Source organism: Faecalibacillus intestinalis (genome assembly GCF_003024685.1).
GTDB lineage: Bacteria > Bacillota_I > Bacilli_A > Erysipelotrichales > Coprobacillaceae > Faecalibacillus > Faecalibacillus intestinalis.
Window position 1 is genome coordinate 230,687 of record NZ_PYLQ01000001.1, and the last position, 57,671, is coordinate 288,357.

Genomic DNA, 57,671 nt, shown 5'->3' on the forward strand with positions numbered 1-57,671 from the left:
TAATCATCAAGAAAATGGTTATGCTTATGAATTATTCTATTATCCTGATGAAAAGGAACATTTTATTTGGAAAATGAATGTACCTGTGAGTCAATTCGAACATGTTCAACTTGTTTATACTTTACAACTTATAAATCCTCAAAAAAAAGCAGGAGAATATGGGGAATACGATGAAGATGGTCATCTTTTTAAAGAAGGATTAAAGACAAATACGCAAGCTATTTTACATCCTATTGATAGTTTTTCTAAAGAATTAGAACCTGAAGAATTTTTGTCCCCAACAGTTTCATACAAAGTAATAGAAACTAATGTTGATGAACCTGAAAAGCCAAGTGAAACAATTAAAACGGAAGTTAAAAAGTCAACACCTGTAACGACAAGTCCTGTTGCTACGGGAGATGATACAAAACAAGAATTTTGGTATGTATTATTGGGATTATCAATTTCAACACTTCTTCTTTTATTAATAAAACATTTCAAGACAAGACGCGAGTAGTCGCGTTTTGTTTTTGTTTGTGGTATGATAGCGTGGGTGATGAAAATGTTAGTGTCAATGACAGATTTAACAAAATATAATGGAGAAAAGTGTATTTTAGATCATATAGAATTACATATAGAAGATAAAGATAAAGTAGGAATCTTAGGAGTTAATGGGACAGGAAAATCTACGCTTTTGAAGATTATTTCAGGTATTGAAGATTATCAAGGGAAAATGACTTATCAAAAGGATTTACGTATTAATTATTTACCACAAACACCTTTGTATAATGAAATGGATACAATTATGGAAACAGTTTATAAACAAATTGATTCAAAAGATATTCATGATTTTGAAATAAAGGCTCAATTAGGTAAGTTTGGTATTTTAGATGAAACACAAAAGATTAAAGAACTTTCAGGAGGTCAACTTAAAAGAGTAGCTTTAGCGATTGCTTTAATTAAACCTTGTGATTTACTTATTTTAGATGAACCAACAAACCATTTAGATAATGGTATGATAGAATATTTAGAGAAGTTTTTAATTAAATGGTCTAAAGGCTTACTCATGGTAACGCATGATCGTTATTTTTTAGAAAGAGTAGTAAATCGTATTGTTGAAATAGATCATGGACAAGTTTATAACTATGAAGCCAATTATTCAAAATATTTAGAACTGAAACAATTAAGATTAGAAACACAACTTTCTAGTCAAAGAAAAAGAAAACTCTTTTTAAAGAAAGAACTTGAATGGGTACGCGCTGGTGTACAAGCACGTACAACTAAAAGTAAAGACCGTCTGCAAAGATTTGAAGAATTATCAAAAGTAAAAGATATAGAAGTGAATGGAAAAATTGAAATGATTCATACGTTCTCTCGTCTTGGTAAAAAGACGATCGAACTTCATGAAATTTCTAAAAGTTTTGAACAAAAGAAACTCTTTGATGAATTTTCTTATATGTTTAAACAACATGATCGTATTGGAATGTTAGGAGATAATGGAACAGGTAAATCAACATTATTAAATATTCTTACAGGAAGTTTAAAAAGTGATACAGGGTATGTTGAAATTGGAGAAACTGTACGTTTTGGTTATTTTAAACAAGGATATGATGATTTACAAATGAATAAAAAAGTCATTGATTATATTCAAGAAATTTCTAATGATTTTAAGGTGGATGGACAAGGATTATCAGCTAAAGATATGTTAGAAAGATTTTTGTTTGATGCTAGATTACAACATACACCAATTTCTCGTTTATCTGGTGGAGAAAGAAGAAGACTTTATTTATTACGTGTATTAATGATGATGCCAAATGTTCTTGTTTTAGATGAACCAACGAATGATTTAGATATTGATACACTTAATATATTAGAAGATTATTTAGATCATTTTGAAGGAATTATTATTACAGTTAGTCATGATCGTTACTTCTTAGATCGTATTTGTGATGGTTTATTTATTTTACAAAATCAACATTTAAGATATGTTAATGGGGGTTATAGTCAAAATCTAGATACTTCTACTAAAGAAGAAAAAGAAAAAGGACAAGGGGCTTTGGCTTATAAACAAAGTAAGCAAAATAAAATCAAAATGACATATATGGAAAAGAAAGAATTTGAAGGAATTGAAGATGTCATTATGGATTTAGAAACAAAATTAAATGAAGTTGAAGAAAAGATGAATGGTGTTACTGATTTTAAAGAAATTGATGAGCTTTCTAAACAAAGAGATGAAATTCAAAATCAAATTGATGAAAAGAATGAACGTTATCTTTATTTGTTAGAATTACAAGAACAAATTGAAAATCAATAATTGACCTTTGTATATACATATAGGATAATAGAAATATGAAAAGGAAGGTTTGAGGAATGAAAAGATTATTAAGTTGTACAAGTAGTGAAATGTTGAAAATGGATGGTCAAGAATTAAAACAAGCAATTCTTGCTAGTGAAGGAAGAACTGTGATGACAGAAACAGTTGTTGCGATTGAACCTTTATTAGGAGATCTTACAAATGCTGAACTTGCTGTTTCATTTGGAAGTGACATGGTTTTATTAAATTGTTTTGATTGTAATAATCCAGAAATCAAAGGGTTACCAGAATGTGATAATCCTGTAGAAAAATTAAAAGAAATCGTTGGTCGTCCAATTGGATGTAATCTAGAACCAGTTGATTTAGAGGCTGAATTAATGGAAGAAAGACGTGTGATTTCTACAGGTAGACAAGCAAGAAAAGAAACTTATATTAAAGCTCAAGAATTAGGTTTCAACTTTATTTGTTTAACAGGAAATCCAGGAGTTGGAGTTTCAAATCATTCAATTTGCGAAGCAATCAAAGAAGCTAAAAAATATTTTAAAGGATTAATTATTGCAGGGAAAATGCATGCAGCTGGAATCGATGAACCAATCGTTGATATGAATAGTATCAAAGAGTTCATTGAAGCAGGGGCAGATGTTATTTTAATGCCAGCAGTTAATACAGTTCCAGGTTTATCTGAACAAGAAGTGACTGAAGCTTGTCGTTATATTAAAGCTCATGGGGCTTTATCATTAAGTGCGATTGGAACAAGCCAAGAAGGTGCAGATGAAGGAACAATTCGTGAAATTGCTTTATTAAATAAAAGATGTGGAATTGATATTCAACATATTGGGGATGCAGGATTCTGTGGTATTGCTTTACCTGAAAACATTATGGCATTATCAATTGCGATTCGTGGTAAAAGACATACATATCATAAGATTGCTTCATCTATTAATAGATAAAGTGTTATTTATGTTTGAAAGATGTCGTTTAAGTTGTAGATAATGAAAGAACGGTTGATTTATAATACATTAATCATAGATCAATCGTTTTTATATGGAGGTCATTATGAAAAAGGCTCTTATTATTGTATTTATAATGTGTTTATTAGGGATGATTTTTTTATCAGGAAGTATTGGGATATTTTATGAACCTGTGGAAGTTTCATTAGTAAGCATTCTTTTTGTTGTTTTAATTTTTCTTATCATCGCTTATAAGCTATATAAAAAGAAAAGAAGATAGTTGGGAGAGTGTCAAAGACATTCTCTTTTATGTTATAATGGATAAGGTGATAAACATGAAACATATCTTTATATTAAAACCAGATACTTCTAAAAGTTTAATTAATTGTATAGTAACAATGATGCAAGGAAAACGTTATGAATTACGCTATACCAAAGATTTAGATGATGCAAGAAAGATAGCCTTATCTTATCAAGATGAAAAGGAAGTTTGTCGTTTATACGCGATAGGTGGCGATGGTTTTGTTCATAAGGTGGTCAATGGCATGGTAGGGTCTTTTCATGAACTTGTTGTCATTCCGCAAGGAACAGGTAATGATTTTGCTAGAAGTATCTACAAAAATTTAGATGCGATAAAGATTTTTAAAGAGTCATTAAATAAGCAAGCCAAAGCAATTGATGTGATTCAATGTCGAGATGATCTTTATTGTATCAATGTCTTTTGTTGTGGTTTAGATGCTGATGTTGGGAATTTAGTGAATACAAATCGTAAGACAACCTTATTCCCAAGGATTATGCAGTATAGTTTAACGATTTTAGATAAGATCTTTCATTTAAAATTTTATCCAACTGATATTTATACATATAATAAAGATATTTATCAAGGTAATGTTTTGATTTGTACCTTTTGTAATGGTCATTATTTTGGTGGTGGCTATCAAGCTGGTTATTATTCATCTTTAGAAGATGGTATGATTGATATGTCGGTGGTACCAGAAATATCTAAAAAAGAATTACCATATTATTTAAAAGGACTGATCACCAATACATTACATAAAACAAAAAAATTTCAACATTTTAAAGAAGATGATGTTTGGGTCAAAACCAATCAATATGTTAATATTGATGGTGAAAAATATGAACCAGGAACATATCACTTAAAATGTTTACATAAAAAAATTCAATTAGTTTATTAAGGAGATTACTATGGAAATAGATTTAAAAACAGATTCACGTAAGGTTAAACCAGGAGATACTTTTATTGCGATTAGAAATGTTAATCGTGATGGACATGATTATATTCCTCAAGCTATTAAAAACGGGGCAACAAAAGTAATTGTTGAAGAAGGAAATTATGATGTTGAAACTGTTGTTGTTGAAGATACAAGAGCATATTTAAAAGATTATTTGTATGAACATTATTACCCTTATTTCAAAGATATGAAACTAATTGGAGTTACTGGAACAAATGGTAAAACAACGATTGGTTATATGATGTATCAAATGATGACGATGCTTGATATTCCTTGTGCATATATGGGGACTATAGGTTTTTATTATTGTGGGAACTTTATTAAAATGGTTAATACCACACCAGATGTTGATGTACTTTATGATTATTTTATTAAAGCAAAAGATGCCGGGTGTAAAGTATTAGTGATGGAAGTTTCTTCACATGCGCTTGCGAAAGATCGTATTCATGGCTTAGAATTTGATGAAGTGGCTTTTACAAACTTAACACAAGACCATTTAGATTTTCATAAAACATTAGAAAACTATGCGAATGCTAAACAACTCTTATTTAAAAAGACAAGAGGAAATAAAATTGCTGTCATAAATGGTGATGATCCACATGCTTCACATTTTGAATTAGAAGGTAATCAAAATCTTTTGATTTCTGATCAAAAAGGTGATGTTCTCATTCAAAATATTGAATTTTCTCACTTAGGGACAACCTTTACCTTTAAATATCAAGAAAAAGAATATCAAACACATATTCAAATGGTAGGAAGATACAATGTTTATAACTATCTTACAGCGATGCTTTTAATTCATGAATTAGGATATGAAATTGATGCTATTTTAGCCTTAAATACAAAATTAAAAGCCCCTAAAGGAAGAATGGAACTTATTGTTTATGGAACAAATGGTATCTTTGTAGATTATGCCCATACCCCTGATGCCACTTTAAATGTTTTAGAAAGTGCTCAAGAATTTAAAAAAGGAAAAATTATTACGATTATTGGTTGTGGTGGGGATCGTGATACGACCAAACGACCAATCATGGGGGAAATTGCCTGCAAACATAGTGACCACGTGATTATTACAGATGATAATCCGCGAACAGAAGATCCTCAAAAAATCATTAATGATATTTTAGTAGGTGTTAGTGGGAATTATGAAGTTATTAATGATCGTCATCTTGCCATTGTTAAGGGAATGAGTTTATTGAAAGAAAATGACATTTTAATGATTTTAGGAAAAGGACATGAAGATTATCAAATTATTGGAACAGAAAAGATTCATTTTTCTGACCAAGAAGAAGTAGAAAAATATATTAAGGAGCATCAAGATGACTAAAATTGCTTTTTTTGATGTCGATGGCACATTGATTAATGTACCTCATCAATTATTAAAACCAACAAAAAGAACAATAGAAGCCTTAAAAGATTTTCAAAAACAAGGAAATTATATTGTCGTAGCAAGTGCTAGAGGAGCAATGCCAGATTGTTTAAAGAAAATTCCTTTTGATGGCTTTATTGGTTGTGATGGTGGATATATTGAATTTCATCAAGAAGTTTTACTCAATAATATCTTTACTGTTAAAGAGTTAAATCTACAAAATAGTGTCTATGAAGCAACAAATGGACAATATATTATCAGTGAAAGAAATCAAAGTTATTTCAGTGATATGAATGGTGAACTTATCAAAAAACATTTAAGGCTTTATACAGGAACAGATAAGCTTCCTGATGATTATGATGATAACTGGCGCTTTCAAAATATCAAAGCCAATACGGTTACAGCACTTTTTTATAGTGCAAAAGACTTACATGAAGCCTTAGATATGTTACCAAAAGAATGGTCTATCAATACTTATGATACAGGACATATTCGTATGGATGTCCATCCTCAAGGTTACACAAAGGGGACAGCGTGTGAATATTTATATCAAAAATTAAATATTCCTAAAGAAAATACGTATGCTTTTGGTGATGGAGAAAATGATATTGAAATGTTGCATCTTGGAGGAACTTCTATTGCGATGGGTAATGCGGATGATGAAGTTAAAAAACATGCTTCTACAGTGACTTTAACAGTGGATGAAGATGGTATTGCTGATTTTTTTGAAAAGGAATTTAAAATCAAATGAGAATTAGAAAAATAAATTTTCAAGAAATAAATTTTGAGTATTGTCCTTATCCTCAATCAATGTATGATTCCATAAAAAGAATAGGACTTTCTTTTCCTATTAAAGTGAATATTATTGATGGTCAATATTATTGTAAAGATGGACATAAACGTCTTTCTATTATTCAAGATTTATTAAAAAATGAAGAAGGTTATGAAAAAAGAAGGGATGTTCCCTATATTATTTATAATGATGGAAGTTCTAGATCTAATGATTGTTGGCGTGATCGCAACATGCATTAGATCTTTTTTCATTTTTTGAAAGTGGAAAGTATGAAAATTTTAGAGGTATATAATAGCTTTGAGGAAGTGAAGTTATGTTATTTAGTAATCGAGATTTAAAAAAATTAATTATTCCGTTAGTGATTGAACAAGTTCTAGCATTAACAATTGGGATGTTTGATACCATGATGGTCTCTCAATGTGGTCAAAGTGCAGTATCAGGTGTCAGTATTGTTGATGGCTTGAATGTATTGATCATTAACATCTTTTCAGCCTTAGCAACAGGTGGAGCTGTTGTTTGTGCGCAGTATATTGGTAAAAAGGATAAAAAGATGGCAAGTCATAGTGCTAAACAACTTTTATTTACGATATTAGGTTTATCACTTGTTATTATGGGATTATGTATTTTATTGAATGGAAAGATTTTAAATTTGATTTTTGGACATATTGGTCATGATGTTATGGCTTATGCTAAAACGTATTTTTTCTTTTCTGCTTTGTCTTATCCTTTTATTGGTTTGTTTAATGGAGGAGCTGCTTTATTTAGATCGATGGGAAATAGTAAAGTAGCAATGACAAATTCATTTTATATGAATATTGGAAATATTGTTTTAAACTATATCTTTATTTTTATTTTAAATATGTCTGTTAAAGGGGCAGCTATTGCAACCTTACTTTCAAGAATGTTCTGTTCGTTTATTATTTTATATATGTTATTAAATAAGGAACATACAATTTATATTGATACATATTTTAAATATCATTTTGATTTTGCAACAGTGAAAAAGATTTTACAAATAGGGATTCCTAATGGTTTAGAAAATGGAATGTTTCAAATGGGGAAAATTCTTGTTCAAAGACTCGTTTCTACTTTTGGAACAGCAGCGATTGCTGCTCATGCGGTAGCGTTTAGTTTAACATCTATTGCAGTTGTTCCAGGAATGGCTTTAGGACTTGCTATTTTAACAGTGGTTGGACAATGTATAGGAGCTAATGATTATCAACAAGCTAAATATTATACAAAGAAACTGATGATTATTGCTTATTTATCAACAATCGTAGCAGCTGGTATTTTATTAGTGGGTGTAAGATACATATTAAAACTTTATGCCTTACCACAAGCAACAGCCAATCTTGCAGTTTCAATGGTTTCACTCCATTGTGTATTTGATTTCTTTATTTGGCCGATGGCATTTTCTTTCCCAAATACTTTACGTGCAGCCAATGATGCCACTTATACAATGATTGTTTCTACATTTTCAATGTGGACATTCCGTTTTGCTTTAAGCTATGTTTTTGCTTTGTATTTACACATGGGTGTCATTGGTGTTTGGTGGGCCATGATTGTTGACTGGATTTTTAGAGCTATTTGTTTTATGATTAGATATAAATCCAATAAATGGATGAATAGAACATTAGTATAGGGGAATATATATGGAAAAAGTAGAATATTATTTTAGAGAAATTTCAAAGATTCCAAGAGGATCTTACAATGAAAAAGCAATTTGTGATTATGTGGAAAACTTTGCTAAAGAAAGAAATATAAAATATGTAAGGGACAAAATGCATAATATCGTGCTTTTTAAAGAAGCAACAAAAGGCTATGAAGATCATGAAACAGTCATGTTAGAAGGACATATGGATATGGTCTGTGAAAAAAATAATGATAGTGATCATGATTTTTCAAAAGATTCCATTGAACTTATTGAAGAAGATGGTTTTTTACATGCCAATAAAACAACATTAGGAGCGGATGATGGTGTTGGTGTTTGTTATATGCTTGCTTTACTAGATGATGAAAGCTTAAAACATCCAGCTTTAGAATGTGTTTTTACCGTTCAAGAAGAAGTAGGACTTAATGGAGCAATGGGTCTTGATAAAAGTATTTTAAAAGCGAAAAAGATGGTTGGACTTGATAGGGGGAAAGAAAAAATTATTACTGTAAGCTGTTCTGGAGGAAGAAGAGCTGTTGTTGAAAAAGAACTTTCTTATCTAAAAAACGAATCACCTTGTTATCAACTTTATGTGGGTGGCTTACAAGGAGGACATTCAGGAGGCGTTATTCATTTAGAAAGAGGAAACGCTAATGTGATTATGACACGTGTCTATTATCATCTTTCTTTAAATAACATTGAATTTTTATTAGGAAGTTTTAAAGGTGGTTTAAAAGATAATGCGATTCCTAGAGAATGTGTCAGTATCTTTGCTTCAAATGATGATTTTAAAAAAATCAAAGAAGTTGTTTTAAAAGTAGAAAATGATTTAAAAGAAGAATTAAAAGAAAGTGATGAACATGTATTTGTTCGTTTAGAAAAAGTAGATTCTTTAAATGAAGTGATTTCAGTTAAAGAAAGCCAAGATATTATTTCAATGATGTATTTAATGCCTAATGGCTTTATGCATAAATCTTTAAAAATGGATCTTACCAATATTTCTTTAAATATGGGTGTAGTGGAAATGAATGAAAAATTCAATATTTATTTTTCAATTCGTTCTCCAATGGAATCGGCTAAAGATGAATTATCAAACAAATTGAGTTTAATTGCATCAATGTTTCAGGCAAAATATGTTTTAGATAATAACTATCCAGGATGGAATTACGATGAAGGTTCAAAACTTAGAAAACAATATGTTGATTTTGTAAAAGAAACAGAAGGAGTTACTTTAAAAGAAGAAGGAACTCACAGTGGATTAGAAACAGGTATTTTTAAAGGAGCACTTGGTAATCTCGATATTATTACTTTAGGACCTGATATGTTTGATATTCATACACCTGATGAAAGATTAAATATGAATTCATTTTATAAATGTTATCAAAGATTAATTCATTTTTTAGAGAGATTATAAGATGTTAGAACTTATTAAAGTAAAATATGATCAAGATGTCAAAAAACAATTAGAAAAAAGATTTATTGCTTTTGACGTAGAAACAACAGGTTTGAATCCAAAAGAGGAAAGAATTATTGAATTAGGAGCTGTTCTTTTTGAAAATGGACAAGCTGTTCAAAAATTTAATACACTTGTCAATGCTGAAGTAGAAGTCTCTGAGTTTATTTCTAATTTGACACATATTACCAATGAGATGTTAGAAAATCAACCACGAGAAGAAAAAGCATACGAGATGTTCCAAGAGTTTATGAAAGAGGCTCTTGAAGGCAAAGTGATTGTTTGTGCGCATAATGCGAAATTTGATATGTCGTTTTTAAGAGAAACTTTTTATAGATTAGACTTAGATGGAAAAATTTGTTATGTAGATACTTTACAACTTTCAAGAAAATATATCCATGGACCATATAATTATAAGCAAGGAACAATAGCTCATTATTTGCATATAAAAAATGAAAATGCACATCGTGCTTATGATGACGCTTATGTGTGTGGTCAAATATTAAACTATATACTAAAGGGAAGCAATTAAGCTTTCCTCTTTTAAATTAAATAATAATTTCATAAATTAACGGATAGTAGTAATCAAAGTTGTTAAGAAAATTTTATATTTAAGGTACAAAATCTATGATATATGAAAAATTATTAATATAAAAAATTTCCATATTTGTACAATAAATCATATGCAAGAGAGAAATAATATGTAAAAATAGATATAGGTGTAAATATTAATTGCATAGAGAGTATAATTATGCAGGTTCAGTTTACAAAGAAAGCTGATACATCAAAATCTATATATCAAGCGAATTATTAAGAAGAATGATAATGTTGAAAAAAGAGTTTGCTCGCATGATAGAAGAATTAGATTATGATGTTGGGCCTGTTTATGTAAAAAATGGGGGGATAATATGTATTATGACACATTAAATTCTGAACAACAAATTTCTTTTTTAATTAAACCTATTATTGAAGTTCTACAAGAAGCAGGTGGTCAATTAGAGCGTTCTGAGATAAGAGATAGAATTAGTGAAAAAGACGAGCATATTGCTGAATTTGAACAAAAACTTTATACATCTATTAAGACAGGTAATCAGTATAAAAAGTTTGATTTTAAGTTCAATTTTGCTCTTAAAGAACTAAGTTACGTTGGTTTCCTTGTGTATGAAAAGTATAAACCTCTTGTTACTTTAACGGCAAAAGGGTCCGCTCTGGATTTAGATAATTTCGACGTTAAAACAGAAGTGCGTGAAAAGGCAGCAATTTATTGGGAAGAAAAAGCTTCTAAAAATAAAAATAAAGATAAAGTAGTCAATGTAGAAGATGAATTTGAAGATGATATCAAATCTAATGAAGATGATATTCTGGATGATGTAAAGGTTAAACTCCAAAGTGCTATTGCTAATATGACACCTAAGAAGTTTGAACAGTTTTCTAGAGCATTACTTACAAAGATGGGGGTACAGTTTACCGATAAAGGAATAAAAGTTTCAAATGACGGAGGTATTGATGGTTATGGGTATCATATGGATGATGATGACTTTAGAACAACTCGAGTGGTAATTCAATGTAAGAGATATAATACTGCACCTGTAAGTGAACCTGATATTAATCAATTTTTGGGTGCTATGAATAAGTTTCAAGCTGATTATGGTGTTTTTATTACAAATAGTAGATTTACAAATGCTGCGAGAATAGCTGCAAGAGAAGGAACACCGATAACATTGATTGATGGGAATGATCTTATAAGATTAATAATAAAATATGAGTTGTTCATTACTCCAATTACAACTTATGTATTAGATGAATTTTATAACGAAGAGTAGTTGAAAAAATATTTGAAGTAGTTGGTAAAAATATGTAAAGTTGTACAAGTAAATTTTTTAACGATATGTTCTATTTCTATTGCTTAAGTTTTTTTGTTATTAAATCATATACTAAAGGGAAGCAATTAAGCTTCCCTTATATAATATCATTTAATAAATTAACAGCAGCCATAGCATCTTTTGTATAGTAGTCTGCTTGGATATCTTGAGCGATATCTTCTGTTAAGACAGCACCACCAACAAAGATAGGACACATCTTTTCTTCTTGTTTTAAAAGATGAATAGTTTCTTCCATAGAAACAACAGTTGTTGTCATTAAAGCAGATAATCCAATGGCTTTAGGTTGATGTTTATGATAAGCTTCTAAGATTGTTTTAGAAGGAACATCTTTTCCTAAATCAATCACTTGATAACCATAACTTTCTAAAACAACTTTTACTATATTTTTTCCAATATCATGGATATCTCCATGAACAGTTGCAATTAAAACAGGGCCTTTAGAAGATTCAGTTGTTTTAAAAGTTTGTTTGATAACATCAAAAGCAATTTTACTTGCTTCTGCAGATTGAATAAGCTGAGGTAAAAAGATTTTACCTGTTTCATAATCTTTTCCTATTTGATCTAAAGCAGGAATAAGTATTTCATTGACGATTGCTAAACCATCTTGTTTTTCTAAAGCAAGTTCCGTTGCTTTTTTGACTTCATCTTTTAATCCATGTAAAACAACATCATTTAATGAAAATGAAGTAGTTTGTTTTGGTAATACAACTTGACTTTGAGCTTGTTTTTGAATGTAATTTGTTGCATCTTGATCATAATTATAAAGTACATTAAATGCATCAATTGTATTCATTAATTCTTGATCTAATGGGTTGATAATTGGTAAATCAAGTCCAGCAGACATAGCCATTGCTAAAAATGTTTTATTAAGTAATGGTCGATTAGGTAAACCAAAGGAAACATTACTGACACCTAAAACAGTATGGACACCCAATGTTTTAACCATAGAAACAGCTTTGATTGTTTCCATGACTTCTTTTTGTTGAGCAGAAGCGGTTAAAACAAGACAGTCAATAATGATATCTTTTTTGTCAATGCCATATTCTTTTGCTTTGTTAATAATCTTTTTAGCGATTTCAAATCTTTGCTCAGCCTTTGGAGGAATGCCATTTTCATCTAAGGCTAAGCCAATGACAACACCACCATATTTTTTTACAACGGGGAAGACGGCTTCCATGGTTTCATCTTTCCCGTTGACAGAGTTAATAAGTGGTTTTCCATTATAATAACGACAAGCTTCTTCAATTGCTTGGAAATTAGAACTATCAATTTGTAAAGGAAGTTGAATAACTTCTTGTAATAATTTAATAACATGCTTCATAACTTTTGGTTCATCAATACCAGGTAAACCGACATTGACATCTAAAACATGAGCTCCTGCTTGTTCTTGTTTGATGGCTTCTACAACAAGTTCATCATAACGTTCTTCTTTTAAAGCCGTTTTTAATTTTTTCTTTCCTGTTGGATTTAATCTTTCTCCACAAACAACAACATGTTTTCCAAATTCAACAGTTGTTGTTCCTGAAGAGACACGTGTCAACGAAGAAACTTCTCTTGGAGTCACTGTTGTTGGGCAGTTTTCTTTTAATTTTTGAATAAATTCAGGGGTTGTTCCACAACATCCACCAACGATAGCGATTCCTTTTTTGACAAGAGGAACGATTGCCTCAATAAATTTATCTGCTTTCATTGGATAAACGGTTTGTCCGTCTTCTAAAAGAGGGAGACCCGCATTTGGTTGAATCATCACAGGGAAAGAGGTACTTTCTAAAATATTTTCAATAATAGGAGCCATTTCATTTGGTCCTAAAGAACAGTTAATTCCTAAAGCGTCCACTTTTAATCCTTCTAAGACATTGACCATTGTAAGAGGATCACAGCCTGATAAACTACGACCATTTGTTTCAAAGGTCATTGTTGCAAAAACAGGAAGATCACTACATTCTTTGACAGCTAAAATACTCGCTTTTAATTCATAAATATCTGTCATTGTTTCAAATAAAACAACATCAATATCCTCTTTTACAAGTTCTACCATTTGCTTAACGCTTTGATAAACTTCATCAAAAGTTAAAGTTCCCATCGGTTCCATCAGTTTTCCAATAGGACCAATATCTAAAGCAATATAAGCTTCTGGTTTGATTTTTTTAGCTTCTTTTGCATTTTGAATAGCCGCTAAAATCACTTCTTGATAACTATATTTATGTTGTTCTAATTTAAGGGGATTTGCGCCAAATGTATTGGTTGTAATAAAATCAGCTCCTGCTTTTAAATAACGATGATGGATATCAATAATTATTTTAGGATGTTCAATATTATAATATTCTGGAATTTCTCCAGCCTTCATTCCTAGTTCTTGAAGTTGTGAACCAAAACCACCATCAAAAATAAGAAGATCTTTATTTAATCTTTCGCGTAACATGTTTGACCTCTCTTTCTAAAATTACAATCTTTTATATGTAAACAATTCTGACATGTTTTTTCTTTTCTGTTATCACCTAAACCAATCAAACCAATCATTGATTTTTGTGGTAATAAAATATTACTTTCTTGGACAGTCAAACCAATTTTTTTAGAACTTTCGATAATGAAAGCAAGCTCTTTATTGAGTTCAATAGGGACACGACCATAACCAGGACAAAAACGAAACGTTCTTTTACCAATCAGTTGTTCATTTTCATATTCATCACATTTCACTTCTAAAAAACTACTGGCGACAGCATCAAAAATCGTCGCTTTGGTCATGTCAATATGACTGTAATAATGAGATCTTTTTTCTACCTGTAATCCTAAAGTACAGCCAATAATAACAACATTATGACAATTTTGAAATAAATCATTCAAGTCTGGGTAATCGAGATTTAAAGAAATTTCATCAATTCTTAAAGGATGAAAAGAAAGAGGAAATTTACGATAAGTTACTCTAAAAGAACTCATTTTTTCAATTTCCTCTATGCATTCATCAATCAAAACATTCATTTTTTCATCAAGTATTTGATGATGATATCCTAAATACTTTAAAGCATTTTCTTTAAGCTTTGAAAAATTCATCACGAATATATTCTGTTCTTTTTAAAATTTCTTTTGCAATCTCTGGTTTATTCATTGTATAAATATGTATTCCATCTACACCATGAGTCATTAAATCGATGATTTGATAAGTTGCATAGTGTAAACCAACTTCCCTTCCCGCTTTAGGATTTCCAGCAAAACGATCAATCATCGCTGCTAAATCAAACGGAACAGAACAATTTGACATTTTTGCGATATTTTTTAACTGTTTTGGATTATGAGCAGGCATAATTCCTGCAAGAATAGGGACATGGATTCCAATTTTTCTTGCTTCTCTGACTAGACGATAATAATATTGATTGTCATAAAAAATTTGTGTAACGAGGTATTTTGCACCAGCATCGACTTTTTTCTTTAGGTTTAAAAGATCTTCTTCAAAGTTTTTAGCTTCATAATGTGTTTCTGGATAACATCCACCAGATAAACAAAAATCATTAGGAAAGTTTTCTTCAATGAATTCATTTAATTCACTGGCATATTTAAAATCACCATGATTAATACCATCACTATCTTTAGGATAGTCGCCACGTAAAGAAAGGACATTTTCGATACCATTTTCTTTAAGTTCTTCTAGAATTTCTTTGATTTCATCTTTTGTATTATTCATACATGTTAAATGAGCTACAGATTCAATACCATATTTCTTTTTAATAGTAGAAGCAATTTTACAAGTATTTTTAGATGTAGAACCATTTGCTCCATATGTAACAGAAATAAAATCTGGATTTAATTTTGCTAGTTCATCAATGGTTGCATAAATAGATGTGATATCATTTTCATTGTTTTTTGGTGGGAATATTTCAAAAGACAATGTAGGTCTTTTATTTAATAATTCATTAATTTTCATACAGCTACCTCACTTTTATTGATTATTATATTGAAAAAAGAATAAATAGTAAATGATTAAATAATTGTAGTTTGTTATAGCTTAAATCTATAACTATTTTTCTTCTATTATTGATTCAGCAATGTTGTTTAAAGAATAACTTAGTGTTGAAAGAGAAGCAATAAGTAAAAATAAATCATGATATTGATTTATATCTAATTGATAATCTTTAATTATTTGTTGAATCATTTTTTGCAGTTGTTGATTTATAGAATGTTTGATTTCAATAAAATGATCATATAACTTTGATAAATCAGTATTACTTTCATAAATAGGAATAAGTAAATCTTTAATTTCTTGAATGGATAGATTGTTTTTTAATTGATAAATCATTAACATTTGAATAATTTGTTCCTTAGTGTATTTTTTCCCTTTTACAGGCGTAATGACTTTTGCTTTGGAATAATTATTGATCATGGTTTTAGTAAGTAATTTATCATCTTCATTTTTTTTATGATTTGCTAGATGGATTTCAAAAAGAGTCATAATTTGATCCATATAGAGATCTAAATCAGGAATATCTTTAGACATAATAGAACTTTTTTGACTTTCTTTTTCAACAAGAGTTTCTAGTGTTTCTTTATTCATAATTTCACCTCATATTTATTTTATAGATTATCATATTTTTTTGCAATATAAACTATTTGAAATGGTTTTAAATACTACATATTTAAAAAAGTCATACTAGGATTTTAAAAAGCTTTATTGTATAATGTCCTTGGTGATTAGATGAAAAATATAAGTAAGAAAAATTGGGTTTTATATATTGTTACTTTTTTGGTGATTGTTATTGGAGATCAACTTACAAAAATATTAGTGTCTTCTTCGATGATGCTAGGGCAATCGCAAGCGATTATTGATAATTTCTTTTATTATACATATTCGCATAATCAAGGAGCAGCTTGGGGAATGTTATCAGGACATATTAGTTTGTTTGTAGTTGTTTCGCTTGCTGCAGCAATTTTTATGTTTTATTACTTTAGTAAGACAACCAAAGCTCAAAGATTAACACGTTATGGAATTGTTTTAACTTTTGCAGGTCTTGTTGGAAATCTAACAGATCGTCTTTATTTTGGATATGTGAGAGATTTTATTGATTTTATTATTTTTGGTTATGATTTTCCTATTTTTAATATTGCTGATATGGCAGTAGTAATAGGAGTAGGATTGATTATTTTAGAGATTATATTTGAGGATTATATTAATGGAAAAAAGAAAATTAGAGATTAATGAAGAAAATGTACGTTTAGATAAGTTTATTATGAATTCAATTTCTGATTTATCAAGAACACTTATTCAAGAATATATTAAAGAAGGGCATGTTCTTGTAAATGGAAAAATTGAAAAAGCAAGTTATAAAATTAAAATGAATGATGCTATTGAAATCACGATTCCTGATAATAAGGAGATGGATGTTTTACCAGAAGATATTCCTTTAGATATCGTTTATGAAGATCAAGATGTCATCGTTGTCAATAAACCTTCAGGGATGATCGTTCATCCAAGTGCGGGAATTTATAGTGGTACTTTAGTAAATGCTTTACTTTATCATTGTAAAGATTTATCAGGAATCAATGGTGTGAATCGTCCTGGTATTGTTCATCGTATAGATAAAGAAACAAGTGGTTTATTAATGGTAGCAAAAAATGATAAAGCTCATAAATCATTGAGTGAACAGTTAAAAGAACATAGTGTTACACGTCGTTATGTGGCTTTAGTTCATGGTGTTATTCCACATGTTCATGGTAAAGTCAATGCACCAATTGGTAGAGATGTCAATGATCGTCAAAAAATGGCTGTCACAAAAAACAACAGTAAAGAGGCAATTACTAATTTTACAGTATTAGAAAGATATGATGATATGTCTTTAATTGAATGTCGACTTGAAACAGGAAGAACGCATCAAATTAGGGTGCATATGTCTTATATTGGTTATCCAGTTTATGGAGATCCTAAGTATGGAAAGAAAAAAGATGATCAAAGTCATGGACAATTCTTGCATGCTAAAAAATTAGGATTTATTCATCCTACAACAGGTGAATATTTAGAGTTTGAATGTCCTTTACCTGATTATTTTCAAGCAAAACTTGATGAATTGAAAGGAGAATAAAATGTCTAAAAAGATTATTAGTTGGCAACAATATTTTATGGGAGTTGCTAAGCTTTCAGCTTATCGTTCAAAAGATCCTAATACACAAGTAGGAGCGTGTATTGTTTCTCCAGAAAATAAGATCGTAGGAGTAGGATATAATGGACTTCCATGGGGATGCGAAGATGATCAGTTTCCATGGGCGGCAAGAGAAGGAGATTTGTATGATACAAAATATCCTTACGTTGTTCATGCAGAATTGAATGCCATCTTAAATAGTATTTCTCATTTACAAGGATGTACGATCTATGTTTCTTTATTTCCATGTCATGAATGTGTGAAAGCCATTATTCAAAGTGGTATTAAAGAAATTATTTATGAAGATGATAAATATAATGGAACAGACAGTGATCGCGCTGCAAAACGTATGTTAGATGCCGCAGGTGTCAAATACACAAAAATTCCAGCATTTGAATTAAATATTTTATAAAATAAAAAGGTCTTCTTTGGAAGACCTTAAATTACATCTTTAATACGCTTATAATTAGTCATATTAGTTTTTGTTACTTTAAGTAACATTTTTTTACCATACTTTTTAGCAATACTTACAGCAACATGATCGACAACTGAGCTTGTATTACCACGAGGCAATTTTACTTTCAAGCTTCTAGACATGTTATTAAAATATTGGTAAAAGGCATATTTTGAAAGAATAGACGAACACATAATTGCAAAGTATTGTTCTTCTCCTTTTTGTTCAAAAGATAAATCCTTAACAACGATTACTTCACTCTTTAAATAATTATAATACGTTTTAGGTGAAACAAATTGATTTACGACTTTTTTATCAACTTTTATTGCAACTTTTTGCATTACATTTGTAACGGCCTGATTATAAAGTTTTGCTTTAATGTTTGCTAGATTATTACCAGCAACTGCCATTTGATTGTAGTGAGAATTATCAAGAATCAACAAACTATAAACAAGTCGATCTTTGATCTCTCTAGCAATTTCAATAACTTCTTGAGGTGTCATGAGTTTAGGATCACGAACATTTAAGCTCGCTAACCAATCATAATCGCGTTCATCGATATAGCATGCAACAACACATAATGGTCCAAAAAAATCACCTGATCCTGTTTCATCACAACCAATGTGAGAATAAGGATAATATTGTTTTTCTTGGTTTGATGGACCACCATCACTTAAAGGGGCGTAGTTTTCAACATGCATATCTATAATATTCATTGGTTTGTTATTATTTGCTACATTCATGTCATTTCTTTCCTCCTACCATATATATTAATTATAGCATATTTTTCAAATTTTGACACTATATTTTTGTTTTGATACAATAATTGCAAGGAGGTATTTATGGCTTTATTAAATAATCCCTACATAATCGATATAATTATAGGTCTATTCCTTATTATATATACATTTATTGGTTATCTAAAAGGATTCATTATTCGACTTTATGACTTTTTTAGTCTTTTTATAGCTTATTTTCTAACAATTAATTTTTCTTTTCCTTTATCTAAATTGATTATACTTTATCAATTAGAAGGTTTATTAGAACCAATTGGTATAAAGGTAAATCAATTGTTAGTTGCTGTTATTTTATTTATTGTTATCTATTTCCTTTTAAAAGGAATTGGTGTTTTATTAAAACCGTTTTTAAAGAAAATTGTTTCTTTATTAAAAATGACAAAATTATTAGATCGTTTATTAGGTTTGATTTTATCAATTATTGAAGGAATCATTATTGTATATTTTGTTATTTCAATGATTTTTATTCCTTTTATCAATCAAGGAAAAGAAACAATTGAACAAACGTATATAGGCTCTTTTATAATTGATACCATGCCTCATTATTTTTCATCTATTGCTGATTTTAAAGATTTAAATCAATTAACACATCTAGATGTTTCTTTATCTGATGAAAAACAAGTATCTATGGTGACAAATTTTATAGAAGAAGCAAGTCAAAATAAATGGTTAGATGATGAAACAATAAAAGATTTTATTTATAACTATTATAGTGAAATAGATTTACAAACAGTAGATCAAGAAGATTATCAAAGAATATCTTCTTTATGTCAAAATTATGATATTGATATCAATCTTTTAACGAAAGGACATTAGAAATGAAAAAGAGTTATCGAACATTGGAGTTTTCATTTATTCAAGATTATATTAAAAACTATTGTTTTAGTGAAATGGCTAAAAAGCGAATTGATCAAATACAGCCTTTTCAAGATATAGATGATTTAAAACTCTATCAAGATGATATATCAAGTGCTATGAAAATCATCTATGCTTATGGACGTATTCCTTTAGCCCCTTATGAAGATATTAAAGAAATACTTCAAAAAGCACAAAAAGGTGGTGTTTGTTATCCTCAAGATTTATTAAAAATCGTACAAATATTAAAAAATGTACAAGAGGTACAAGCTTATTTGGATCAAGAAATTGAACAAAGTCATTTACTTGAAATACTTTCATTACTTTATTTACCTAAAGATTTATATAATGAAATTTTAAAATGCGTCGATCCAAGTGGAAATATTTATGATCATGCAAGTCATGAGCTTTATCGTTTAAGAAGACAAATTTCAGCGATTGAAGCCAATATGAGAAAGAAAATTGAAGCATTAAGAGCACAAAATAAAGATTATTTATCTCATGATGTCATTTCAACAAGAAATGATCATTTTGTTTTACCCGTCAATGTTTCTTATAAAAATCAAATCAAGGGAATTCATCATGGACATTCTTCTTCAGGAAGAACAACATATGTAGAACCAGAAGAAATTGTTTCTTACAACAATCAACTTTCACAAATTAAACAAGATGAACAATTAGAAATTCATCGTATTTTATTAGAACTAACAAAAAAGGTAAGAAGTTATGATCGTGTTTTAAATGAAGATTTAGAAATCATGATAGAAATGGATGCTGTTTTTGCTATTAGTGAATATGGCAAAAAGTTAGATATGGTGATGCCAATTGTTGATGAAAATTGTCAGGAAATTGAGTTACTTAAAGCAAGACATCCTTTGATTGATCAAAAAGAAGTTGTTGCTAATGATATTGTATTAAAGAAACCACAAGATATTTTACTCATTAGTGGAAGTAACACAGGAGGGAAGACAGTTGCTTTAAAAACAGCGGGATTACTTTCTTTAATGGCTATTTGTGGACTTCCAATTCCAGTCACTCAAGCAAAACTTCCATTATTTGATGATGTTTTTGTAGATGTGGGGGATGAACAATCTATTGAACAATCGCTTTCTACTTTTTCATCGCATATGAAAAGATTGGTTTTTATTACGCAACATGCGACAAAAAATAGTTTAGTTATAATTGATGAAATTTGTTCAGGAACTGATCCTAAAGAAGGTGAAAGTTTAGCAGAAGCTATTTTAACTTATTTACATAAAAAAGGTGCTTATATTTTAGCTTCTACTCACTACAGTGCATTAAAAGAATTTGCGAAAGAATCAGATTATATTAAGATTGCTTCGGTTGAATTTGATCAAGAAAAAATGCAACCTACTTATCGTTTATTAGATGGTAGCGTAGGAAATTCTTATGCTATTGAAATTTCAAAACATTTAGGTTTAAATCAAGACATTATTCAACATGCTTTCATCATCAAAGATGAAAGTATGACAACATCACAAAAGTTATTAGAAAAATTACAATCAGAATTATCAGCTGTTTTACAAGAAAAAGAAGCTCTTGAAAAATTACAAAAAGAAACAGCAGATAAAGAAAAGCATTATCAACAATTGATTGATAATTATCAATCTAAAAAAGAAAAAATGATTGAAGAGGCTCAAAGTGATGCGAATGAGATTCTTGAAGAAGCACAAAATAAAGCAGATGCAATTTTAAAAGAATTACAAGGACAAATTAAGCCGCATCAAGTTATTCAAGCTAAAAAACAATTAGGTGATTTAAAACATCAAAAGAAACAAGTAGAAAATCATGAAAATCATGATTATAAAATAGGAGATATTGTTAAAGTATTATCTGTCAATCGACAAGGAGAAGTTGTTGACATCAATAAAAAAGGAATGTTGATGATCTCAATGGGTGGTTTAAAATTGAATGCTAAAAAAACAGAAGTTCAATTCATGCATGAAAAAGTACCAGAAAAGAAAGAAACATCTAATATCCGTTCATTACGAAGAGCTAATAAACAAAGTTATGAACTTAATATTATTGGTATGCGTTATGAAGAAGCAATGAATGCAGTAGATAAATTTATTGATGGAGCACTTGTATCAAATTATTCAACAGTACGAATTATCCATGGAATGGGAACAGGTGTTTTAAGAAAAGGTGTTCGAAAGTTATTGGATAAAAATAAATATGTAAAATCTTATCAAGATGGTGGACCAAATGAAGGTGGATTAGGTGCAACAGTGGTATATTTTGAATAATGGATCTTCAATATATTAAAGATAAGTTATCACTTTTACCAATGCAACCAGGCTGTTATTTAATGAAAGATAAAGATGGTACGGTGATTTATGTTGGAAAAGCAAAAAAATTAAAAAATAGGGTTTCTTCTTATTTTGCAGGAAGTCATAATTATAAAACAACAAAGCTTGTTCAAGAAATTGTTGATTTTGAATATATTGTAACAGATAGTGAAAAGGAAGCCCTTTTATTAGAAATCAATCTAATTAAAGATTATGCACCTAAATACAATATTAGTTTTATGGATAATAAATATTATCCATATATCCAATTAACAAAAGAAAGACACCCACGTTTAAAAATCGTTCGAAACGCTAAAGATAAAAAACATAAACACTTTGGTCCTTTTCCAGATGGTACAGCAGCTAGAGAAACATTTAAATTATTAAATCGTTTGTATCCTCTAAGAAAATGTAATCACATTCCTAAAAAAACATGCCTTTACTATCAATTGAATCAATGTTTAGGGCCATGTGTCAATGAAGTAGATGAAGAAGAATATAAAAAAATAACCAAACAAATTACACAGTTTATTCAAGGAGATACCAAAGAAATCATCGATGATTTACAAAATAAAATGATGCAAGCTTCAGAAAGTTTAAATTTTGAACTTGCGAAAGAATACCGTGATTTGATCCAGCATATCAATCATGTTACAAGTAAACAACATGTTCAATTTGCAGATCAAATTGATCGAGATATTTTTGGCTATTATCAAGATAAAGGGTATCTTTCTTTACAACTTTTCTTTATGAGAAATGGAAAATTACTCGCAAGAGATTTAAATCTAGTACCTTTACAAGATGTCCATGAACAAATTACACAATTTATTGTTGGGTTTTATCAAGAAAATACATATCCTAAAGAGATTCTATTACCAGAGGATATTGATACAACTTTGTTAGAAGAAATAGTTGAATGCAAGATCATTAAACCTCAAAAAGGTCAAAAAGCAAAACTTGTAGAAATGGCAACAAATAATGCAAAAGAAGCTTTAGAAAAGAAATTTTTATTGATTGAAAAGAATCAAAAGGCAACGGTAGGTGCTATTAAACAATTGGGAGAAAAATTAAATATGATTACTCCTAGAAGAATTGAATTGTTTGATAACTCTAATATCCAAGGAGCTTATGCGGTTGCAGGAATGGTTTGCTTTGTTGATGGGGTACCTTCTAAAAAAGATTATCGTAAATTTAAAATCAAAACAGTTGAAGGACCGGATGATTACGGTAGTATGAAAGAAGTTATTTATCGTCGATATTATCGAGTACTTGTAGAAGGATTAAAAAAACCAGACTTGATTATTGTTGATGGTGGTAAAGGACAGATTAAAGTTGCAAAAGAAGTCATTGATAGCTTAAATATTGGTATTAAAGTATGTGGGTTAGCCAAAGATGATCATCATTCAACTGCTGTTTTAATTGATAGTGACTTTAATGAAATTAGTATTGATAAAAAAAGTGAACTCTTCTTTTTACTAACACGTATGCAAGATGAAGTCCATCGCTATGCGATTTCATTTCATAAAAATGTTCGTTCTAAATCTTTATTTCAGTCTATTTTAGATGATGTTGAAGGTATTGGACCAAAACGTAAAAAAGAATTATTAAAACATTTTGGTTCTGTTAAAAAATTAAAAGAAGCGACGCTTGAACAATTAGAAGAAGTCTTACCTAAAGAAGTGGCAAAAAATTTATTTACTGTTTTACAAAACACCAAATAATATAATTTTCATATACTACTATTAAGGAAGTGGACTATGAATATTATATTAACCCCAAGAGAAAAAGAAATATTTCATTTATTAGTCAAGAATTATTCTACAAAAGATATTGCTAGAAAGTTAAATATTAGTGAAAAAACGGTGAGAAATCATATATCAAATGTAATTCAAAAATTAGGTGTAAAATCGCGTATACAAGCAGTATTTGAATTGATTAGGTTAAAGGAATTACAGCTTTAGCTAATTCCTTTATTTTTTTTCTATAATTCTATATAATAGGGATGGTGATGAAGATGAAATTAAAAAGCTGGCATCTTTATGTTCTAGCAACCTTATGTTTTCTATTTGCTTTTACATCATTAAATATGAAATATGATCGTTTTTATCGAGTAAATGGTATAGATAATGATAATCGATCTTTAATAGAAAAGTATTTAGATAAAGAAGAACAGGATTATTTAATTGATCATGGAATATCAGTAGATGAGTTTATTGATTATATTACATATGATCAATTTCATTTACAATATTATCAATATTATAATGAGTTAAAAGAAGCTAAAAAATATGATTCATTAGAAAATTTAATTAATGATGTCAATAGTGTTGTTGATCGTCTTACAGTAGAATTTGGAACGCAAACAGATACATATTTTAAAACACTAATTAAAAATGATTTATTTTATGCTTATCAAAAAAGTACGTATTTTGATTTTGATAATGTGCGTTATTATCAATTGTTAAGGACACTTTATAGTGATGATGATTATAGTTATATTATACTTACAAATAATTATGTAAATACTTTGGAAAATGAAAAAGATGATACATATAAGCTCTTTAAAGAAATGGTAAGTACGTATGATGCACAAGGTCTTTATATTTTGATGAATACAGAATTAAAAGCGAATGCTTCTCGACTATATAAAATAGATACAATGTCTCAAGTAATTGATGATACAACTTTTATTGGTGGTTATGAATCTAAACATATGACAATGATTGAAAATATTTCAAGATTATCTTATTCCATGTATTTAAATGAAGAAGCTTATAACGCTTTAAAACAAATGTATGATGATTTATATAAAAATACTAAAAAAAGATTTTTAGTGACAAGTGCTTATAAAAGCTATGATGTTTTAAATTTAGAAGAAAATACGTCACAAGCTGGATATAGTGAATTTCAATTAGGAACATCTGTTTCTTTAAAAGTAAATGGGATAAAAGATGTTGAATTTGTTTCAACAGATGTTTATCAATGGCTTTTAGAACATAGTTATGAATATGGATATGTTTTAAGGTATCCAAGTGATAAAGTAACAATTACACAAAAAGAAAGTTGTAATATTTTTAGGTATGTTGGCAAAGAAAATGCACAAAAGATGCATGATCAAAATTTATGCTTAGAAGAATTAAATAATCAATAATTATTAGATCGTTATTCTAATTAAGGAGATACTTGTGAATAAAAAGGGTTGGTATTTGGTACTAATATTAGGTTTTTTATTAGTAACAATATAGCTAGGTAAATGGATAGGTTTACAAAGTCAAATGGATTTTATTGATCTAGCATTAGGACTAATGACGGGAATAGGACTTATTGTTGCTGCAAGCATTAAAATCAAAAGAGAAAGATAAATTTTTATTGACAAGTGTATTTTAATAAATATAATGAACATGAATTGAATAAACAACGGTAGGTGAGGTTACCGCAGGGATTTGGATATCCTAAGATTACTGCCGCAAAATTGTGGAGACACAATGCGCTGGTTAGCAGATGAAGTCGCAAAGGCTTTGTTTAATGTAATTGATATGCCCTGTGATACTAAAGCTTGAACGGATGAAATGAAGAATAGAACATCGCTCAAGCAGCGATGTTTTTTTGTGAGGAGGTGAGTTATATGGACGAGGGTTGTCAAAGGCAAATTCAAAGAAGGAGGAAATATAAAAATGAAAAAAGAATTAATGCTAGAATTATTAAATACAAAACAATACAAACAATTACATACTTTATTAATGGAAAACAATGCTGTCGATATAGCTTATCTTTTACAACAAATAGAAATTGGTGATTGTGCTATTGCTTTTCGTTTACTTTCTAAAAAGAAAGCAGCACAAGTATTTTCAAATATGGATATTCAAACGCAAAGTCAACTTGTAGAATTGTTTAGTGAAAAAGAGTTAGAATCATTGATTGAAAATCAATATATGGATGATCTTGTAGATTTAATCGAAGAATTACCTGCAAATTTAGTAACAAGACTTTTAAAACATGTTGATGAAAATCAAAGACAAGTCATCAATCAACTTTTGAGTTATCCTAAAGATAGTGCTGGAACAATTATGACTACTGAATTTCTTTCTTTAAAGAAAGAAACTCAACTTGAAGATGCTTTAAAATATATTAAACAAAATGGAAATCATTGTAAAAGCATTTATACAAGTTATGTTTGTCAAGATAAAAAATTAATAGGAATTGTTTCGACGAAAGATATTTTATTAAATGATGAAAATAAAAGTATTGAGGAAATTATGAAAGAAGATTTTCAATATGTTTATACTCATACAGATCAAGAAGAAGTTGTTAATATTTTTAGAAAATATGATTTAGTTGTTTTACCTGTTTTAGATGATGAAAAAATGCTTGTAGGAATTGTGACAGTTGATGATGTCATGGATGTTATGGTCGATGAAACAAGTGAAGATATTTCTAAAATGGCTGCTGTAGAACCACATGATAAAAGTTATTTTGAAACATCTGTTTTTGAACATGCTAAACATCGTATTATTTGGTTACTTGTATTGATGTTTTCTGCAACGCTTACAGGAAGTATTATTACAAGATATGAAAATGCTTTTCAAGCAGTACCTTTATTAGTCTCATTTATTCCTATGTTAATGGATACGGGAGGAAATTGTGGCTCTCAAAGTTCTACTTTAATTATTAGAGGGATTGCTTTAAATGAAATTCGTTTTAAAGAAATCTTTAAAGTGATGTTTAAAGAATTTAGAATTGCATTAGTAGTAGGAGTGATTTTAGCAATTGCGAATGGACTTAGAATTTATGTGATGTATCAAGACATTAATATTGCTTTTGTGATTGCTTTATCTTTAATTGTAACAGTTATTTTATCTAAATTAATTGGTTGTATTCTTCCTTTAGTTGCCAATCAAATTGGTTTAGATCCAGCAATTATGGCTTCACCACTTATTACAACAATTGTAGATACATGTTCTATTCTTGTTTATTTCAACATTGCAGTACACATTTTTAACTTATAAATTTTGTGCTACAATATAGAAAAATAAATGGGGGATGAAAAAATGGAAATAAAAACAGTTGCTGTTTTAGGTGCTGGAGCAGTAGGTTCATATATTATTTGGGGACTAGATAAAAAAGTAAAATTAGGTGTTATTGGCGAAGGGGAACGTGCTAAACGTTTACAAAAGGGATGTTTGATTAATGATCAAATGTATTATCCTGAAGTATGGTCACCGACAGAAGCACATGGAGTGGATTTACTGATTGTTTCTTTAAAATATTGTGCTTTAAAAGATGTCTTAAAATCTATTCAAACGATCGTTGATGATCATACAATTGTCATGTCTTTAATGAATGGCGTAGATAGTGAAGAAATCATTGGAGAAGCCATTGGAAAAGAACATCTTATGCCATCTTTAATTAAGATTGCTTCACGTAAAGAAAATGGTTATCGTTTTGATCCTGAAACAACTATTGGAATTGTTTTTGGAGAACTCCAAGCACCTTATCAAAGCAAACGTGTACAAGCAATAGAATCATTATTTGAAAATACAGGAATCCACTTTCGTGCAAGTGAATATATTCAAGAAGAAATTTGGAGTAAATTTCGTTTAAATGTTTGTAATAATTTACCTCAAGCTATTTTAGGCGCAGGAGTAGGTTGTTATCGAGATAGTGAACATATGAAATTTATTCAAGGTGGTTTACGTCATGAACTTGAAACTATTGCACACGCTAAAGGAATTGATTTAAGTAAAGCTGATTCTTCTTCATCGCGAGGAAGTGCTGTACCAGCAAGTGCTCGTTATTCAACATTGCAAGATTTAGATGCTAAACGTCATAGTGAAATTGATATGTTTTCTGGAGCGTTGATTAAAATGGGAAAGGAGCTTCATATTCCTACACCTTATAATGAATATACTTATCATATGATTAAAGCACTTGAAGAAAAGAATGATGGTTTGTTTGATTATGATCAAGAAAATCAAAGAAATATGTGTTCTAAATAAGAAGATACCAAATGTTATCTTCTTTTTTTATAAAATCAATCTTTTTATTATGTAAAAAATGATTTTTTTCTTTAAAAGTTTGAACATTATGATAAAATGAACAAGGTGGAGGTGGTAATAATGATAGTAGACCCGTTATCCGGTGGACATAATGGTAATAGTGAGGATCATTTACCACCGTCGGTAAAGTTCCTCTTTAAATAAGAGGGGGAAAATAAATGATAAAACAAATGACTTCTGAAGAATTAAAAAATTTAATTCTTCATGGGAATAAAGAAATAATTAAAGAAGTTTTAGAAAATATTCACCCGGCAGATATCCTTGATATTTTGCATGAAGATGAAGATTCATCAAAAGAAATCTTAGAACATTTACCAAATGAAGTTATTGGTGATATTTTAGATGAAGAAGATGATGAAGAACTTATCTTAGAATGGTTGAATTTATTTTCAAAATACAAACAAAAACAAATCTTAGATGAAGTAAGTCATGACGTTATTACGGATGTTATCGGATCAATCGAAGATGAAGATGAAAAAAATGCTTTTTTAGAGTTATTGGAAGATGACGATAAAGAAGATGTCAAACAGTTATTACAATATAACCCAGAAACTGCTGGGGGAATTATGACAACTGAATATTTAGATATTCATGCAAATAATACAGTCAAAGAAACATTGTTATTTTTGCAAACAACGGAAGAAGAACCTAGACATTATCTTTATGTTGTAGATAAAGAAAATGTATTAAAAGGGGTTGTTTCTTTAGGTGATATCGTTACAAGTAACTTTGATACACCAATGCTTGAGATTACAAATCAAAATGTTAAAGCTGTTTATTATTATGAAGACCAAGAAGAAGTTGCGAAGACTTTTAGTAAATATGGATATATTTTGATGCCTGTTATAGATGAACAACATCATTTATTAGGTGTTATTGATATCGATGATGTTATGGATGTCATCGAAGAAGAAACAACAGAAGACATGAACTTATTAGGAGGGGTTGGTTCTGAAGAACGTTTAGATTCAACACTTGTAGAATCTTTTAAAAACCGTATTCCTTGGTTGATTGTCAATCTTTTTACAGCAATTATGGCTTCAAGTGTTGTTAGTGTTTTTGAAGGAACAATTGCGAAAGTTGTTGCTCTTGCAACGATTAGCCCGATTATTACAGGAATGGGTGGTAATGCCGGAACACAAACTTTAACTATTGTTGTTCGTGGTTTATCACTAGGAGAATTAGATAAAGAAAATGCTCGCAAAGTTTTATTAAAAGAAATTGGACTTGGTATTTTAAATGGTGTTGTCATTGGGGCATTAGTTTCAGTAGGGGCTTGGTTCTTTGCTGGTAATCCATGGTTTGGTGTTGTAGCTGGACTCGCCATGATTTGTAACATGATCGTTGCCACACTTGCAGGTTATTTTGTACCAGTTATTTTAGATAGATTTCATGTTGATCCAGCCCTTGCCAGTGGGGTTTTTGTAACAACATGTACAGATATGTTTGGCTTCTTTGCGTTTTTAGGACTTGCGACCATTTTAATGACACATTTACTCTAATAAAAAAACATTGGAAAAAAAGCCAATGTTTTTTTATATAAGTTGATATTTTTTCATGGTTTTATAAATACCATCTTCAGCAATATCATCACATACTTCATCAGCAATTGCTTTTAAACCTTCTTTAGCGTTACCAACAGCGATACCGATATGGCAATACTCTAACATATCCGCGTCATTCATGCCATCGCCAAAGGCAAAAGTGTTTTCTTGAGGAATGTTTAAATGATTGATAAGTGCTTCAATGGCGCTTGCCTTGTTAACACCAACAACGGATAATTCCCCTGAGTCATCTCCAAAAGAAGGAACGGTACAATGAATAACATTGAATGCATCAGAAAAGTTATCTATAATTGTTTGAAAAGGAATATCTTTATTTTCTAAAAAACAAATTTTATTGACATCACTACGATACATACTTTCTCCCTCTATTAAAGATGTAATAAAATGACTTGGTTGTTCAGCTTTTTTCTTTCTAGCCTTTTCGTCATTTTCTAAATCGCCATAAGTAATCATTTCTAAGCGAGATACTAAATTTTCACTAGCAAATAATCCACCATTACTTTCAAGATAGTAGTCATAATCATTTTCTTCAAAGAAATCAACGACACGATTTACATCTTTGTCAGATACTTTTTTATGATAAAGCATTTCATCACCAATGGTTACAAAGCCACCACCAGCACCAATGATGCCATCAAAACCGACATCTAAAATATGTGGGTAGATTTCAGCAAGTGATCTTCCTGTACATAAAAAACATAAATTCCCTTTTTTTCTTGTTTCTCTTACTGCTTTGATTGTTGATTCTGGTACATATTCTCTTGCAGGTCTAACATCAACGAGAGTACCATCAACATCAAAAAAGATAATTTTTTTATTCATAACTAACCTCCAACTTAATTTTATTATAGCGAAAAGAATGTATTGAAATTATTTTTTTTCATTTCGTGCAAATATTTTTGTTTTCAATAAAATAAGAGTAAAATTATAAATGGAAGGTGAATGTATGAAAGGAAATACACAGGATTTAACAAAAGGAAGTATTGTCAAAGCAATTATTTTGTTTTCAATTCCTTTATTAATAGGTAACTTATTTCAACAACTTTATAATGCAGTCGATTCTTATGTTGTAGGAAATTATGTTGGAAAAGTTGCTTTAGCGGCAGTTGGTGCAAGTACACCAATCATTAATATGTTGATTGGTTTTTTTATGGGAATTTCAACAGGGGCAGGAGTTGTTATTGCTCAATTCTTTGGAGCTGGTAATACTTGTAAAATGAAAAGAGCAATTCATAATAGTATCGCTTTAACTCTTGTTATGGGAGTTGTTTTAACGATTGTTGGTTTATTATTTAATGATCCAATTTTAAAAGCAATTGGTGTTCCTAGTGAAGTGTTTTCTGAAGCTTCAACGTATTTATCTATTTATTTTTGGAGTCTTATTTTTGTAATGGTCTATAATATGGGATCAGGTATCTTACGTTCGGTGGGAGATTCTAAAAGACCGCTTTATTTTTTGATTTTTTCAAGTGTTGTTAATATTATCCTAGACTTTTTATTTGTTAAATATTTTCATTTTGGTGTAGCTGGTGCAGGATATGCGACTTTAATTGCTCAAGCTATTTCAGCAATTATGGTCATGTATGTTTTAATGAAAACAGAGGATGATTATAAAGTTGTTTTAAAGGAAATTGGTTTTGACAAAGAAATTTTATTAAAAATTATAAAAATTGGTTTACCTACAGGTTTTCAACAAAGTATTGTTTCTTTATCAAATGTCATTGTTCAATCTTATATTAATGTTTATGGAGCCTCTGTTATAGCAGGTTATTCTGTAACGATTAAAATAGATGGTTTTGTTAACTTACCTTTACAAGCTTTTAATATGGCTATTACAACTTTTGTTGGTCAAAACATAGGAGCTAAACAGTATGACCGTGTAAAAAAAGGAGCTTATATTACAACAGCATTAGCAACACTTACCATTGCTTGTTTTGTAGTAATTATGTATTTCTTTGGTCGTGATTTTATTGCTTTATTTAATCAAGAAAAAGATGTGATTGATGCTGGAAGATTGATGCAGTTAACATTCTTACCATTCTATATTGTTTTACCAATTAATCAAGTTATCAATGGAGTTTTACGTGGAGCCGGACGTTCAGCTGTTCCAATGTATGTGATGATATTCTCTTTTGTTTTCTTAAGACAAATTTATCTTTTCTTAATTACAAAAGTAACAAGTGATATTGTTTATGTCTTTTTAGGATGGCCTACAACATGGGTCGTATGTAGTTTGATTTTTATTATTTATTTTTTCAAAGTACAATGGTTACCACAAGAAAAAGATGCCTAGGCATCTTTTTGGTTTAATATTTTATTTTTATCAATGATAGGTTTTTGATATGTTTTAGAATCATTGATATCAAATTGTTTTAAATAATCAATTACTTGATTTGTAAGATATGTTGGTGTAGAAGCTCCTGAGCTTACAGCAGCATATCTTTTATTTTTTAACCATTCAATTTCTAAATCTTCAATACTTTCAATCATATAAACATCACATGTATGATAATCATGAGCAATACTTGCAAGTTTTCTTGTGTTGTTTGAATGAGGATCACCAACAATAAAGATAATATCAACATCATCTTCAATGTTTTTAATAGCTTCTTGACGTATTTTAGTGGCTGTGCATGTTTCTTTTTCAATTTCTACAAAAGGTAAAATTTCTTTTGCTTTTTCGCATAAATCATAAACATCATAAAGAGACATTGTTGTTTGATTAGTCATAACATATTTTTTAGTAGGATCTATTGTTTTTAAATCGTCTATATTTGTTATTAAATGAATTCTTTTTTCATCAATTGAAATTGCACCTTCTGCTTCAGGATGTCCCTTTTTACCAATATACAAAATTTCATAACCTTCATTTAATTTATCTTGAATAAGATCATGAGTTTTAATTACATCTAAACAAGAGGCATCAATTACTTCTAAACCTTTTTCTTTCGCTTTATCAAATACTTTTTGACTTGCTCCATGAGCAGTAATAATGACTTTTCCTTCATTGATTTCATCTAATAGTTCTAATCGTGTTTTTCCTTTGATATCAATTGTTTGAATTCCTAAATCTTCTAAAGCATTTACAATATATTGATTATGTACAATCATTCCTAGAATATAAACAGGTGCTGTTTGGTGTGCTTGTTTTTTAGCTATTTCAATTGCACGAACAACGCCTTTACAATAACCTCTAGGAACAATACCTTTTACTAACATCTTTTATCACCTCAAAGATGATTATAACATATTTTCAAATATTTCATTGTTTTCTTTAGAAATTGGTTTTAATTCCTTTTCTATTTCATCAAAATCTATGTCATTTAAATGATTCATTGCTTTTAATAAAGTCAAACCTTGTTTGGTATTATCAATTAATGGTTTTACTTGATAGATAATAGGAATAACTTGATTTGCAATTTGAATACCTCGTATCGTTGTATGAAGAGTATGTTGTAAATTAAATTTTTTAGGCATTCTTTGAAAATAAGGATACATCTGAGGTTGATAGTAATAATAATTGGGGTTTTGATAAGGATACATAAAATCACCTACTATAAAATATGATGAAAAGATAAAAAAGTGAAACTTAAAAAGATAAGATAAAAATTACAAAAAAAATAAAAGCCCTTACATTGAAATGGAGGGTATGTTATACTAACAAATAGTGAGGTGTTTAAATGATTAGAATATTATTATGTTGTGGTGGGGGCTTTTCCTCAAGTGCTATTGCAACAAGGATGGAAAAAGAAATTAAAGAAAAAAATTTAGAAGATAAATACAGTATTGAATTTTTACCATTTGGTTTAGGATTAAAAGAATTAGACCGTTTTGATGTTGTTATTTTATGTCCACATTTGAAGGTAGAATTAGATAGAGCTTTAAAAAATCAAACAATTGATAAACCACTTTATTTACTTCCACCTAAAATGTATGGACTCATGAAATTTGATGAAATCATTGTCGATATTGAAGATGTAATGAAAATGTATCAAGAAAATCCAGTCGTACCTGTAAAATTTCCTGGAGAAGATAATTTATTACGTATTACTAGAGGTGTTGCTTATCGCCACGCACATCCCTTAAAATAGGGAAAGTTGTCGATCAATATAAGAAACCTGTTTTGCTTCTTTAATAATATCGTCTTTTTGAAAGTCTCCAATTAAAAAAGGGGACTTTTTATTATGCATTTTAACATTTTTTAAAACAGTTACACGATCGTAATTGGCATAACAATAAAGGCAACTATGTAAACACGTATTATAAACGCCAATATCATTATTTAATAAACAACGGCATCCTTGTCTAGCTTCATTTATTTTAGGTAGTTTTAATGAATGACCTAGAGCTCTTTCAATAATTTGTTGATTCATACATCCACTTGTATAAACACCTGTTGTTTTTAAAGATTCATTTTCGTGACATGTATAGATTTCAATGTTATATTTTTTTCCAATTTCTACAAATTTTTGACAAAGATAGATTTGATCTTTTTGATTTACTTCTTGAACTTCTTTAAAATTCTTTTTTGTTTTTTGATATAAATCGATAAAACTAATGACACATTGATGAGTATATCCAGTTAGTTTTTGACACATTTTTTCAAAGATTCGAAGATGATATTCAATGGTATAATAATCATTTAAGAAGATAGGGTCATAACGCCAACCAATACAATGACTTCCTATTTTTTTAGATAGTTCAATGAAGCTACGAATAATTTCATTTTTATTGGGAACATAGGGTTCAATCGTTTGATTGTAAGGGGTGATTGTTACAAACCAAAATTGTTTATAGTCTTTAATTAAATCTAGACGTGAAAGCATTGGTTTAGGATTTTTAGTACAAAAACAAATAATATCAATGACTTGAGGATCTAAAATATATTTTGTGACTTGATGAGGAAAATAGGGATTACGAACACAGACAAAACCTTCTTGAATACGATTAAAAAACCAGTCACTAAAAAAGGCAGGAATATCTGTACGATTACCAGTATTTAAGATCATCTAATCACCTCCAACAAGAATATTATAGAATAATTATAAAAATCCATCCATAATATTTGTTGAAATGTATCAAAAATATGGTATAATAACGTGACTAAAAAAAGAAAAAAGGAGGATTTTATGGCAACTTTTCAAGATTTTAAATTACAAGAATATTGTAATCAAGTAATTAAAGAGTTAGGTTTTAAAAAGCCAACCCCAATACAAGAAAAAGTCATTCCCCTTGTATTAAAAAATAGAGATATTATCGGGATTTCACAAACAGGGACAGGTAAATCACATGCATTTTTATTACCAATCATGTCTCGTATTGATGTCAATAAAGATTGTGTGCAAGCTGTTATTACAGCACCAACAAGAGAACTTGCTTCTCAATTATTTAATAACGCTAAAACATTTACAAAATATTTACCAGAATTACGTGTTTCATTGATTGTTGGAGGAAGTGATCGTCAAAGAGCTGTTAATAAACTTTCAACACAACCACACGTGGTTATTGGAACACCAGGACGTATCAAAGATTTATCTTTAGATGCGCAAGCTTTACAAATTACAACAGCAAAAACTTTTGTAGTCGATGAAGCAGATATGACATTAGAATTTGGTTATTTAGAAGATATTGATGCTGTGGCAGGAAAAATGGCTGATGATCTACAAATGATGGTTTTCTCAGCAACGATTCCACAAAATCTAAGACCATTTTTAAAGAAATATATGCAAAGTCCAATTACTATTGAAATCGATAGTAAACTTGCTACAACAGCCAATGTTGAACATATTTTACTCGCAACGAAGCATCAAGATCGTTATGATGTTTTAAAGAAGATCATGGCAACAATTGATCCTTATATTTGTATTATTTTCGCGAATAAAAGAACAGAAGTATCAAAGATTACGCGACAATTAAGAGAAGATGGTTATAAAGTTGGAGAAATCCACGGAGATTTAGAACCTCGTGAAAGAAAGAAAATGATGCGACAAATCAATAACAATGAATATCAATACATTGTTGCGACAGATATTGCTGCACGTGGAATTGATATTGATGGTGTTTCTCATGTCATTAATATGCAATTTCCAACAGAACCTGATTTTTATATTCATCGAAGTGGACGTTCAGGGCGTGGAAACTATACAGGTATTTGTTATAGTATGTATGATACAACAGATGAAAAAAATATTGCAATTCTTGAAAGAAAAGGAATTGAATTTAAGAATATGCAACTTAAAAACGGACAATTTGTGGATTTAGGACAAAGAGAAAAACGTAAAAAACGTATTCGTCAACAAACTGAACTTGAAAAACAAGTTCAAATGATTATCCGTAAACCTAAAAAAGTAAAACCAGGATATAAAAAGAAACGTAAATATCAAGTTGAACAAGTTGTACGTAAACAAAAACGTGCGATGATTCGTGATGATATCCGTCGTCAAAAGAAAGAACGTGCCCGTCAAGCACAAATCGCTAAACGTATGGAGGAAGGCAATGATAATTGGTAGTCATGTCTCAATGTCTGGAAAAGACATGCTTTTAGGTTCAGTAAAAGAAGCTTTATCTTATGGTGCTAATACGTTTATGTTTTATACAGGTGCACCACAAAATACGAGAAGAAAAGCCATTAGTGAATTAAAGGTGGAAGAGGCAAAAGCTTTAATGAAGGAAAATAACATTGATTTAAAAAATGTTGTTGTTCATGCACCTTATATCATTAATCTTGCTAATACGGTTAAAGAAGAAACTTTTGAATTAGCTGTTAACTTCTTAAAACAAGAACTCCAAAGATGTCAAGATATTGGGACATCGATTCTTGTTTTACATCCTGGAAGTCATGTAAAAGCTGGAGAAGAAGTGGGTCTTCAACAAATCATTAAAGGTTTAAATGAAGTATTAAAAGATACACCTTATCAAGGAAAGATTGCTTTAGAAACAATGGCAGGAAAAGGCAGTGAGTTAGGAAAGACATTTGAAGAAATCAATTATTTGATTTCTCATTGTGATTATCCTGAAAAATTAGGGGTTTGTTTAGATACGTGTCATATTCATGACGCAGGATACGATTTATCAAATTTTGATGCAATTTTAGATGAATTTGATCGTATTATTGATTTAGATCGTTTACTTGTTGTTCATTTGAATGATTCTAAAAATGTTCAAGGAGCTCATAAAGATCGTCATGCAAATCTTGGCTTAGGTGAGATTGGTTTTGATATTTTAAATGGGATTGCTCATAATGAAAGAATAAAAGATGTTCCTAAGATTTTAGAAACACCTTATATTGATGGTAAAGCTCCTTATAAAGAAGAAATAGATATGTTGAAAAATCAAGAATTTAGAAATATTGAAGTATGATTTTGAAACAAAGATTTCAATTTTAAACTAGTGGCAACACTAGTTTTTTTCATAATTGATTGAAATAGAATAGGTAAATAATGTTCACTACAGAGTAAAAAACGGTTTTGATCTATCACTTGATAGATCACCTTCAAATCTTCTTCATTTAGCTCTAATGCTTGTATTTCCTTATTGCTTCTAAAGTCTTCATACGATAAAAAATGTTCAATGAATAAATTTTCCATAGTTTTACGCCTCCATAGTTATATATATGAAAAAAAGATGGTTATTATGAATTAACCATCTTTAAAATTTCATCTTTGAGCGTTTGTACCATATCTTCTTGTTTAACTTTTTTAATAATTTTTCCTTTTTTGATTAATAATCCTTCTTTAACACCACCGGCAATACCAATATCGGCATTTTTGGCCTCACCTGGACCGTTAACTGCACAACCCATAATGGCTACGGTAATATCTTGATGGATATTATTTAAGAAATCTTCAATTTCTTTAGCGACTGGAATCAAATCATATTGAATTCTTCCACAAGTTGGACAAGATACAAGGGTAGGAACATTTTTAATTAACCCCAATTCTTTAAGCAATGTTTTTGCTACTTTAATTTCTTCTACAGGATAATCACTTAAAGAAACACGAATCGTATTTCCAATTCCTTGATATAATAAAGTACCAATACCTAAAGAAGATTTAATTGTTCCTCCAAGTTTTGTTCCTGCTTCTGTAACCCCTAAATGAAGGGGACAATCAAAGGTTTCACTAGCAAGTGTATAGGCCTCAATTGTAAGCATTGTATCGGAAGATTTTAAAGAAATACAATAATCATGGAAATCTAGACTTTCCAAAATATCAATATGTTTCTTTGCACTTTCAATCATTCCTTTAGCAGTAGGACGACCATATTTTTCTAAGATATCTTTTTCTAAAGAACCACTATTGACACCAATACGAATAGGAATATGATGTTCTTTACAAGATTCAACAACGGCTTTTACCTTTTCAATACTTCCAATATTTCCAGGATTGATACGAATTTTATCAATTCCTGATTCAATCGCAATCAAAGCTAAACGATAGTCAAAATGAATATCGGCAACTAAAGGAATATGCACTTGTTTTTTAATATCTGCTATCGCATATGCATCTTCTTTGTCAAAAACAGCCATTCTGACCATTTCACAACCGGCATCTTCCAATTCTTGAATTTGTTTAACGGTTGCTTCCACATTTTTAGTTTTGGTATTTGTCATGGATTGAATAATGACATGATTATTACCACCTAATGTTAAATTTCCTACTTGAAACGCTCTTGTTTCTTCTCTTTTCATTTCTATCACCTAATACTATTATAAATTATTTTACCAGCTTTTCAAATTCATTTAATAAATCTTCAAAATAATGGAAAGCATCATCATAAATAGCGTCATCTAAAGGATCAACACCCGCATGACTTAATAAGTCAACAGGAGATTCTTTTCCACCTGATTTTAAGAAGTTTAAATAACGTTCAACTTGTTGCGTGTCACCATTTAATATACGTTTAACGATAGCTAAAGCAACAGTCATTCCTAAAGTGTATTTATAAACATAATAATCATAATAGAAATGAGGAACATAATAACAAGACCAACCTACAAGTTCATCCATTTTTACATCTTCACCAAAGTATTCTTGATTCAATTTTGCATAAAGATCAGTCATGATTTTAGAAGACATGGGCTCATTGTTTTTAGCCATTTCATGAAGACGATGTTCAAAGTCCGCAAACATCGGTTGTCTAAAAATAAGACCAACACAGTTTTCTAATTGTTCATACATATAATAGGCTTTTTCTTCTTTTGATGAAGTATGATCCATCATATAGTTGATAAGTAAGGTTTCATTAACGGTTGAAGCGACTTCCGCTACAAAAATACGATAATTACTATTAATATAGTCTTGATTATGGCTTGATAAATACGTATGCACACTATGACCTAATTCATGGATCATTGTTGATAATGAATTATAGTCACCAATAAAGTTCATTAAGATATAAGGTTGTGTTAAATAGCTTCCACTACTATAAGCACCACCACGTTTACCAGTAGTAGGGTAGTAATCGATCCATCTTTCATCTTTAGCACGGTTAATAATAGCTAAATAATCTTTACCAAAAGGAGCTAAAGCTTGATTGATGATGTCAAAGCATTCTTCAATTGTAAATTTTTTAGAAACACTTTTTACAAGAGGAACTGATAAATCATAATTATAAAGTTCATCTAGCCCAAGAATTTCTTTTTTTAAATGATTATAGCGATGGAATAAATAACGATATTCATTATTTGCTTTATCTAAAATCTTAAAAAATAAATCGATAGGAACATCATCATTAAAAACACTTGCCGCAAGGGGTGAATCAAAATGACGAATATCACTATAAAAAGCATCTTTTTTCATAACCCCTGAAAGAGTTGAGGCAAAGGTATTTTCAAAACGCTGATATTCTTTAAAGAAATGATGGTAGGCTTGTTTTCTAACGTTTCTATTTTTATTCTTTAAAAATTCATTAAGTGTTGCTTGATTTAATGTTTTCTTTTGACCATTGACTTCAACATCTTCAAATTCTAGACGTAAAGAATCAAAAACTTGTTCTGCTAATTCAGAGATATTGTCTACTTTTGCAACTAATTCTTCTTGTTCTTTATCTAATAAATGAGGTTTAAAAGCTAAAGCATTTTCTAAAGAATACCGATAAGATTTTAAACGTTCATCTTTTAAATATTCTCTTACCGTTTCATCGTTTTCAACGATTTCATTATCAACAAATACAAGTTTAACACTTGATTGTTGAATCAGTGACATCACTGTAGCAAGCATTTTTTGATATTCTTGTTCTTTAGGTTCTACATCACAGTTTAAATGCGCAAAACAGTAAGCTTTACTTACAAGCATTGACATTTCATCACGCTTTGATAAAAAACGTAAAAGGATATCAACGCTTTCGGTCATTTTTCCTTTAAATGAAGTCAATTCATCAAGTAATTGTTGACTGACTTCTATATCATGATAAAACTCTTGAGGATCTTGATAAATTTTAGAAAGATCCCAAGTATATTTTTCTTCTATATCTTTTCTTTCCATAAATACATCTCCTTGTAATGTAAAAATATTTTACTCTTATTTTATTTCAAAGTCTATTAACATTATAATCAAGAAAAGAAAGAATAAACAAAAAAACCAGACATTTGTCTGGTTTCAATGATTAGATTGAGTTAACTAATTTAGCTAATTTAGATTTTTGTCTAATAGCGTAATTTTTATGATGGATTCCTTTGTTTACATAAGAATCTAATTTGCTAGAAGCGATTACTAATGCTTTTTCAGCAGCTTCTTTATTTCCAGCTTCAACTTCAGCTCTTACGTTTTTGATTGCAGTTTTTAAAGCTGATTTATAAGAAGCGTTTTTAGCTCTTTTTTTGTTATCGTTTTTATAACGTTTAATTTGTTGTTTCATATTTGCCATGATTTTTCACCTCGCTTTGCAATTTGCCACTTCATTATATATAAAAAGTCAAGGAATTGCAACAATTTTGTGTAATTTGTTGGAAATAAGGGAATAATTATGCAGGTGAGAATATGAATAAGTATAATACACATAGTGATTTAGCGAAAGAATCATTGGATTTATTAAAAGAAGGAAAACATTATCAAAGAAAGATTGAAAAAAAGGAGGACTTTTCAATTGAAACATATGAATTTTTAGAAGATACGGAGTATTTAAAAAAAGGAAAGTATATTGAATTTTTTTTTAAAGATCATATTTCTAATATCAGTGAACAAATAACAAAAATATTAAAAGAAATGATAGATCAAAATGAATATCCTCGTATTTTAGTTACAGGACTTGGTAATCCTTATTTAACCAGTGATGCGATTGGACCACGTACTTTAAGAGATATTCGCGTCACGCATTATTTAGATGATAGTCTTAAATTAGAAAATCATTATTATGATATTTTATCACTTACACCAGGTGTGATGTATCAAACAGGAGTAGAAACAGTTGAAGTGATCCAGGCAATGGTCGATCAGTTTCAAATAGATTTAGTGATAGTTATTGATGCTTTATGTGCAAAAGATTATCAAAAATTAGGGCATGTTATCCAAATTAATAATGTCGGTATTCATCCTGGTAGTGGAATTGGTAATCACCGTCAAGCTATTCAAGAAGAAACCGTAGGATGTCCAGTCATTGCGATAGGGGTACCGACTGTTATTTATGCCAGTTCAATTGTTAAAGATGTTTTTCAATTAATGAAAGATTATTTTGGAGATGCTATTGATATAAAAAATAGATTAAAAATTGGGAAAAGAGAAAAATATGAAGGGACTCTTTCATCAAGTCAACAACGTTATTTATTAGGTCATATTGGGAGTCTTGATCAAGAGGAATTAGAATCTTTATTACAAGAAATATTGACACCGATTGATCGTAATTTTGTGATGGCTGATAAACAAATTGATGAAACAGTTGAAAGGATGAGTGCTCTTCTAGCAAAGGCTCTGAATGACTTGAGGTATAATTATTGATTTGTCTCATATATTTGAATAAATACAAGGAGAGCGCCTATGAAAATAAAAGTATCTATTCAAATTATTTTCAAAATAATGATCATTGTTTTAATGATTATCTACTTACCTTCTTATAGTCATCAAAATGTGAAAGTTTTTAAAGCAATTTCTACTACCGAAGCCTTGCAAACGAGTGTACCGGTTACATCTAATAAAAAAGTACACATTTATAATACCCATCAAGGAGAAGAGTATGTTGGATATAATGTAAGAGATGGAGCGGGTTATTTAAAGGATTGTTTAAATAAAGAAGGCTATTTTTGTGATGTAGAACAAAATGATTTTGAAAATTATAAAAATTTGCACAGAATTGCATATAATCAATCTTATGTTGTTTCTAAAATGTATTTAGAAAATTCATTAAGAGAAAATGGACAATATGATTTAGTTATTGATTTCCATCGTGATAGTCTGGATAAAAAATACTCAACGCTTACGTATAATCAAAAAAGTTATGCTAAAATTATGTTTGTTGTTGGAAAAAGCAGTGGTAAGTTTGAAATGGTTAATCAATTATCTACTGAATTATCTAATAAAGCAAATGAAAAGGTACCAGGGTTATCAAGAGGTATTATGGTTAAAAAGAATCATTATAATCAAGGAATTTGTGATCATACGGTTTTAATTGAATTTGGTGGGCAAAGTAATACGAAAGAAGAAGTTCAAAATACAATAGAAGTCATTTCTCAAGTGATAAAGGAGTATTTACAATGAAAGAACTTTTAATTGATTTTACAATGGTTGGCTTGTTGTTATTTTGTTTAAATGGGTTATTTAATAATCATTATGTACAAAATGAATTGGTTTCTAAAAATATTATTACTTTTGAAGAAAATATAAAAAAGCAAAAAGAAATTAAAACAAATGAAGGTCTCTATGATAATCAAAAAGATAATACACTTTCTTTAATTGTTAAAAAAATAAGTGAGATATGTATCCAAATAATTCAAACAATTGTCTTGCTTATCTCTCAATTTATTAGTAATATCTTATAGAAGGATGTGAAAAAAATGAATCAATTAAAAATTGTATTTATGGGAACAGCTACATTTTCAGAAGCTGTTTTAAAAAGTTTAATTCAACACGATTACAATATCGTACAAGTTGTCTCACAACCAGATCGTCGTGTTGGTAGAAAAAAAGAATTAAAAATGCCAGAGGTCAAAGTGGTGGCTTTAGAACATGATATACCAGTCTTTCAACCACAACGTATTAAAGAAGATTATCAAGCTATTATCGATATGCAACCTGATTTAATTATTACAGCGGCTTATGGACAAATGATTCCTCAAGAAGTTTTAGATTGTCCACGCCTTGGATGTATTAATGTTCATGCTTCATTATTACCTAAATATCGTGGAGGAGCACCTGTTCATTATGCTATTTTAAATGGTGATGAAAAAACAGGGGTCACTATCATGTATATGGTTAAGAAAATGGATGCAGGAAATATTATTTATCAAAAAGAAACACCTATTTCTAATGATGAAACAGTAGGAGAACTTTATGATCGTTTATCTACTTTAGGTGCAGAAGCGATTATTGAAGCGTTACCTTCGATTATTGATGGAACAAATGCCTCAATACCTCAAGATGAAACTTTAGTAACTTATTCTCCAGTTATTTCTAGAGAACAAGAAAAGATCGATTTTGATAAACCTGCTCAAGAAGTTTATAACAAAGTTAGAGGATTAAATCCTTGGCCAGGAGCTTATACAACATATCTTGGAAAAACAGTAAAGATTTATCAAGGACTTGTACATAATTGTCCAAATGCTATGAGTCATCATGCACATCAAGCACCAGGAACAATTGTTAAGATTTTTAAAGATGCTATTGGTGTAAAGGTACAAGACGGTGTCTTTATTATTACTGAATTTCAATTAGAAGGTAAAAAACGTATGCTTGTTAAAGATTATTTAAATGGGCATAATATCTTTGAAGTTGATCAAAAGTTTGAATAATTAAAATAGCGCTGAGATGCGCTATTTTTTGTATGTGACAACTTTTCGATAACCGGTTTGAAAATCAACTTCGTTTTCCAAAGTTTCTTTATTTTTTAAATGTTCAATATTTCTTATAACAAGTTCTGTATAATAATTTCTAACACTTTGCCAAACAAAACCACCAGAACTATGAGGTGTGATTAAAACATTTTCAAATTTCCATAATGGTGAGGTATTAGATAACGGTTCTTCTTCAACCACATCTAAGCCAACACCATAGAGATGTTCTTGATTTAAAACCTCAATTAAATCATTTGTATCAATAGCACTTCCTCTGCCTACATTAATTAATACAGCATCTTTTTTCATTTTTAATAGTTTTTCTGTATTAAAAAGATGATAAGTTTCTTTACTTTGAGGTAAAGATAAAATAACAAAGTCCATGGTTGGTAGAAGCTTATCTAATTGATCTAAAGAAGATACTTCATCTACATAAGGAAGATCATCTTGGACTCTTCTTTTAATAGCAGTAATATGACAATCAAAAGTTTTCAACCTTCTAGCAATTTCATAACCGATATCACCATATCCCACAATGCAAACACGACTATGATAAATTTCTTTTCCTGTTTTTAAAGGATTCCAATTACCTTCATTCATTTGTAAGGCATAAGTTTTTAAATTCTTACAAAGCGTAATCATCATTCCTATGACTTGTTCACTAATAGCATTTCCATAACTACCAGAAGCATTGGTAAGTTTGGTATTTTCATTTAAAATACCTGTTTTAATATATTGATCACTACCAGCACTGTTTAGGAGTATTGCTTGTAGATGCTCTTGATTTAAGTTTAAATTAAGTTTTGGATTTCCTATAATAACATCCACTTGATCAATATTTTCTTGGGTTGGTTTTCTATTAATAATGAATATATCATTTTTAAAATGTTCTTGGATTTTTTTGATTTCAGCATCTTGTAATGGGGCACATATTAAGATTTTCATAAATCCACCTCCATAAACATTCTAACAAAAAAAGGATTAATTTTTCAAAAAAAGAAGATTTTTTTAATTATTATTGAAAAGATTTTATCGAACCAATGAAAGTGTTTTCAAATTAAAACAAAATATAGTAAAATAGAACTAGATTGAAATAAAGGGGAAAACAACAATGAGAATGGTTGATTTAATAGAATATAAAAAAAATAATGGTGAGTTTAATCATCAACAAATTCAATTTATTATTGATGGTTATGTTGAAGGAAGTATTCCTGATTATCAAATGTCTGCTTTATTAATGGCTATTTGTTTTCAAGGTTTAACATTAAAGGAAACAGCCTTGCTAACAAAAGTTATGGAAGAAAGTGGGGATATTATAGATTTATCCAAAATAGAAGGGGTTAAAGTTGATAAACATTCAACAGGTGGTGTTGGTGATAAAACCTCACTTGTTTTAGGGCCTATTGTGGCTGCCTGTGGTGGTAAAATGGCTAAGATGTCAGGAAGAGGTTTAGGGCATACAGGTGGTACGCTTGATAAGCTTGAATCAATTCCAGGCTATCAAATTAATATTTCAGAAGAAGATTTTATTAATCAAGTCAATGAAATAGGACTAGCTATTATTGGTCAAAGTGCTTCACTTGTACCTGCTGATAAAAAGTTATATGCTTTGCGAGATGTTACAGGAACAGTTTCTTGTATACCTTTAATCGCTTCTTCTATTATGTCTAAAAAATTAGCGAGTGGGGCTGATACGATTTTATTAGATGTTAAATATGGAAATGGTGCATTTATGCAAACCATTGAAGAAGCTAAAGAACTTGCTCAAACAATGATTTCTATTGGAAAGCATTGTCATAAAAATACGAGAGCGACAATTTCAAGTATGTCACAACCTTTAGGAAATGCAATTGGGAATAGTTTAGAAGTTATTGAAGCTATTGAAACCTTGAAAGGAAATGGCCCTGAAGATTTAAGAGAACTTTGTTTAAATGAAGGTAGTGAAATGCTTGTTCAAGCAAATCTTTATCCAAATAAAAAAGAAGCGTATCAAGCTTTACAAGAAGTGATGGATAATGGAAAAGCTTTAGAAAAATTTAAAGAAATGGTCAAAGCTCAAGGTGGAGATGTTTCATATATAGAAAATACTGAACTATTTGAAAAACCAAGTGCTATAATAGAATTAACTTCAAAGAAAACAGGTTATATTCAAGCATTAGAAGCAAAAAAATTAGGGATTGTTTCGATGAAACTTGGTGGTGGTCGTATGACAAAAGAAGAAGATATCGATCATGCAGTGGGACTTGTTTTAAATAAAAAAATAGGGGATCATGTAGATATTGGTGAAAAATTATTAACTGTTTATGCAAGAGATGATTTATCTCCAGAATTGTTAGATGAAATTTATCAAAGTTATACAATTGTTGATGAATTTGTTGAAAAACCTATTTTGATTGAAGAATTCATGAAGTAGAGGTAAGCACAATGAAATATGTATTTTTTGATATTGATGGAACAATTCGTGGTAAAAGTAGAGAGATTACTAAAAGAAATAGAGAAGCCATTTGTAAGCTAAGAGAAAATGGACATAAAGCTTTCTTATGTACGGGGAGAGCGCCTGTTTCAATTACTCAAGATATTTTAGATGTCGGTTTTGATGGTGTGATTTCAGCTGCAGGTAGTTTTATTCAAATTGATGGAAAATATATTTATGAAAACTTTCTTGATTCAAAACGTCTCCAACAAGCTATTGTTTTATTTTCTAATGCGCAGGTAGGTTTTACACTTGAAACCAAAGATGAACTTTTTCAATCAGGTTATGCTAGAGAATATATGGAAAGAAGACAAATCAAAGATACACAAGCCAATCCAGAACTTGCACGTTTCTTTGAAAAAAGAAATCAAGCTTTTAAACCAATTACAGAATATAATCCTGGTAAAGATAAAGTGACTAAAATTGTTTTTATTGCATATGATAAATATGCATTGCTTGATACAGTTCCTCATTTAAGTAAAGATTTTAATGTGGTTTTATTTTCAAAGCCAGAAGATGATTTTATTAATGGGGAAATTATTTCAAAGAATTGTACAAAAGCAGATGCTATTGAAAGAGTGATCGATTATTATCATGCAAGTATGGAAGATACGATTGCATTTGGAGATAGTATGAATGACTATCAAATGATAGAAAAAGTAAATAAAGGAATTGTTTTTGAAGGTGCTAAAGAAAAATTATTAGATATTTCTTATGATACTTTTATTGATCCAGATCAAGATGGGATAGCTTTAAGTCTTGAAAAACTAGGTTTAATAAAGAAAGGATAGGTACGTATGGGAAATGTACTTCTAGCAAGAATACTTGAATACTTTAATGGAACATTGTTTTTAGATGATAATTATCGTTTTTGTGTATTCTTTATTGAAAACTATATAGATTTTTATAAAATGACTTTAGAAGAAGTGGTTGAAAAATCAAAAATTTCTCAAGAAGCAATTTTAAACTTCTTAAAACATTTAGGATTTGATGACTATGCTTCTTTTCAAGATCAACTTTATGCGGATGTTATTTTAAGACAAGATCAAATTCGTTCAAGAATGTTAGGATTAAAGATGGATGATTTATTTAAACAAATTCATTTATGTGATGATCAAGATAAATTTATTTGTGATTTGGATCATATTTGTCATGATATTTCTACTTCTAAAAGAGTGGTTATTATTGGGGCACTTTATCCAATATCGATTGCTGTTGAATTTCAAACAGATTTGATTACTTTTGGAAAACCAGTTTTCCAATATCATTCTTTTGATAATCAACTTATCTTAAATAAAGATGATTATGTCATTTTTGTTTCAGCAACAGGAAGAGCTTATGATGCGTTTATGGAGCAACATCAAGGTTTTGATATTAATCGTTCACAATTCTTACTTATTACCCAAAATAAAAAGTATAAAAGTCAAATTGGCGAAGAACGTGTGATATATGTAGCAAGTTCAAGATATGATAGTATTGATTTTAACTATCGCTTGATGTCAATCTTTGATATTATGCGTGTTACTTATTATAAAAAATATCATTTTATTTAAAGGAGGAGCTTATGAATATACTACTTTCTAGAATATTAAAATATTTAAATGGAACATTATTTTTAGATGACGCTTATCGTTTTTGTGTATTCTTTATCCTTCATTATCAAGATTTTGACAGTTATACGATTGAAGATATTGCTGGTGAATTACAAACAACACCTGAAAGTATTTTAAACTTTTTAAAATACTTAGGTTTTGATAATTATCTTTCTTTTATAGAAATTTATCAACGACATAAACAAGTACGTTTTGAACAAATTCAAGAACGTATGAAAAATATACATGTTTCTTCATATGTTGAACGTATTAAAGTTTCTAATGATAATGAAGCTTTCTTAAAGAAAATTGAAGAAGTATGTACAAAAATTCATGATTCAAAACGTGTAATTTTAGTAGGTGCTCTTTACCCGATGTCTATTGCCGTTGAATTTCAAACAGATATGATTTCTTTTGGTAAAACAGTACTCCAATATCATACGTATGATAAAGATATGATTTTTAATGAAAATGACTATGTTATCTTTATTTCTTCATCAGGAAGATCATTAGAAGGTTTTATGTATACGCGAACAAATCTCTCTTTACAAAATACAACTTCTTTACTTGTTACTCAAAATCCAACCTATGCAAGAAAGAAACTCACAACTGATACAATTCAAGTACCAGGAAGATTTGATGGCATTAATTTCAATTATCAAATAATGACAATTTTTGATTTAATACGCGTGATGTATTATCAAAAATATATTGAAAATGTACCAACAAATCACTAATTATCAACCTTATAATGAACAAGAAGCAAAAGACAAGGAACTTTTATTAAAAGTTCTTAAACAAAAAGATGTTTTGACAAGAGAAAATGAAGTAGGGCATTTTACAGTTTCTTGTTGGGTTTTAAATCAAAATCATAATAAGGTTTTAATGTGCTATCATAAAGTTTATAATTCTTGGTCTTGGTTAGGTGGACACGTAGATGGTGAGAAGAATTTTAAAAAAGTTGCTTTAAAGGAAGTACAAGAGGAAAGTGGATTAGAAAATGTATCATTTATGAGTGATGATTTATTTTCTTTAGAAGTATTAACAGTAGATGGACATGTTAAAAGAGGAAAATATGTTTCAAGTCATCTTCATTATAATGTGACTTATTTAATGGAAGCAAATGATCAAGATGAGTTAAAGATTAAAGAAGATGAAAATAAGGGACTACGATGGTTTAGTTTTGAAGATGCTTTAAAAGCATCTACCGAACCATGGTTTGTTGAAAATATTTATTCTAAACTTAATAGTAAAGTAAAAGACTATCTTAAGCGATAGCCTTTTTTAGATTCTCAATATCATCATTATTTGGATGCTTGAGTGCTTCATAATAATTATCAATTAATAAATTTATATTATCTGGAGCATGATTTCCTTCTTTTAACTTTAAATATCTTTGTAAGACAGTTTCAGGCATCTTTCCTTGGCACATAAAGCTTCCTATAACTTCATTACTTTCATCAATACTTTCTTTAACTTTATCAATGATTTTTTTAAAATAATCATCGCTTTTACCAAAACCAGCGGTACCAAATAAGAAAATCTTTTGATGATGTAATGTTTTTAAATAATCTAAAGCTTCTTTACTAGCGTTACCTTTATCAGTCCAAAATCCTACATAGATAATATCTGAATTTTCAACATTCTTTTTAATAGCTTGAGCTAAAAGTTGGGTATTACCTGTTTGACTAAAATAAATCAACATATTTTATTTAACAACTCCTTCTACTCTTGTAATTGGCATAGCAAAAGCAATACCTGTGTTATGATTTTCTAAACCACCTAAAGCTTTATCAATGGTTTCAAAAACAAGATCAACTTGTTCGTCTTTAATAATGAAAAACATTGTTTTACTATCAGGACGAGCTTGTTCAAGAAAAAGTCTCAATGAACCTAAAATATAACTTTCATCACTTTCTTGAATATAAGAAATCATTCCTTGAGAATCAATGATTGTTCCACCACTTACTCCTGCTTTTTTTAGTTTAGTTAATAAATCTTGTAATAGTTCTGTTTTATGTAAAACAACAAATACAACTTGCATCACGGTCACCTCTTAATCTTATTTTACACTTATTTTTCTTTTTGAAAAAGAATTATTTAAAAGTTTGAATATGCTGATAAAGAGCACCAATTAAATTTGCATCGTTTCTAAATTTACAAGCAACAATTTCAGGATGATAAACATCAAAACCTAAATGTTCATAGATTTCATCTAAATTTTTATTAATCAATTCAATTAATAAAGGTTGAGCAGAAATACCGCCACCAATAGCCACCTTTTCACAATCAAAAATAATGTGTACATTAAAGATTTGAGTTGCGACTTCCTTAGCAAAAGCATCGATTCCTTTAATGACTTTTTCATTACCCTTATTAGCCATTTCAAAGATTTCAATTCCAGTATATTCTTTGTCTGTTTCAAGGGCTTCTTGAACACGTTGTAATAACCCAGAAATACCATTTCTCGTACTCCAAGCATGATTCCAACTAATAGGGTCTAGATTATTGGTCTTAATAAAAGAAAATTCACCCGCTGAAAAATGTTTTCCTGTATGAACTTTATGATCTTTAATCAAACATCCACCAATCCCAGTTCCTAAAATAACCACAGCGCCATCTTGAATATCTTGGAGATTTCCAAAACCAATTTCCGCATTAGCAGCACATTTAGCGTCATTACCAATTGTAATATTTGTTGGACAACGCTTCTTTAAAACTTCTACAGTTTCTAATTTATCAATATAACGTAAAGCACCACCAGTATATTGATAGCCTCTTTCAGGATCAATGATACCAGGCATAGAAAGGGCCATACCATTGATTTGATCTTGAAATTGATCATAGATTTTTCCAATTGTTTCAATAAAGTTTTCAAGGGTATCCATAGGAGTTGGTACACTTGATTTTTCTAAAATAGTTAAATCTTCTTGCATTAACGCATACTTGATGGCACTGCCACCAACATCTAATGTTAAATATGTTTTCATAAACTTCCTCCCATATATTATTATATAATAGAAGGAATGAAATGGGTATCATTTTTGTTTATTCATATCTTTTAAACAAGGTCCTTCAATAAGTTTTCCATAACAATCAAAAATAGATTGATGACAGGGACAATGCCATATTTGATGTTTTTCATCAAAAGAAAGTAGACCTTTTAAATGAGGACAGTAGGGAGAAAAATAATGATAAATACCTTGCTTATCTAAATAAACAGCATAGAGTTTATGATTGATTTTCATTAATCCTCCTTGACCTCTTTGTAAATTTTTCTTGGTATGAAAATGAAATTTGACATAACCAAGATAAAGATGATGAAGCATTTGTTTCAAATATATTTTAGAATAACTTAAAGAATAATAATGACATGAAAATAAGGAAAGATAGGCATTATCGTTATTTAAATAAAGATCTTTAATGATTTTAGACGCTAAAAAAGAATTTGTCATACCCCATTTTTGAAAACCATAAATAAAATATTCATGTTCTTTATAACGCCCCATGTAAGGAATACCTCTTAAGGGAATCGTATCTTGTGCAAACCAATCTTTACTCTTAGAATTAATAACTAAAGCATGATTCTTTAAAGGACGATAACTTTCTGTAAGATCGATAGAGAGGGTACATTGATTTCCTGTTCTTTGTTTTAAATCAATACTTTCTAAAGATTGAAACATTTTTAAAAAGTAGAAACCTTTTTTTATAAAAGGATAACGCGAGGCATGAATGAGATCTTGGCAGATAATACGATGTCCTTGTACATAGACAAGAAAATCGTTTTTTCTTTTTATAATTTTATCAACACGACTATGTTCATAAAATTGAACATTTTTCTTTTGACAACATTTCACAAGATGATAGAGATATTTTAAAGGATGAAAGATATATTGATGATGCAAACTGATTGTTTTTAAATGTTTTTGATTGTCAAAAACAGTTTCACCAAAGAATTGTAAATAATGTTGTTCTTTTTCAAGTTTTTCAACATTTTTTAAATTATCAGTATATAAAGACATCGTACATTCTTTTAAACAACAATCAATTTTTTCTTTTTCAATTAAATCTTTAATACCTTTTATTGCTTCTTTTTGACTTTGATAGTATAGATAAGCTGTTTCAATATTATAATGTTTAACAAGTTTTTGATAAATAAGATCTTGTAAAAGAGTAATTTTAGCCGTTGTACATCCACTGGTATGACAACCTAAAAGATCCTTTTCAACAACAGTTATTTGTTTATCTGTTTCTTTTAATTGATAAGCGCATGAAATGCCGGATAGACCACCACCAATAATAAGAATGTCGGTTTTTATATCTTTATTTAATTGTTTAAAACAAGGATGTTGACTTGTCTTTTGCCAATAAGATTCATTCATAAAATCACCTGCTTTATTATGAAACAAAAACGCATTTTTTATACAGAAAATGATATAATAAGCCAAAAGGATAAAAAAGATTTATAAATTTTGGAGGTATACATGAATATAACAGTTTATTTAGGGGCAAGTAATGGAAATGATCAAAACCTTATTTTAGCATCAAGAGAACTTGGTAAGTGGATTGGTGAAAATGGACATACACTTGTTTATGGAGGTTCTAAATGTGGCTTAATGGGAGAATTGGCTGAAAGTGTATTAAAGGTAAAAGGAAAAGTCATAGGAGTTGAACCACAGTTTTTCATTGATGCTGGTTTTGATTATCCTGAAATAACTCAATTAATTGTGACGCAAGATATGAGTGAAAGAAAGGCAAAGATGATTGAATTAGGAGATGCGTTTATTGCTTTTCCAGGAGGAACAGGAACGTTAGAAGAGATTACAGAAGTTATGTCTAAAGTCTCATTGAAACATTTAAAAACACCTTGTATGCTTTATAATTTAAATGGATATTATGATGATTTAAAGAAACTTTTAAATAAGATGATTGCTTTTGATTTATCATCTAAGGAAAAACAAGAAGGTATTTATTTTGTGGAAAATTTAGAGGGAATAAAAGAAATATTAAAATAAGAAGATGTTTCTAAAAAAGAAAATCGATGAAAATGATTTTCTTTTTTTACAAAATCAACTACAATAAAGGCATTGGAGGATTATTATGAAAGTACTAGCAAGTGATTATGATGGAACATTATTATTTAATGAAAAGTTTAAAGAAGGGGATTTAAAGAAAATCAAGGAATTTCAAAAAGTAGGCAACTTATTTGGTTTATGTAGTGGAAGACCTTTTAAAGGTATTTACGAATTTTGTAAACCTTATATTGATTTTGATTTCTATATTTTATGTACAGGAGCACTTGTACTCAATAAAGAAAGAGAAGTTATTTATAAAAGTACGATTTCTAAACATTTATTACATGAATTTTATGATCGTTATCAAAAAGATTATGATATTTTTATTCAAGCTAATATGCAAATTTATACATTTTTAAAAGAAGACTTAGGTTCAATGGTTAGACAAGTTATTACTTCTTTAGATGAAGTAGAAGGAGATATTTATGGTTTATCCATGAATGCGAAAACGGATGAAAACGCGAGAAAAGTATGTCTTGATATTGAAGAACATTTTCCTGAATTAACAGCACATCAAAATAAAGAATATATTGATATTACTGAAAAAGGATGTTCTAAAGGTTTAGGAATTTTAAAATTAAAAGAATTAATGCATTTAGAGGAAGTTGCCGGAATTGGGGATTCGTATAATGACATTCCTATGTTAGAAACCGTGGATCATTCTTTTACTTTTCCAACATCACCAGAAAGTTTAACATCGATTGTTGATGATGTAGTTGATAGTGTGGAAGAAGCGCTTGATATTTTAATGAAAGAATAATGAAAATATTACAACAACTTAAAGAAAATCATTATACTGAATCAGAACAACAAGTCATTGATTATTTATTAGATCATTTAGAAGATTTAACTTTACTTTCAATCAATGATCTAGCAAAAAAGAGCTATACTTCAAATGCCACGATTATTCGTTTATGTCATAAAGTAGGCTATCAAGGGTATCGACAATTTAAATTGGCTTTATTACAGGAACTTGAAGCTAATAAATATATGGTAAGTCAAGTAGACTATACAATCCCATTTCAAGTCAATGAAACAAGTGAACAAATCATTCAAAACATGTTTTCTCTTTATCAAGAAAGTATTCAACAAGTCTATCATCATTTATCTATTAAAACCTTAAATAAAATAGCAACATTGATGGTACAAAAGAAAAGAGTTTTTATTTATGGTTATGGCGATAGCCAAATAACAGCAGCAAACTTTATTAATAAACTAGCAAAGCTTAATTTATTTCCTGTCTTAGCAACTCAATATGGGGAAGAAATCTATATTTCCAAACAATTACAGCCAGGAGATTTTGCTTTGTTTATCTCTTATAGTGGAGAAAATACATCCCTTTTAGAATGTATGAAAATCTTAAATCAAAAAGGAATTCAAACAGCTTTGGTTACTGCTAATCTTCAAAGTCCACTTGTTGTTTATAGTCAATATCAGATTATGATTCCTGACTATGAAAAACAAAATAAAATTGCAACTTTCTATTCTCAACTTGCCTTTATGTACATCTTAAATAATTTACATGCGCTTATTTATCATCTTAAAAATAAGTGAACCAAAAGTTCAGTTTAACTGAGCTTTTTTTCATTTACCTTGAACCTTATTTCCATAATGAGATGCATCTCTTAAAAAGAGAAAGAAGATATGTTATAACAAAATTGAGGTGAAAGAGATGACAAAAGAAGAAGCCTTACAATTAGAAAAAGAACTTTCTTTTCAAGAATTCAATAATCATGATGCCTATCAATTAGGACAAATCATTGTAGATCATATTGAAAAGAATCATTTAAAAAATGTTAGAATCCGTATTGTTTTAGATAAAGATATTGTTTTTCAATATTTAATGGATGGTAAAAAAGGAGTCATTTGGCTTGATCGTAAACAAAAAACAGTTGAAAAATATGGACATAGTAGTTATTACATCTATTTAGAAAATGAAGAAAATGGAACGTATCAAGAAGATGAAAAAGATGAAAGTCTTGTTATTTGTGGGGGAGGTTTTCCTTTAATTATTCGTGGTGAATTAAGAGGAAGCATTCTTGTTTCAGGGCTCATCCATGATGAAGATCATCAAGTCATTGTTGATTGCTTAAGGAAATTAAAAGATGAAGGCACTTGCAAGTGATATAGATGGCACACTTGTTTTTAATCAACAAATAAAAAAACAAGATAGAAAGGCTATTGAAAAGTATCAAAAAGAACATCTTTTTGGAGTATGTAGTGGAAGACCTCGATGTGCCCTGTTTGATTTAGAAAAGCTAAAATTAGATTTTTATATTCTTTCTTCAGGAGCAGAGATCTTAGATAAAGATTTAAATATCATTCAAGATTTTCCAATGAAAAAAGAAATCGTTCAACAAATCTTTAATGAATATCATCAACATGCACAAATCATCTTACAAACAGGAAATGCAGATGTTTTTTATACAACCCTTAAAGAAGATTATAATCCTAAATTAAAAGTCATTTCTTCTTTTAAAGAAGTAGAGCATGAAATCATCTATGGTATATCGCTTATTTTTAAAGATGACAAAACGACTAAGAAAGCATGTTTTGAAATTAATCAAAAATATCATGAAATCGAAGGTTTTCAAAATAGAAACTCTGTTGATATTGTAAGAAAAGGATGTTCTAAAGGAACGGGAATTAAAATCATTAAAGATCATTACCGATTAGAAAAGATAGCAGGAATAGGGGATTCCTATAATGATTTACCGATGTTGAACGTCGTAGATACAGCCTTTACTTTTAAAACATCCCCTCAAGAAATAAAAAAACAAGTACATTATTGTGTTAATGATATTGCAGAAGCAATAGCGTTATTGGAGGTAGAAAAATGAATTTTGGAATTATAGGTTATGGAAACATAGCGCGTAAGTTTGTTAAAAGTATTACTTATACAAGTGGGGGAAGAGTGCATGCCATTGCCTCACATTCTTTAGATGAAAACGATAGTTACTTACAAAATCATCCTTTAGTTAAACTTTATCGTGATTATGAAGAACTTTTAAAAGATGATGATATTGAGGCTGTTTATATTGCAGTACCTCACTACGAACATAAAAAATGGATTATAGAATCCATTAAACATCATAAAGCGGTTTTATGTGAAAAACCACTTGTCTTAAAAAGTGAAGATATTGATGAAATTAATCAATATGTTAAAGAATATCAAGGCTATTGTTTAGAAGCTTTTAAAACAAAGTTTAATAATGGTTTTAATCATTTAAAAGAAGATTTAAAACTGATTGGAAAAATAAAATCAATTGAAGCAAACTTTTGTTTTGATGGGACAGATAAAAAAGATTCTTACTTGTTTGATCCAAAACAAGGTGGGGCTTTAAATGATGTAGGAAGTTATGTCGTTGGTTTTGTCCTTGCTTTAGTGGATGCACCAGTTGAAAGTGTTGAATCTCATATTGAAAAAGAAAATGAGATTGAAATGAATTTTAAAGCAACTTTAAATTTTAAAAATGAAGTTCAAGGAAAAGTAGAAGGTTCAATTAATTATAATAAAGAACGTTATGCTTTAATTAAAGGAGAAAAGGGAGAAATCTATGTTCCAATGTTTAACCGTGTGGTTGAATATACAATTCATTTAGAAAATGAAGTTATGCAAAAAACATATCCAATTGAAGGAGACGATATGACTTTAGAAATACAAGCTTTGATTAATCATAATCAATCAACACATACATTACAAGATTCAAAAAAATTACAAGAAACAATTGAAAGAATAAGAGAGGAAGCAAAATAATGAAACTAGGAATTTTAGGAACAGGAATGATTGTTAAAGATGTTCTTACCATGTATCACGAGCTAGGTGTTGAAAAGACTTATCTTTTTTCAACAAAAAAATCAAAATCACAAGCATTAGAACTTATGAAAAAATATCATTTAGATAAAGTTTATACAGATTATGATGAATTACTTCAAAGTGATGTTGATACAATTTATTGTGCTTTACCTAATCATCTACACTATGAGTTTTCAAAAAAAGCTTTAGAAAATGATAAAAATGTCATTATTGAAAAACCAATTACAGCGAATAGTAAAGAATTAGAAGATTTAATTGAAACAGCCAATAAAAAGAATTTAATGATTTTTGAAGCTATGAATTTACATTACATACCTGCTTTTCTTTCATTAAAAGAAGATTTAAAAAAATTAGGAGATATTAAAATTGTTTCATTTAACTATTCGCAATATTCATCAAGATATAATGCTTTTAAAGAAGGAACAATTTTACCAGCCTTTGACTTTCATAAAGCTGGTGGTGCTTTAATGGATTTAAATGTTTATAATATTCATGCTTTAATCGATTTATTTGGTAAACCTGTTTATCATAAATATATGGCAAATATTGAAAGAAATATTGATACAAGTGGGATGATGTTGTTTGATTTTGAACATTTTAAAGCTTTATGTATTGGGGCTAAAGATTGTAAAGCGCCTTTAATGAATACGATTCAAGGAAACTTAGGAGCAATCGCTGTTAAATGTCCATTAAGTCAAATGACAGAATATGAAATCTGTTATAACGATGGGACAAGTGAAGTAAAATCTTTTGAAAAGAAACATCGTTTAATTTATGAATTTAAAGCATTTATGAAAATGATGGAAGAAAAAGATTATAAAAAACAACAAGAAATGTTAGAACTTTCTTTATTGATTTCTAAATTAATGGAAGAAGGTAGAATGCAAGAAGGGATTGTGTTTGATAATGATAAATAATAAAATTGTT

The 57,671-nt window shown here is 29.3% G+C and carries 62 protein-coding genes and 1 riboswitch (2 of these 63 running past the window's edge); of the genes, 44 read left to right on the forward strand and 18 right to left on the reverse strand.

The features are described from left to right. The 12 genes from C7U54_RS01195 to C7U54_RS01245 all read left to right on the forward strand — a co-directional run. Nucleotides 1-496: the 3' end of a vWA domain-containing protein gene (locus C7U54_RS01195; RefSeq protein ID WP_107029005.1), read on the forward strand. The gene continues 1,094 nt to the left of window position 1, outside the view; only the last 496 of its 1,590 coding nucleotides appear in the window; its start codon lies beyond the left edge, outside the window; the stop codon is at nt 494-496. Nucleotides 497-541: 45 nt separating this feature from the next. Then, nucleotides 542-2,293, forward strand: coding sequence for an ABC-F family ATP-binding cassette domain-containing protein (locus C7U54_RS01200; RefSeq protein ID WP_107029006.1), 1,752 nt, complete (start codon nt 542-544; stop codon nt 2,291-2,293). 56 nt (nt 2,294-2,349) lie between these two features. Further along, complete coding sequence (locus C7U54_RS01205; protein WP_032090397.1) at nt 2,350-3,243, forward strand: DUF7916 family protein; 894 nt, start codon at nt 2,350-2,352, stop codon at nt 3,241-3,243. A gap of 106 nt (nt 3,244-3,349) precedes the next feature. After that, nucleotides 3,350-3,523: a hypothetical protein gene (locus tag C7U54_RS14525; protein ID WP_155522440.1), complete on the forward strand. Its 174-nt coding sequence runs from the start codon at nt 3,350-3,352 to the stop codon at nt 3,521-3,523. Nucleotides 3,524-3,578: 55 nt separating this feature from the next. Continuing rightward, nucleotides 3,579-4,439, forward strand: a complete 861-nt coding sequence (locus tag C7U54_RS01210) for a diacylglycerol/lipid kinase family protein (protein WP_158561876.1) — start codon at nt 3,579-3,581, stop codon at nt 4,437-4,439. 10 nt (nt 4,440-4,449) lie between these two features. Continuing rightward, nucleotides 4,450-5,823, forward strand: coding sequence for a UDP-N-acetylmuramoyl-L-alanyl-D-glutamate--2,6-diaminopimelate ligase (locus C7U54_RS01215; RefSeq protein WP_107029008.1), 1,374 nt, complete (start codon nt 4,450-4,452; stop codon nt 5,821-5,823). Then, nucleotides 5,816-6,616, forward strand: coding sequence for a Cof-type HAD-IIB family hydrolase (locus tag C7U54_RS01220; protein WP_107029009.1), 801 nt, complete (start codon nt 5,816-5,818; stop codon nt 6,614-6,616). The genes C7U54_RS01215 and C7U54_RS01220 overlap by 8 nt, the downstream gene beginning before the upstream one ends. Next, complete coding sequence (locus tag C7U54_RS01225; RefSeq protein ID WP_107029010.1) at nt 6,613-6,897, forward strand: hypothetical protein; 285 nt, start codon at nt 6,613-6,615, stop codon at nt 6,895-6,897. Before C7U54_RS01220 ends, C7U54_RS01225 begins: the two co-directional genes overlap by 4 nt. Before the next feature lie 74 nt (nt 6,898-6,971). After that, nucleotides 6,972-8,300: an MATE family efflux transporter gene (locus C7U54_RS01230; protein ID WP_107029011.1), complete on the forward strand. Its 1,329-nt coding sequence runs from the start codon at nt 6,972-6,974 to the stop codon at nt 8,298-8,300. 10 nt (nt 8,301-8,310) lie between these two features. Continuing rightward, the gene (gene pepD, locus C7U54_RS01235) at nt 8,311-9,723 is read left to right on the forward strand and encodes a beta-Ala-His dipeptidase (RefSeq protein WP_107029012.1); all 1,413 of its coding nucleotides are present in this window, start codon (nt 8,311-8,313) and stop codon (nt 9,721-9,723) included. Between the two features lies 1 nt (nt 9,724). Then, nucleotides 9,725-10,294: a 3'-5' exonuclease gene (locus C7U54_RS01240; RefSeq protein WP_107029013.1), complete on the forward strand. Its 570-nt coding sequence runs from the start codon at nt 9,725-9,727 to the stop codon at nt 10,292-10,294. A 376-nt stretch (nt 10,295-10,670) separates the two neighbouring features. Then, nucleotides 10,671-11,585: a restriction endonuclease gene (locus C7U54_RS01245; protein WP_107029014.1), complete on the forward strand. Its 915-nt coding sequence runs from the start codon at nt 10,671-10,673 to the stop codon at nt 11,583-11,585. Nucleotides 11,586-11,721: 136 nt separating this feature from the next. Here C7U54_RS01245 and C7U54_RS01250 read toward each other — a convergent pair whose 3' ends face one another. The 4 genes from C7U54_RS01250 to C7U54_RS01265 all read right to left on the reverse strand — a co-directional run bounded on the left by C7U54_RS01250 (nt 11,722) and on the right by C7U54_RS01265 (nt 16,191). Next, nucleotides 11,722-14,067, reverse strand: coding sequence for a homocysteine S-methyltransferase family protein (locus tag C7U54_RS01250; protein WP_107029015.1), 2,346 nt, complete (start codon nt 14,065-14,067; stop codon nt 11,722-11,724). Beyond that, nucleotides 14,049-14,696: a vitamin B12 dependent methionine synthase gene (locus C7U54_RS01255; RefSeq protein WP_107029016.1), complete on the reverse strand. Its 648-nt coding sequence runs from the start codon at nt 14,694-14,696 to the stop codon at nt 14,049-14,051. Before C7U54_RS01255 ends, C7U54_RS01250 begins: the two co-directional genes overlap by 19 nt. Continuing rightward, on the reverse strand, nt 14,677-15,564 hold the full coding sequence (gene metF, locus C7U54_RS01260; RefSeq protein ID WP_107029017.1) for a methylenetetrahydrofolate reductase [NAD(P)H]: 888 nt from the start codon (nt 15,562-15,564) through the stop codon (nt 14,677-14,679). Before metF ends, C7U54_RS01255 begins: the two co-directional genes overlap by 20 nt. A 93-nt stretch (nt 15,565-15,657) precedes the next feature. Then, the gene (locus C7U54_RS01265; protein ID WP_107029018.1) at nt 15,658-16,191 is read right to left on the reverse strand and encodes a DUF1836 domain-containing protein; all 534 of its coding nucleotides are present in this window, start codon (nt 16,189-16,191) and stop codon (nt 15,658-15,660) included. 141 nt (nt 16,192-16,332) lie between these two features. Here C7U54_RS01265 and lspA point away from each other — a divergent pair, with 141 nt between their 5' ends. Genes lspA through C7U54_RS01280 form a run of 3 tightly spaced genes read left to right on the forward strand, consistent with a single transcriptional unit; the run spans nt 16,333 to nt 18,182 of the window. Next, a complete protein-coding gene (lspA, locus tag C7U54_RS01270) occupies nt 16,333-16,833 on the forward strand; it encodes a signal peptidase II (protein WP_107029019.1) in 501 nt (166 codons plus the stop codon). Then, nucleotides 16,808-17,713 (forward strand): RluA family pseudouridine synthase, encoded by a 906-nt coding sequence (locus C7U54_RS01275; RefSeq protein WP_107029020.1) that lies wholly within the window; start codon nt 16,808-16,810, stop codon nt 17,711-17,713. The genes lspA and C7U54_RS01275 overlap by 26 nt, the downstream gene beginning before the upstream one ends. A 1-nt stretch (nt 17,714) precedes the next feature. Further along, a complete protein-coding gene (locus C7U54_RS01280) occupies nt 17,715-18,182 on the forward strand; it encodes a deoxycytidylate deaminase (RefSeq protein WP_107029021.1) in 468 nt (155 codons plus the stop codon). Nucleotides 18,183-18,208: 26 nt separating this feature from the next. Here the strand turns inward: C7U54_RS01280 and rnhC are convergent, their stop codons facing one another. Next, nucleotides 18,209-18,967 carry a ribonuclease HIII gene (gene rnhC / locus C7U54_RS01285; RefSeq protein ID WP_107029022.1) on the reverse strand — a complete coding sequence of 253 codons (759 nt, stop codon included), beginning with the start codon at nt 18,965-18,967 and terminating at the stop codon, nt 18,209-18,211. Nucleotides 18,968-19,066: 99 nt separating this feature from the next. On the opposite strand from rnhC, the gene C7U54_RS01290 reads away from it, so the two are divergent. The 8 genes from C7U54_RS01290 (at nt 19,067) to mgtE (C7U54_RS01330) (ending at nt 29,743) form a co-directional block, all read left to right on the forward strand. Beyond that, nucleotides 19,067-19,837, forward strand: coding sequence for a CvpA family protein (locus tag C7U54_RS01290; protein WP_107029023.1), 771 nt, complete (start codon nt 19,067-19,069; stop codon nt 19,835-19,837). A 2-nt stretch (nt 19,838-19,839) separates the two neighbouring features. Further along, complete coding sequence (locus tag C7U54_RS01295; RefSeq protein ID WP_107029024.1) at nt 19,840-22,143, forward strand: endonuclease MutS2; 2,304 nt, start codon at nt 19,840-19,842, stop codon at nt 22,141-22,143. Continuing rightward, complete coding sequence (gene uvrC, locus C7U54_RS01300; RefSeq protein ID WP_032090380.1) at nt 22,143-23,906, forward strand: excinuclease ABC subunit UvrC; 1,764 nt, start codon at nt 22,143-22,145, stop codon at nt 23,904-23,906. Before C7U54_RS01295 ends, uvrC begins: the two co-directional genes overlap by 1 nt. Nucleotides 23,907-23,942: 36 nt before the next feature. After that, nucleotides 23,943-24,146 carry a helix-turn-helix domain-containing protein gene (locus C7U54_RS01305; RefSeq protein WP_022002747.1) on the forward strand — a complete coding sequence of 68 codons (204 nt, stop codon included), beginning with the start codon at nt 23,943-23,945 and terminating at the stop codon, nt 24,144-24,146. Between the two features lie 53 nt (nt 24,147-24,199). Beyond that, nucleotides 24,200-25,336, forward strand: coding sequence for a D-alanyl-D-alanine carboxypeptidase family protein (locus C7U54_RS01310; RefSeq protein ID WP_158562987.1), 1,137 nt, complete (start codon nt 24,200-24,202; stop codon nt 25,334-25,336). Between the two features lie 258 nt (nt 25,337-25,594). Next, nucleotides 25,595-25,758, forward strand: a riboswitch (M-box (ykoK) riboswitch). Nucleotides 25,759-25,859: 101 nt separating this feature from the next. Then, a complete protein-coding gene (gene mgtE, locus C7U54_RS01315) occupies nt 25,860-27,191 on the forward strand; it encodes a magnesium transporter (RefSeq protein WP_107029026.1) in 1,332 nt (443 codons plus the stop codon). Nucleotides 27,192-27,233: 42 nt separating this feature from the next. After that, nucleotides 27,234-28,181 carry a ketopantoate reductase family protein gene (locus C7U54_RS01320; RefSeq protein ID WP_107029027.1) on the forward strand — a complete coding sequence of 316 codons (948 nt, stop codon included), beginning with the start codon at nt 27,234-27,236 and terminating at the stop codon, nt 28,179-28,181. Nucleotides 28,182-28,399: 218 nt separating this feature from the next. Next, nucleotides 28,400-29,743: a magnesium transporter gene (gene mgtE, locus C7U54_RS01330; RefSeq protein ID WP_107029029.1), complete on the forward strand. Its 1,344-nt coding sequence runs from the start codon at nt 28,400-28,402 to the stop codon at nt 29,741-29,743. A gap of 33 nt (nt 29,744-29,776) precedes the next feature. Here mgtE (C7U54_RS01330) and C7U54_RS01335 read toward each other — a convergent pair whose 3' ends face one another. Further along, on the reverse strand, nt 29,777-30,628 hold the full coding sequence (locus C7U54_RS01335; protein ID WP_022002741.1) for a Cof-type HAD-IIB family hydrolase: 852 nt from the start codon (nt 30,626-30,628) through the stop codon (nt 29,777-29,779). 124 nt (nt 30,629-30,752) lie between these two features. On the opposite strand from C7U54_RS01335, the gene C7U54_RS01340 reads away from it, so the two are divergent. Beyond that, nucleotides 30,753-32,099: an MATE family efflux transporter gene (locus tag C7U54_RS01340; protein WP_022002740.1), complete on the forward strand. Its 1,347-nt coding sequence runs from the start codon at nt 30,753-30,755 to the stop codon at nt 32,097-32,099. Here the strand turns inward: C7U54_RS01340 and C7U54_RS01345 are convergent. Together C7U54_RS01345 and C7U54_RS01350 are read right to left on the reverse strand one after the other, a co-directional pair. Then, nucleotides 32,096-33,025 carry a 4-hydroxy-3-methylbut-2-enyl diphosphate reductase gene (locus tag C7U54_RS01345; protein WP_107029030.1) on the reverse strand — a complete coding sequence of 310 codons (930 nt, stop codon included), beginning with the start codon at nt 33,023-33,025 and terminating at the stop codon, nt 32,096-32,098. The two genes, C7U54_RS01340 and C7U54_RS01345, sit on opposite strands and share 4 nt — an antisense overlap. Nucleotides 33,026-33,046: 21 nt before the next feature. After that, nucleotides 33,047-33,349, reverse strand: coding sequence for a hypothetical protein (locus tag C7U54_RS01350; protein WP_107029031.1), 303 nt, complete (start codon nt 33,347-33,349; stop codon nt 33,047-33,049). Between the two features lie 137 nt (nt 33,350-33,486). On the opposite strand from C7U54_RS01350, the gene C7U54_RS01355 reads away from it, so the two are divergent. Beyond that, nucleotides 33,487-33,897 (forward strand): PTS sugar transporter subunit IIB, encoded by a 411-nt coding sequence (locus C7U54_RS01355; protein WP_107029032.1) that lies wholly within the window; start codon nt 33,487-33,489, stop codon nt 33,895-33,897. Here the strand turns inward: C7U54_RS01355 and C7U54_RS01360 are convergent. Then, nucleotides 33,889-34,815 (reverse strand): DUF1848 domain-containing protein, encoded by a 927-nt coding sequence (locus tag C7U54_RS01360; protein ID WP_107029033.1) that lies wholly within the window; start codon nt 34,813-34,815, stop codon nt 33,889-33,891. The two genes, C7U54_RS01355 and C7U54_RS01360, sit on opposite strands and share 9 nt — an antisense overlap. Nucleotides 34,816-34,935: 120 nt before the next feature. On the opposite strand from C7U54_RS01360, the gene C7U54_RS01365 reads away from it, so the two are divergent. Both C7U54_RS01365 and C7U54_RS01370 read left to right on the forward strand, forming a co-directional pair. After that, nucleotides 34,936-36,315, forward strand: a complete 1,380-nt coding sequence (locus C7U54_RS01365) for a DEAD/DEAH box helicase (protein ID WP_032090367.1) — start codon at nt 34,936-34,938, stop codon at nt 36,313-36,315. Continuing rightward, a complete protein-coding gene (locus C7U54_RS01370; protein ID WP_107029034.1) occupies nt 36,302-37,165 on the forward strand; it encodes a deoxyribonuclease IV in 864 nt (287 codons plus the stop codon). The genes C7U54_RS01365 and C7U54_RS01370 overlap by 14 nt, the downstream gene beginning before the upstream one ends. Here the strand turns inward: C7U54_RS01370 and C7U54_RS01375 are convergent. The 4 genes from C7U54_RS01375 to rpsT all read right to left on the reverse strand — a co-directional run bounded on the left by C7U54_RS01375 (nt 37,138) and on the right by rpsT (nt 40,672). Next, nucleotides 37,138-37,392, reverse strand: coding sequence for a hypothetical protein (locus tag C7U54_RS01375; protein ID WP_107029035.1), 255 nt, complete (start codon nt 37,390-37,392; stop codon nt 37,138-37,140). The two genes, C7U54_RS01370 and C7U54_RS01375, sit on opposite strands and share 28 nt — an antisense overlap. Before the next feature lie 44 nt (nt 37,393-37,436). Continuing rightward, nucleotides 37,437-38,495, reverse strand: a complete 1,059-nt coding sequence (ispG, locus tag C7U54_RS01380) for a flavodoxin-dependent (E)-4-hydroxy-3-methylbut-2-enyl-diphosphate synthase (protein ID WP_107029036.1) — start codon at nt 38,493-38,495, stop codon at nt 37,437-37,439. A 25-nt stretch (nt 38,496-38,520) separates the two neighbouring features. Further along, on the reverse strand, nt 38,521-40,290 hold the full coding sequence (gene pepF, locus C7U54_RS01385) for an oligoendopeptidase F (protein ID WP_107029037.1): 1,770 nt from the start codon (nt 40,288-40,290) through the stop codon (nt 38,521-38,523). Between the two features lie 121 nt (nt 40,291-40,411). Then, complete coding sequence (rpsT, locus tag C7U54_RS01390) at nt 40,412-40,672, reverse strand: 30S ribosomal protein S20 (protein WP_022002730.1); 261 nt, start codon at nt 40,670-40,672, stop codon at nt 40,412-40,414. Nucleotides 40,673-40,785: 113 nt separating this feature from the next. Here rpsT and gpr point away from each other — a divergent pair, with 113 nt between their 5' ends. The 4 genes from gpr to fmt are packed head-to-tail and all read left to right on the forward strand — an operon-like array spanning nt 40,786 to nt 43,745. Then, nucleotides 40,786-41,739 (forward strand): GPR endopeptidase, encoded by a 954-nt coding sequence (gene gpr, locus C7U54_RS01395; RefSeq protein ID WP_107029038.1) that lies wholly within the window; start codon nt 40,786-40,788, stop codon nt 41,737-41,739. A 39-nt stretch (nt 41,740-41,778) separates the two neighbouring features. Then, nucleotides 41,779-42,495, forward strand: a complete 717-nt coding sequence (spoIIP, locus tag C7U54_RS01400) for a stage II sporulation protein P (RefSeq protein ID WP_107029039.1) — start codon at nt 41,779-41,781, stop codon at nt 42,493-42,495. Continuing rightward, nucleotides 42,492-42,776, forward strand: coding sequence for a hypothetical protein (locus C7U54_RS01405; protein WP_107029040.1), 285 nt, complete (start codon nt 42,492-42,494; stop codon nt 42,774-42,776). Before spoIIP ends, C7U54_RS01405 begins: the two co-directional genes overlap by 4 nt. A 15-nt stretch (nt 42,777-42,791) precedes the next feature. Further along, entirely contained in the window at nt 42,792-43,745 is a 954-nt protein-coding gene (gene fmt, locus C7U54_RS01410) for a methionyl-tRNA formyltransferase (RefSeq protein ID WP_107029041.1), read from the forward strand. Nucleotides 43,746-43,766: 21 nt separating this feature from the next. Here the strand turns inward: fmt and C7U54_RS01415 are convergent, their stop codons facing one another. Next, a complete protein-coding gene (locus C7U54_RS01415) occupies nt 43,767-44,732 on the reverse strand; it encodes a D-2-hydroxyacid dehydrogenase (RefSeq protein WP_107029042.1) in 966 nt (321 codons plus the stop codon). 166 nt (nt 44,733-44,898) lie between these two features. Here C7U54_RS01415 and C7U54_RS01420 point away from each other — a divergent pair, with 166 nt between their 5' ends. From C7U54_RS01420 to C7U54_RS01440, 5 genes are read left to right on the forward strand one after another with little or no spacing between them, the layout of a single operon-like run. Further along, entirely contained in the window at nt 44,899-46,200 is a 1,302-nt protein-coding gene (locus C7U54_RS01420) for a pyrimidine-nucleoside phosphorylase (protein ID WP_107029043.1), read from the forward strand. Nucleotides 46,201-46,211: 11 nt separating this feature from the next. Further along, nucleotides 46,212-47,051 carry a Cof-type HAD-IIB family hydrolase gene (locus C7U54_RS01425; protein ID WP_107029044.1) on the forward strand — a complete coding sequence of 280 codons (840 nt, stop codon included), beginning with the start codon at nt 46,212-46,214 and terminating at the stop codon, nt 47,049-47,051. Between the two features lie 6 nt (nt 47,052-47,057). Next, on the forward strand, nt 47,058-47,813 hold the full coding sequence (locus C7U54_RS01430) for a MurR/RpiR family transcriptional regulator (RefSeq protein WP_022002722.1): 756 nt from the start codon (nt 47,058-47,060) through the stop codon (nt 47,811-47,813). 11 nt (nt 47,814-47,824) lie between these two features. Beyond that, a complete protein-coding gene (locus C7U54_RS01435) occupies nt 47,825-48,589 on the forward strand; it encodes a MurR/RpiR family transcriptional regulator (protein WP_022002721.1) in 765 nt (254 codons plus the stop codon). Then, on the forward strand, nt 48,570-49,130 hold the full coding sequence (locus tag C7U54_RS01440) for an NUDIX hydrolase (RefSeq protein ID WP_107029045.1): 561 nt from the start codon (nt 48,570-48,572) through the stop codon (nt 49,128-49,130). The genes C7U54_RS01435 and C7U54_RS01440 overlap by 20 nt, the downstream gene beginning before the upstream one ends. On the opposite strand, the gene bilS is transcribed toward C7U54_RS01440, so the two are convergent. From bilS to C7U54_RS01460, 4 genes are read right to left on the reverse strand one after another with little or no spacing between them, the layout of a single operon-like run. Beyond that, the gene (gene bilS / locus C7U54_RS01445; protein WP_107029046.1) at nt 49,120-49,557 is read right to left on the reverse strand and encodes a flavodoxin family protein BilS; all 438 of its coding nucleotides are present in this window, start codon (nt 49,555-49,557) and stop codon (nt 49,120-49,122) included. The two genes, C7U54_RS01440 and bilS, sit on opposite strands and share 11 nt — an antisense overlap. A gap of 3 nt (nt 49,558-49,560) precedes the next feature. Then, nucleotides 49,561-49,896 (reverse strand): P-II family nitrogen regulator, encoded by a 336-nt coding sequence (locus C7U54_RS01450; RefSeq protein ID WP_107029047.1) that lies wholly within the window; start codon nt 49,894-49,896, stop codon nt 49,561-49,563. 52 nt (nt 49,897-49,948) lie between these two features. Further along, nucleotides 49,949-50,842: an ROK family protein gene (locus tag C7U54_RS01455; RefSeq protein WP_022002717.1), complete on the reverse strand. Its 894-nt coding sequence runs from the start codon at nt 50,840-50,842 to the stop codon at nt 49,949-49,951. A 48-nt stretch (nt 50,843-50,890) separates the two neighbouring features. After that, a complete protein-coding gene (locus C7U54_RS01460; RefSeq protein ID WP_022002716.1) occupies nt 50,891-52,234 on the reverse strand; it encodes an FAD-dependent oxidoreductase in 1,344 nt (447 codons plus the stop codon). A gap of 102 nt (nt 52,235-52,336) precedes the next feature. Here C7U54_RS01460 and C7U54_RS01465 point away from each other — a divergent pair, with 102 nt between their 5' ends. From C7U54_RS01465 to C7U54_RS01500, 8 genes are all read left to right on the forward strand, one after another. Further along, entirely contained in the window at nt 52,337-52,867 is a 531-nt protein-coding gene (locus C7U54_RS01465; RefSeq protein ID WP_107029048.1) for an LOG family protein, read from the forward strand. Between the two features lie 85 nt (nt 52,868-52,952). Further along, nucleotides 52,953-53,687 (forward strand): HAD family hydrolase, encoded by a 735-nt coding sequence (locus C7U54_RS01470; RefSeq protein WP_107029049.1) that lies wholly within the window; start codon nt 52,953-52,955, stop codon nt 53,685-53,687. Then, nucleotides 53,687-54,481: a MurR/RpiR family transcriptional regulator gene (locus C7U54_RS01475; protein ID WP_107029050.1), complete on the forward strand. Its 795-nt coding sequence runs from the start codon at nt 53,687-53,689 to the stop codon at nt 54,479-54,481. Before C7U54_RS01470 ends, C7U54_RS01475 begins: the two co-directional genes overlap by 1 nt. A gap of 118 nt (nt 54,482-54,599) precedes the next feature. Beyond that, complete coding sequence (locus C7U54_RS01480; protein WP_107029051.1) at nt 54,600-55,052, forward strand: heme-binding protein; 453 nt, start codon at nt 54,600-54,602, stop codon at nt 55,050-55,052. Then, nucleotides 55,033-55,767: an HAD-IIB family hydrolase gene (locus tag C7U54_RS01485; RefSeq protein ID WP_107029052.1), complete on the forward strand. Its 735-nt coding sequence runs from the start codon at nt 55,033-55,035 to the stop codon at nt 55,765-55,767. Before C7U54_RS01480 ends, C7U54_RS01485 begins: the two co-directional genes overlap by 20 nt. Beyond that, a complete protein-coding gene (locus C7U54_RS01490; protein WP_107029053.1) occupies nt 55,764-56,684 on the forward strand; it encodes a Gfo/Idh/MocA family protein in 921 nt (306 codons plus the stop codon). Before C7U54_RS01485 ends, C7U54_RS01490 begins: the two co-directional genes overlap by 4 nt. Then, entirely contained in the window at nt 56,684-57,661 is a 978-nt protein-coding gene (locus C7U54_RS01495) for a Gfo/Idh/MocA family protein (RefSeq protein ID WP_107029054.1), read from the forward strand. Before C7U54_RS01490 ends, C7U54_RS01495 begins: the two co-directional genes overlap by 1 nt. Further along, nucleotides 57,651-57,671, forward strand: the beginning of a protein-coding gene (locus tag C7U54_RS01500; protein WP_107029066.1) for a Gfo/Idh/MocA family oxidoreductase. The gene runs 1,011 nt beyond the window's last position; only the first 21 of its 1,032 coding nucleotides appear in the window; its start codon is at nt 57,651-57,653; its stop codon lies off the right edge, out of view. Before C7U54_RS01495 ends, C7U54_RS01500 begins: the two co-directional genes overlap by 11 nt.

Bases quoted from the DNA above. Each gene is read 5' to 3' on its own strand.
- C7U54_RS01490 (WP_107029053.1), top strand. From the start codon at position 55,764: ATGAATTTTGGAATTATAGGTTATGGAAACATAGCGCGTAAGTTTGTT.
- C7U54_RS01230 (WP_107029011.1), top strand. From the start codon at position 6,972: ATGTTATTTAGTAATCGAGATTTAAAAAAATTAATTATTCCGTTAGTG.
- bilS (WP_107029046.1), bottom strand. From the start codon at position 49,557: ATGTTGATTTATTTTAGTCAAACAGGTAATACCCAACTTTTAGCTCAA.
- C7U54_RS01485 (WP_107029052.1), top strand. From the start codon at position 55,033: ATGAAGGCACTTGCAAGTGATATAGATGGCACACTTGTTTTTAATCAA.
- C7U54_RS01350 (WP_107029031.1), bottom strand. From the start codon at position 33,349: ATGTATCCTTATCAAAACCCCAATTATTATTACTATCAACCTCAGATG.
- C7U54_RS01340 (WP_022002740.1), top strand. From the start codon at position 30,753: ATGAAAGGAAATACACAGGATTTAACAAAAGGAAGTATTGTCAAAGCA.
- C7U54_RS01450 (WP_107029047.1), bottom strand. From the start codon at position 49,896: ATGCAAGTTGTATTTGTTGTTTTACATAAAACAGAACTATTACAAGAT.
- C7U54_RS01210 (WP_158561876.1), top strand. From the start codon at position 3,579: ATGAAACATATCTTTATATTAAAACCAGATACTTCTAAAAGTTTAATT.
- C7U54_RS01220 (WP_107029009.1), top strand. From the start codon at position 5,816: ATGACTAAAATTGCTTTTTTTGATGTCGATGGCACATTGATTAATGTA.
- C7U54_RS01335 (WP_022002741.1), bottom strand. From the start codon at position 30,628: ATGAATAAAAAAATTATCTTTTTTGATGTTGATGGTACTCTCGTTGAT.
- C7U54_RS01305 (WP_022002747.1), top strand. From the start codon at position 23,943: ATGAATATTATATTAACCCCAAGAGAAAAAGAAATATTTCATTTATTA.
- C7U54_RS01460 (WP_022002716.1), bottom strand. From the start codon at position 52,234: ATGAATGAATCTTATTGGCAAAAGACAAGTCAACATCCTTGTTTTAAA.
- C7U54_RS01365 (WP_032090367.1), top strand. From the start codon at position 34,936: ATGGCAACTTTTCAAGATTTTAAATTACAAGAATATTGTAATCAAGTA.
- uvrC (WP_032090380.1), top strand. From the start codon at position 22,143: ATGGATCTTCAATATATTAAAGATAAGTTATCACTTTTACCAATGCAA.
- C7U54_RS01225 (WP_107029010.1), top strand. From the start codon at position 6,613: ATGAGAATTAGAAAAATAAATTTTCAAGAAATAAATTTTGAGTATTGT.
- mgtE (WP_107029029.1), top strand. From the start codon at position 28,400: ATGATAAAACAAATGACTTCTGAAGAATTAAAAAATTTAATTCTTCAT.
- C7U54_RS01430 (WP_022002722.1), top strand. From the start codon at position 47,058: ATGGGAAATGTACTTCTAGCAAGAATACTTGAATACTTTAATGGAACA.
- C7U54_RS01360 (WP_107029033.1), bottom strand. From the start codon at position 34,815: ATGATCTTAAATACTGGTAATCGTACAGATATTCCTGCCTTTTTTAGT.
- lspA (WP_107029019.1), top strand. From the start codon at position 16,333: ATGAAAAATATAAGTAAGAAAAATTGGGTTTTATATATTGTTACTTTT.
- C7U54_RS01355 (WP_107029032.1), top strand. From the start codon at position 33,487: ATGATTAGAATATTATTATGTTGTGGTGGGGGCTTTTCCTCAAGTGCT.
- pepF (WP_107029037.1), bottom strand. From the start codon at position 40,290: ATGGAAAGAAAAGATATAGAAGAAAAATATACTTGGGATCTTTCTAAA.
- C7U54_RS01420 (WP_107029043.1), top strand. From the start codon at position 44,899: ATGAGAATGGTTGATTTAATAGAATATAAAAAAAATAATGGTGAGTTT.
- rnhC (WP_107029022.1), bottom strand. From the start codon at position 18,967: ATGAATGTAGCAAATAATAACAAACCAATGAATATTATAGATATGCAT.
- C7U54_RS01215 (WP_107029008.1), top strand. From the start codon at position 4,450: ATGGAAATAGATTTAAAAACAGATTCACGTAAGGTTAAACCAGGAGAT.
- C7U54_RS01495 (WP_107029054.1), top strand. From the start codon at position 56,684: ATGAAACTAGGAATTTTAGGAACAGGAATGATTGTTAAAGATGTTCTT.
- C7U54_RS01405 (WP_107029040.1), top strand. From the start codon at position 42,492: ATGAAAGAACTTTTAATTGATTTTACAATGGTTGGCTTGTTGTTATTT.
- C7U54_RS01480 (WP_107029051.1), top strand. From the start codon at position 54,600: ATGACAAAAGAAGAAGCCTTACAATTAGAAAAAGAACTTTCTTTTCAA.
- C7U54_RS01205 (WP_032090397.1), top strand. From the start codon at position 2,350: ATGAAAAGATTATTAAGTTGTACAAGTAGTGAAATGTTGAAAATGGAT.
- C7U54_RS01245 (WP_107029014.1), top strand. From the start codon at position 10,671: ATGTATTATGACACATTAAATTCTGAACAACAAATTTCTTTTTTAATT.
- C7U54_RS01345 (WP_107029030.1), bottom strand. From the start codon at position 33,025: ATGTTAGTAAAAGGTATTGTTCCTAGAGGTTATTGTAAAGGCGTTGTT.
- C7U54_RS01250 (WP_107029015.1), bottom strand. From the start codon at position 14,067: ATGTTACGCGAAAGATTAAATAAAGATCTTCTTATTTTTGATGGTGGT.
- C7U54_RS01455 (WP_022002717.1), bottom strand. From the start codon at position 50,842: ATGAAAACATATTTAACATTAGATGTTGGTGGCAGTGCCATCAAGTAT.
- C7U54_RS01465 (WP_107029048.1), top strand. From the start codon at position 52,337: ATGAATATAACAGTTTATTTAGGGGCAAGTAATGGAAATGATCAAAAC.
- C7U54_RS01255 (WP_107029016.1), bottom strand. From the start codon at position 14,696: ATGAATTTTTCAAAGCTTAAAGAAAATGCTTTAAAGTATTTAGGATAT.
- fmt (WP_107029041.1), top strand. From the start codon at position 42,792: ATGAATCAATTAAAAATTGTATTTATGGGAACAGCTACATTTTCAGAA.
- rpsT (WP_022002730.1), bottom strand. From the start codon at position 40,672: ATGGCAAATATGAAACAACAAATTAAACGTTATAAAAACGATAACAAA.
- C7U54_RS01425 (WP_107029044.1), top strand. From the start codon at position 46,212: ATGAAATATGTATTTTTTGATATTGATGGAACAATTCGTGGTAAAAGT.
- C7U54_RS01375 (WP_107029035.1), bottom strand. From the start codon at position 37,392: ATGGAAAATTTATTCATTGAACATTTTTTATCGTATGAAGACTTTAGA.
- C7U54_RS01290 (WP_107029023.1), top strand. From the start codon at position 19,067: ATGGCTTTATTAAATAATCCCTACATAATCGATATAATTATAGGTCTA.
- pepD (WP_107029012.1), top strand. From the start codon at position 8,311: ATGGAAAAAGTAGAATATTATTTTAGAGAAATTTCAAAGATTCCAAGA.
- gpr (WP_107029038.1), top strand. From the start codon at position 40,786: ATGAATAAGTATAATACACATAGTGATTTAGCGAAAGAATCATTGGAT.
- C7U54_RS01475 (WP_107029050.1), top strand. From the start codon at position 53,687: ATGAAAATATTACAACAACTTAAAGAAAATCATTATACTGAATCAGAA.
- C7U54_RS01310 (WP_158562987.1), top strand. From the start codon at position 24,200: ATGAAATTAAAAAGCTGGCATCTTTATGTTCTAGCAACCTTATGTTTT.
- C7U54_RS01415 (WP_107029042.1), bottom strand. From the start codon at position 44,732: ATGAAAATCTTAATATGTGCCCCATTACAAGATGCTGAAATCAAAAAA.
- C7U54_RS01265 (WP_107029018.1), bottom strand. From the start codon at position 16,191: ATGAATAAAGAAACACTAGAAACTCTTGTTGAAAAAGAAAGTCAAAAA.
- C7U54_RS01200 (WP_107029006.1), top strand. From the start codon at position 542: ATGTTAGTGTCAATGACAGATTTAACAAAATATAATGGAGAAAAGTGT.
- C7U54_RS01440 (WP_107029045.1), top strand. From the start codon at position 48,570: ATGTACCAACAAATCACTAATTATCAACCTTATAATGAACAAGAAGCA.
- ispG (WP_107029036.1), bottom strand. From the start codon at position 38,495: ATGAAAAGAGAAGAAACAAGAGCGTTTCAAGTAGGAAATTTAACATTA.
- C7U54_RS01295 (WP_107029024.1), top strand. From the start codon at position 19,840: ATGAAAAAGAGTTATCGAACATTGGAGTTTTCATTTATTCAAGATTAT.
- C7U54_RS01470 (WP_107029049.1), top strand. From the start codon at position 52,953: ATGAAAGTACTAGCAAGTGATTATGATGGAACATTATTATTTAATGAA.
- metF (WP_107029017.1), bottom strand. From the start codon at position 15,564: ATGAAAATTAATGAATTATTAAATAAAAGACCTACATTGTCTTTTGAA.
- C7U54_RS01275 (WP_107029020.1), top strand. From the start codon at position 16,808: ATGGAAAAAAGAAAATTAGAGATTAATGAAGAAAATGTACGTTTAGAT.
- C7U54_RS14525 (WP_155522440.1), top strand. From the start codon at position 3,350: ATGAAAAAGGCTCTTATTATTGTATTTATAATGTGTTTATTAGGGATG.
- C7U54_RS01320 (WP_107029027.1), top strand. From the start codon at position 27,234: ATGGAAATAAAAACAGTTGCTGTTTTAGGTGCTGGAGCAGTAGGTTCA.
- C7U54_RS01370 (WP_107029034.1), top strand. From the start codon at position 36,302: ATGATAATTGGTAGTCATGTCTCAATGTCTGGAAAAGACATGCTTTTA.
- C7U54_RS01435 (WP_022002721.1), top strand. From the start codon at position 47,825: ATGAATATACTACTTTCTAGAATATTAAAATATTTAAATGGAACATTA.
- C7U54_RS01240 (WP_107029013.1), top strand. From the start codon at position 9,725: ATGTTAGAACTTATTAAAGTAAAATATGATCAAGATGTCAAAAAACAA.
- C7U54_RS01280 (WP_107029021.1), top strand. From the start codon at position 17,715: ATGTCTAAAAAGATTATTAGTTGGCAACAATATTTTATGGGAGTTGCT.
- spoIIP (WP_107029039.1), top strand. From the start codon at position 41,779: ATGAAAATAAAAGTATCTATTCAAATTATTTTCAAAATAATGATCATT.
- mgtE (WP_107029026.1), top strand. From the start codon at position 25,860: ATGAAAAAAGAATTAATGCTAGAATTATTAAATACAAAACAATACAAA.